Raw genomic sequence first — 57,671 nt, 5'->3', positions numbered from 1 at the left:
AGGAAGTCGGCCGCGCTGAAGCTGGACGCATGCATGCCGGACACCAGCATGTCCATGTCGCCCACCGAGATCACCACGCCGGCCGCCGTGTCGGTCATGTGGATCGCGGAGGCGTAATCCCACGAGTGGATGCCCAGGCTCGATACGTCGAAGTGGTCGCGTTCCGCGCCGGAGTAGTTGTGCGTGGCGAAGCCCATGACGGTGTCGTGGCCGCCGCCGGCTTCGAACCTGTAGACGTCGTTGCCGCCGCCGCCGGCCAGCTGGTCGTTGCCGGTCCCGCCGAGCAGGAAGTCATCGCCGGAACCGCCCAGCAGGCTGTCATTGCCGGAGCCGCCCGACAGGGTGTCCCTGCCCGAGCCGCCCGACAGGGTGTCATCGCCCGCCAGACCCGAGAGGTTGTCGGCGCCCCCGTTGCCCGAGAGGGTGTCGTTGCCGGCGCCGCCGGACTTCACGTCACCGCGGCCACCGCCCGACCAGTTGATGCCCGTCGGGGTCGGGGTCGGGGTCGGGGTCGGGGTTGGGGTCGGAGTCGGGGTCGGGGTCGGGGTCGGCGTCGGGGTGCTGGTCGCCCAGGGGTGCGAGGTGTCGAGCGTCGGCTCAGCGGACAAGTACGTGGTGTTGGTGACCTTCACCGCCGAGCTGGACGCCAGCTGGCTGTCAGTGAGCCCCCACACTTTCGTCCCGTCCAGCGTGGCCGAAGTGCCGCTGGCGTCGAACACTAGCGTTCCCCTGCCCATATCGTTGAGCACGGTGTTGCCGGTCATGGTCAGCGAGTTGACCGTATGCGTCACACCTTCGGCGCCGTAGGCGACGATGTTCGGATTGTCGCCATTCGGACCCTGTTGGATGATGTTGTTGGTCAGGGTCACCGCGCCGCCGTTCGGCAGGTCGACGCTGTAGCTCGAGGTGGAGTTGTTATCGATGATCCGCGTGTTGGTGATGATAGTCTCGGCGGCCCGGCTCTTGATCTCGTGGCCGACCACCGCGTCATGGAAGTAGCTGTCGGTGATGGTCAGCCTGGCGATGTCGCCGACATAGAGGTTGTGGGTGTAGCCGTCGCCGGCCCCGTTGTTGGCGAACTCGCTGTTGATGATGGTGATGGTGCCGCCTACGACGCCGCCGCCCATCAGGCCATTCTGATTGTCGTGGAAATAGTCGTTGGTCAGGGTCAGCGCGCCGCCCTGATAGCGGATGCCGGCGTCGTTGCCGCTCGCCCCCTGGGCTCCCGAGAACTCGAAGTGGTCGATCGTGGCGTCGGTGTTGACGATCAGGATGCCCTTGTCGTTGGGGATGTCGCCCGTCGCCACCATGTGGACCATCCCGCCTACGCCTTGCAGGGTGATCTTGGTGTTGATGGTCGCGAAATCGTTCGTGTACGTCCCAGCCTGAACCTGGATGACGTCCCCATCATGGGACGCATTCACCGCGGCGCTGATCGTCGAGTATTGCTGGCCTTGGCCAACCGTGAGTGTGGTCATTCGGCTTCCATTCTTGCTTGACGGCGCCCCCGCCCTCAGAGGCCCAATGCTGGGCCAATTGGGGCGACGGTGCGGCGCGAATGGGAGCCGGCCCGCCCCAATCCATTGATTTTAAACAACCTCCGACTGTCGGCCGGTGTATCCCGATTGCAACATTCTGAAGTCGCGCTGGTACCGGAACCAGAGCGCCGCGGCCTCCTCAGGACAGACAGATCGCTTGCGCAGTTTTGGAAAAGCCGCCTCGATGGCGGCGAAATCTTCCTGCTGCACAGCTTTGCAACCCGAGCTTTTAGGGGTGGCGGCGGATGAACGTGGCGCCGCGTCAGAATGCCGCAGTCTATCCTGCGTCTATTCTTCGCATATTTCAGAGAACACTGTTCGTAGTCTTCAGTGAACATTGTTCGTAATCTTCAGAGAACAGTGTTCGCGAATCGTCGGTGTGCTGGATCTCCAGACCCGGGGCGGCGCCACCAGAGGGTGCGACCACCCATTTTGTCATGCCCCAAGGCGCACCGGTGGCTATTTGAGCGGCTCGGGGGCCATGCCGAACCTCGCGCGGTCGCCGCCTTCGCGCGGTCCTCGGGATCGTTCAGCGCCTCAGCCCAACCGTTCGACCTGTCGGCGGTAGAGCTTGGCGAGGTGGGGGCGAACGTCGGGCGCGCCGAGCGGCGCCGGGTTCTGGCCTTGCTCGTTAGGCCGCACGGTCGCGGATCACCCAAGCGTGATTTCCTCGCCTGGCGATTTGCCCGCGCTCCGCCCGGCCCCGGGCGGCGGTGGCTAAGCCGCGAGGGTAGCGACCTCAGTGGGCGGGGAGGTCGGCCCCGGGCGTTCCGCGGCCATGGAAGGTCCGCCATTCCCGCTGAGTCGCCGCCCTGTAACCATCGAATGATGTATTGACAAATTATTCATCGAGTTCACTGTTAAGATTGGTAAATCATTGCATAATACAACTTCTATAAAGAAGATTATATCTAGGCAATGATCGCCGTAGTACTGATATTTGCATAGTAAAAATCAATAATAGACGATTTGGGCGAGGGTTTTTCGATGGAAGGCGAGGCGTATTCTGTTGGTCAGTCATCATTCCAGGTATCTACCCTGGGTGACTCTGGATCGGGACAGATCTCAGACGTTGAACGTGTCCGCGCATTCTGGCGCCGCGTCGAGCATTACGACGCCGGGTCGCAGGTCCGACAGGGCGAGCGCACCGGTCCTGGAAAACAGCTGATCATCGTCTCGGGCTGGGCTTGCGAGTTGCGTATCCTCCCTGACGGCCGGAGGCAGATTTTCTCGTTTCTTCTCCCCGGCGACGCCATCGAGGCCCGCGGAGCTGGAAGCGTCGGCGCCTGCGGCGTCGTCGCGCTCACGCGGCTCGAGGTCGTGAACCGCGGGCCGCAGCTGACGGACTCCGCTTGCCGGGACGCGGCGCTTCAAAGGGAGCGGCGCCTCTACGACCACCTCATGCGCATGGGGCGGCTCTCGGCGAAGGAAAGGGTGATCCATCTTCTGCTCGAGCTCCATGAGCGGCTCGAACGCGTCGGCCTGGTTCATGGCGAGACGTTCAAGATACCCTTGACCCAGGAGGTCTTCGCGGACGCCTTGGGGCTCAGCGTCGTGCACATCAACCGCACCCTGAAGGGTCTGCGCAAGGAAGGCTGGGTCTATATCAAGGCCGGATCCGTGACGCTCAGGAATCGGCCAAGGCTGGCGGCGGCGTCATGCTATCGATCGGAAGCCGACGATCTGGAGTTCGACGTGTTGACGCTACGCGCGAGTGAGGATTGCATGAGCCGCGCCATCCCGTCCCCGAAACGGAACTTGTCGGCCTAGAGCATTTTCGCGCGAAGCGGCCACCGGTTCGCGTGAAGAAAATGCGCCAGAACAAGGATCTAGGGCGCCCGGCTTGAGGCAATCAGGTCGGGAAACGCTCTAGCGCTTTCCGACCTCTGAGCGGCCTTGGGCTGGAAGCGGGAAGTGTGCGGACGCGTGGGCCGCTCAGGGATGGGGCCGATACAGTTCGTCGTCCCCCACCACGAGGCAGAGGCAGCCGGTCCGGGCGTCGGCCGTGGCGTGTGACGCGCGCGTCGCGGCCAGGTCCAGGAAGTCGCCGCCGGCATAGCGGTTCAAGCCGACCCGGACGGCGCCCGTCGCCACCAGAAGGAGTTCCGCCGCGTTCGGCAGGGCGAACGGCGCTCCTGGCGCGACCCTAAGCAGATGGACGGACTCGCCAAGGCCGCTGACGCCCCGGAGCGGCGCGCTCATGACGCCCCGGCCGGCCGCACGCCAACGCCCGATCGCCATGCGCCTCAGGGCGCGGGGGAGCGGTCCAGCCGCCGAAGGCGCCTCATGGCGGCCACGAGCGGCCGCCAGCCTGCCGTCGGGAATGTTCCGCGAGATCACCGCCGTCGAACGCCGACCGGCCATCCGTCCCAGGGTCAGCCTGCATTGTCGGCAGAGGTCAAGATGCGCGACCACCGCCAGCGCCGCGCCCGGCGCCAGGCCCCCGCGGTCGTAGTCCGAGAGCAGCGCGGCCGAGGGGTGTTCAAAAACCATCGACGATCCTTCCTCCCCGGCAGGGTCCTGCCAGACGTAGGCGTGCTTCACGTGCATACGGAGAGCTTCGGCGTCGATATCGGCGCCTTGGCGATCCGGGCGGTCTCGCCCCCCGCGCCACCCCGTGGCCGGGCCTCTCGTCGGAGCCAGCCGCCGGGATTTCGCGAACGCTTCGTACCAGATCCCGCCAAGGACGCCGTGGACCATGCTTCAGGCGGCGCTCAAACGACGCTCCCAGGCCAGCGCGTCCCCGACGATTTTTTCCAGCGCCTCATGCAGCGGAATCCACCCTAGTTGGGTCTTGAGTCGCGTCGGATCGGCCACGACGATCGGCGGATCTCCCGCCCGCCGGGGAAACTCCCGCACGGGCAGCCGGCGGCCGGCGGCGTTCTCGACGGCCCCGATCACCTCCCGGACGGAGAAGCCGTGCCCGTAGCCGCAATTGAAGGCGCCAGACACGCCGCCCGAACGCAAGTGGCCAAGCGCCAGAGCGTGCGCGGCGACAAGGTCGCTGACGTGGATGTAGTCCCGTACGCCGGTGCCGTCCGGCGTTTCGTAGTCCACGCCGAAAATTCCGATGTAGGGTAGGAGCCCAAGCGCGGCCTGGCAGGCGCGTTTGACGAGGTGCGACGCCCTGGGCGTCGATTGCCCGGACCTACCCAACGGGTCGGCGCCGGCGACGTTGAAATAGCGCAGAGCGATATAGCGCAGGCCCGTCGCATGCGCGGTGTCCTGCAGCATCCATTCGGTCATGAGCTTGGAACGACCGTAGGGGTTGGCCGGCGACTTGGCGGCGTCCTCCCCGATCACCGCCTCCTGGGAAGCGCCGTAGATGGCGGCCGTCGACGAGAAGATGAAGTGCTTCACGCCGCTCCGGACGCAGGCCTCCAGCAGGTGACGCGTCTTGGACGTGTTATTCTCATAGTACAGTAGCGGATTTTCGACAGACTCGGGGACAACGGTCGAGCCCGCGAAGTGCAGGACCGTGTCTATGTCATGGTCGGTGAGAATCCACTGGACTAGCGCTTGGTTGGCGATGTCGCCCTGGTAGAAATGCGCGGCGTCGGGAACCAGAGATCTAATTCCAGTTGAGATATTGTCGAGCACGCAAACGTCTTCGCCCCGCTCAAGTAGCGTCAAGGCCATGTGGCTGCCAATATATCCAGCACCTCCCGTGATGAGAACCGTCATAATTTCACCTTTCTAAATCAGAAATGAGCGCGATGTGGCGCTCAGATCCTTAGATTTATAAGGGAAATTCTAGATGTATTTGCTGAACCCCTTCACTCAAAGGATATTTCCATGGCTTTATTTCTATTCTGCGCGAGGCGTTAGCGCCAACGTGGATCGCTTCCACGGGGCGGCGATGGTCGTAGCGGCCTGAGGCGCGGACCCGCGCACGACCCGGTGCAGCGAGGCCGTGATGGCCAGGAGCACGAGGAAGCCGTCGTAGTAGGCCATCGAGAGAGCCGCGCCCCCGACCAGCATGGCCACGATGCTCACCTGAAGCATCCGCGCCAGCAGGTTGGCCCAGCCAAGGTCCGGACGGTCGCGCGTCGCCGCGAGCACGAGGATCGTGTTGAGTGCGGCGGCCGCGATCATCAGCAGGTAGAGGGCCAGGCCCACGAACCCCGTGTCGCCCAACACCTGAAAGTAGATGCTGTGTGCCGCCCGGCCCGCCCTCAGGCTGCCCGGCGACTGGAATTGCCGCGCCACCGGATCAAGCTCGACGGCGGAAAACCCGCCGCCGGTGAGCGGACGCGCGGTCGCGATGTTGACGCTGGTGGCCCAGGCCGCGACCCGGCCCTCGAACGAGGCGTCTTCGTTGTAGGACTGGATCGTGGCCATCCGCTCGAACCAGCTCGACGGCACGACGCTTGGCAGCGTGGCCGCCATCACCACCCCCACCACCACGAACTTGGCCGCGGCCCGGGTTCTCAAGGCATAGGCCGCGGCCGCCGCGCCCAGCGCCAACAAGGCGCCGCGGGAATAGGTGCCGACGATCGTCAGGAGGGAGAAGCCCAAGACGGTCAGGCACGTCAGGCGGGCCAGTGGAGCGCGACTTGTCGCCTGCAGGTAGTTCATCAGCGGCAGCACGATGACCAGGGCCAGGGCGAGCGAATTGTTGTCCCCGATCATCGTGTCACCGGGGCCGTTGACGCGTTGCCCCCCACCGGTCAGCAGGACATGGCCGCCCCCCTTGACGGCGTAGTAGCCAAGCGAAGCGACGCAGATCCAGATCACCGCCTGGATGCGCGCCTTGGTGTTGGCCAGCGTCGCGACCGCCAGGACCAGGACGATCGTCTTGATCGCGCGGCTCCAGATCGTCAGCGAGTATGTTCGATCCAGGGCGAGGTAGGTGGCCAGGCAGGCCCACAGCGCGAAGAGGATGATGAACACCGTGAACGGGTTCAGCGGAGCCAGCTTGCGCTCCTTGGAGATCATCCACGCCAGGCCTGTCAGCACGGCGATCGGGAAGTTGATCGGGAAGCCCATGAGGAAGCCATAGACTTCGCGCTGGGGGTTCATCATCGCGATCCAGAGCCAGGCCACGAGGCCCACGATGGGGGCGCGCAGGATCATCGGTATGATGCCGATCAGAGCGGCCAGGAGGATCAGATCGCGCATGGAGGGCCTCGCATGCGCCACAGGGTGCGCTGGGGCGCCCGGCTGCTCTGCGGCAAATGATGGTCCTTAGGCCGCTTTCCTGCGCCGACACGCCCGGACGTGGACGCCGCCGCCCCGATTGCTGGACGCGAGTGTCATTTGCGCGTGCGGGCATGGGCGCATTGTCGGGCAATAGGCCCAGGAGGCCCGACATGACCGGCATTCTGTTCGCTTTGGAGATCATCGCCTTTCTGGCGGTGGCGTGGTGGGTCTACCGGCGGGCGGACGCGGGCGAGGACGCCGCCGAAACGGGGCTGCTCGGCATGAAGTCGAGCAGGAGCGCTCCAGCGGGCGCCGCTCCGAAGTGGAAGGCCTCCCCCCATCGCGACGCGCCCCTCGTTCCGCCGGCGTCGGAGGCGCTCGATATCAGCCGTGCGGAACCGAGATGGAAGGCCGTCCAACGTCGGCCGGGACGGCCGTTCTAGAGCCTTTCCTGACCTGATTGCATCAGGCCGGCGCTCTAGGTTTTTGTTTTAACGCATTTTCTTCACGCGAACCGGTGTCCACTTCGCTTGAAAATGCTCTAGACGTCTGAACGGCGCGAGCCAGCGCCGCGATGCGGCCGGCGTTGTGCGCCCAGGTGTAGGGCGTCTGCTCGACCGTGCGCCGCGCTTCGGCGCCGAGTTCGCGGCGAAGCTCGATGTCTCCGCACAACCGCAGCAGGGCCGCGGTGAAGGACGCCTGGCTCCCCACCGTGAACAGCAGGGCGTTGCGGCCGTCGGCCAACACCTCGCGGATGTTCGGCTGGTCGGGCGCGATGATGGCGCGACCTAGGGCCATGTATTCGAAGAGCTTCAACGGTGATGCGTAAGGGGTCGAAGCGGTCTGCAACGCAATGTCGAAGGTCTGCGTGTAGGCGGCCACCCGCGGGTGCGGCACGCGGCCCACGCAGTGCAGGCGCGCGCCCACGCCGAGCGCCTCGGCCCGAGCCTGCAGGTGCTGCAAGCTCGGGCCGTCCCCGACGATCAACAGGTGAGCCTCCGGCGGAAGCTGCGGCAACGCCTCCACGGCCCAGCCCACGCCATGCCAATCGCGGACGAAGCCGACAAAGCCCAGCACCACGGCGGCGGTCGGCAAGCCGAGGTCCCGACGCAGGCGCGCGCCGGAGCCGGCCGCCGGAAGCCGCCACGGATCCGCGCCGTTGGCGATCACGTGCACCCCCTCCGGTCCGAGGCGGGCTCGCCGCACCTCGGCGGCCAGCACTTCTGTCACGGGCAAAACCGCGTCCGCCCCTCGCCAGAGCGCCGTCTCGCAGGCGCGCGCCACGGACGTCAATTGCAGCTTGCCAAAGGAACCGCGCTCCGCCGCCAGGGGGGAGTTCACCTCCAGCAACATCGGTAGGCGATGACGTCTCCGCAGCAGAAGGCCGGCCAGCAGGAAGAGGTTGTAGCGTTCGTAGAGCACGTCCGGCCGGAACGCGCGTACGTGGCTTCGCAGCCTGAGATAGGCCGGGATGTTGTAGGCCAGCTCGAGAAGCTCGAACACCGCGGGCGGAAGCCGCCGTCGCAACAGGTCCGCAGCGCGTTCGAGCCGGCTGCTGCCGCCCGCCGTCTGGGCCTCGTCGGCCGAGGTGGGCCCGACGACTCGCACCAGGTGCCCCTGGTTTCTGAGCGCGGCGACCACCTCGGCGATGTGGACCCGCATGCCGTCCGACGCTGCGATCCGGTGATGATAGAGGATCCGTAGCGGGCGCTGATACATGCTCCTACTCCTTGATCGGGGTGGCGAGAGTGATCGCGAAGGCGGGATCCTTGGGATAGCTGGCGTCCATCCGCGGGGTCTGGGCCTTGACGAAGTCGTAGGCTTGCCGGGCCTGGGCGGATCCGGTCGCGTTGATGATCGAGGCGAGCGAGGCCCGCGCGAGCGCGGCGTAGCCTCCCGCCCAATCGGGGTAGTCGAGCGTGGTCACGGGCTGGCGCACCGGATCGAAAGTGGCCTTGAAGGCCTCGGGCCAGGTGGTGAACGGGTGCTTCCACGCCGGGTCGGCCACGATCAGAAAATACGGGGTGCCGTAGATCGGGTCGTACCCATGCTGGGCGTTGGTGAAGCGGCCGGCCACGAAATTGGTCATCCAGGCCATGATCGTGCGCGCCTGCGGATAGCCCATGCTGTCGATCCAGCCGAGCACCATGACCAAGTAGTCGCTCTGCCACGGCGGCGTGGCGCCTTCCTGGGCGTAGGGGCCCGGCAGGTAGCCGTGCAGGTCGCCGGCCCCGGCTTCGTCGCCCTTCACGTATCGGCGCACGATCTCGTCCAGATTGCCTTTGAGCTTGGCTTCGAAATAGCGCGGCAAGGGGCTGTCGCTGGGCAGGATGTAGGCCGCGTTGGCCAGTGTGCGCAGGGACCAGGCGACGGCGCGGACCTGCGACCCCAGCAGGATGCCCGCCGCCTGGCCGCGATACTCCGGATTCATCGACAGAAGGTCGAAGCCCGCCTGCATCGCGAGTTCATCGCGATAGTACTGCGAGCCTGTGAGCAGATAGGGCAGGTAGGTGAGCGACGGTTGATGGGCGTCGTCGGGCTGCCAGCGCGTGTCGCGGATCTCGTACCTCCGGCCCAGCACGCCCGGCGCCGCGACACCGCGCTTGTCCAGCCAGACCAGGGGGTGCTGGTCGATGTCGATCGGGCCGCCGGTGCGCACGTCGCGGACGTGCCAGGGGATGGATCCCGCCGCGTCGGCGTTGGCCAGAAGCGTCTCCTGGTTCTCCCGCGACGGATCGAGGAGATAGAACACCGCCCAGGCGGGCAGCGGCCCGATGTCCGCACGCCCTCCGGTGGCGGGCATGTAGGGCGTGATATTCGCCATTCCGAGCGGCCGATCGTTGCGGGTCGCCAATCGGTGGGCCGCATCGGTCGCGCCCCGGTCCGGCTGGAAACGGGCATAGCGCGGCACGGCGCCGGTGGCGATCAACAGTTCGAGGTCCGGCGTGACCCGCGGCGGCGGCGTTCTGTCGGCGCAGATCACTTTGTGCCAGGTCGCATAGGGGTAATGCGCGACGCCTTGGACCCGGTAGGCCGGCGTCCCGTCAATACTCAGGCTCGCGTCATAGACTTGGGTCGAAATGTCCGGGTTCTGCGCGATGTCGTTGTGGAAGATCACATCCACGCGGGGCGCGCCCACCGCCGGCGTCCACACGTCGAACACGACCTGGACGCCGTGCATGCGCTCGGAGGCATAGCGTCGTTCCCGCACCAACGGACCGTTGAGCCAAGGCCTCTCGCCGGCCTGTGCGAGGTTCCGCAGGTCGATGTTGAAGGTCTCGACCCGATCGGGGCGAATATGGAAGGTCAACGCCAGCTGGACGTTCGGTACGGGCCGCGGAGGGGCGGCCACCGCTGGCGACGGACCGGCGGCCGCTGTTGCGATGACACCGTCGAGCACCCCTTCTCGCGTCATGCCAGGCGCCTGGATGGTGATGATCGCGTGGCGCACGGAGCCGTCGGGGTACAGGGCCTTGGCGTCCATCTGCGACCGCGCGATCGCGCCTCCCAGCTTGACCGCCAGGCGCGAATTCGGCCTCACCTGGCCGCGCCGGAAGACTTGGCCGAAAGAGACGATCCGCCTGGTGATGGCGCTGTCGGCATCGTTCGTGATGCGAAATCTCGCGGCGTCGCCCTTGAACGGCTCGGCCGCGGTGGCCGCGCGGGGCGCGAACCCCAACAGAAGGACGACGAGCAAAACCCAACGCATGTCTGGTCCGACGCTCCCGGCAACGCCAGCGCGACAACAGGTCTGGCAGCGCTACGCCCAGGCGAGGGGCGCTCAGGCCAGCGTGGCGCCCAGCGGCCGCGGCGGCCGGGTCATTTGACAGGTTGGAGGTTTCTCGCGCCGCACGGGGGCTCTTGGCTCGAAACCCCGCTAGAGCATTTTCAAGCGAAGTGGATTGCAGTTCGCGTGAAGAAAACGCCCAAAACAGATATCCAGAGCCCCGGTCCGGTGCGATCAGTTCTGGCAGGCCTGGGCTCTAGTGAGCTCGGCCCGTCGCAAGCAGGCGGGCGGACCTGTCGATGATGCGACCGACGGTGGTGCTTCGCAAAACCCGCTCCCACGTATAGTCGGATCCGAGAAGGTCCAGGGCGTGATTGGCCAGGTATTCCGGTAGGCGCGACCAGCTCTTGCCGATCGGCGGGGCCGTGCGCCACGCGGTGAGTCGAAGATAGTGGCGGTAAAGCTGCTTCCCCGGCGTCGCCGCCACGAACAGCCAGGGCTTCCGGGCCGACGTGTAGTGAATGATCGCCGGCGACCGCGCGGCCCGCGCGATCGCGGCATGATCGGCGAGCGAGGTCAGCCGGTGGGGGCGAAGCATCCTGGCCTGGAGGTTCCAGCGGTAAGGCAGGACCTTGGTCGCGGCATGAAGGATCGCGTTGATCGCGTCCTGATCATGGAAGACGAGATTATCGCCTTCTCGCGCGATGAAATCGGCGAGCCGCCTTGTCAGATCGTCAGAGCGCCACCTGGCCAGGTTCAGCAGGAGGACGCCGGCGTTCACGTAGGAACCCTCGCGGGGCATGCCCAGCGCCTCGCGACGCCACAGGCCAAAGGGATCCGGAACGGCGGCCAGGACGTGATCCCGAACATCCGTCCGCCATAGGTTCATCAGGTCGTCCACGACGATCAGGTCCGAGTCCAGATAAAGGATCTTGTCGATGGAATCGTCTAGTATGGTTGCTGCGAACAGCCTTGTATAGGTTTCCATCGTTATGTGATGCGACGTGTATAGGTTTTGATTGCTTCTCCAATAGTAGATACGAAGTCGAAAATTGCGATATCCGCGTAAGGATTCGGCCAGTTTCAACTCCGGGGCGGAGTCTCGGCGGCTCGATATCAGGTGTACGTCCAGGAAATTGCTCGCGTTGTTCAGCAGCAATGAAACCAGGGCGACGGCCAAGTGCTGGTAGTAACCGGGATCGCAACAGAACAGGACCGTGATCGTCCTGTCCGCCGCCCTTGCCTGTTCGCCGGGCGCGCGCCCTGCAAGCGGCGGGGACGTTTCGTTCGGAGCGGTTTTCACGGCGTTGGCCCAGTATCCGCGGGCTTTGGCGAACCCTTCCACGTCCCGCGCGCCAGGAGGGGCGCGACGATCCCTTTGAGGGCCAGCCTCCAATAGGATCTCGTCCAACGAACCCCAGGCCAGATCTTCCGCGCCAGCGCGATCATCCACGCGTAACGCCGCCCATTGTCGAGGGCGTTCGAAGCGTCGCGCACCAGTTGACGGGCAAGCGCCCTCAGGGCTTGACGTTTCAGTTGTGGGGCGTTGGCGATCACCGCCGAGTTGTGATCGAAGAAATCAACGAAGGCCTCGTATCGTTGTTGGTAGTCCGCCGGGCCCTTGTACCTGTCGCGCATATTGTTGGCGTGCAGGCGGACATAGCCCTGGACCGCGCCGATCACGCCGACATTTCCGTAGGCGGCGCAGCGCAACCACATCTCCAGATCGCCCGTATGCAGCAATTGGGGGCGGTAGCCGCCGATCCGCTTCTGGATGCTGCTGCGCACGACCGCGGTGGCGGTCTCGACCGGATTGACCGGGCGGGCGCACAGGTCGCCGATGAAGTCGACGCCCCTGAGGATCGTCGCGCCGTCGGCGTCGACGCTTTCGGGGAGGGGATCGAGTTCATCCTCGTGCGAGAATCGGATGGCGCGGCCGTGCACGAAGGCGACGTCCGGATGGCTTTCCATCAGCCCGACCGCCCGCGCCAGGGCCCCGGGCGCCACCAGGTCGTCGGCCGAGAGGAGCAGCATATAGTCCGCCCGCACCCAACCGATGCCTTCGTTGAAGGTGGCTATGTGGCCCTGGTTGACGCGATGGACGATGAACTCGACCCGGTCATCCTCCGCGGCGATCTCGCGGGCCTCCGCCGCCGAACCGTCGTTCGAGGCGTCGTCGATGATCAGAACGCGGATCGGAATCCGCGTTTCCCGCAGAACGCTCGCCACGCACCCCCGCAGGTAACGGCCGTAGTTGTAGCAGGGAACGATGACGTCGACGCCTGCCGGTTTCACGACCCCGCCCCCATAGCGATGGTCCGGAGGGTCGCCGGCCGCCGGCCGTCTTCCAGTTCCCACGCTCCAGGCTCGTGGAACACGCCAAAGTGCGTGTCCAGCATCGGGTGCCTCACGTGGAAGGAGCCGCCGCCCTGGGCGCAGATAAGCTTCTGAAAGCCCTTCTCGCGCACGAGGATCTCGATCCTGTAGTGCTCGGAGATCAGGGCGAGCGGCGGCGTGAGCAACTCGATCGCGCCGCGACCCGACGAGGAGGCGACGACAATCCCGTCCAGCTCAGTGCTGTAGCAGCAGCAGGCGACCCCGTCCGACCGCACGATCGAAATCACGAAATTGGGAGCGTCCACGGGCCGGGTCGTGGCGTAGTCGACCCGCACCCGCATTCTTTCGCCGTGGTCGAATATGGCCCTTGGCGCGTGGGCCTCGTCCATCACCATGACATCGGTGATGGCGATCGGCCAGTCGGCGGCCTCGTGGCTCGCCCAGGGCACCGCGCTGAGCCGGCAATCGGCCTCGTAGAGTTCGACGCCTTTTTCCGTCGGGCCATCGAATTGAACGCGCCCGCCCCGAAGGTAGATGACCCGGTCGCACATGCTCTTGATGCTGAACATGTTGTGGGAGACCAGAACGATCGTCGCGCGCCGTTTCTGCAGGTTCCGCGCGAAATCCATGCACTTTCGCTGGAAGGGCAGGTCTCCGACCGACAGGACCTCGTCCAGAAGCAGGATGTCCGGTTCCAGGTGGGCCGCGACGGCGAACGCCAGGCGAACGTACATGCCGCTCGAATATCGTTTCACCGGCATGTCGATGAACTCTTCGAGCTCGGCGAAGGCGACGATCTCGTCGAACTTCCGTTCCGTCTCGGACTTCTTCATGCCCAGGATCGCCCCGTAGAGAAATATGTTCTCGCGCCCGGTCAGCTCGCCGTGAAAGCCGGTGCCGACCTCAAGCAGCGACCCCAGGCGGCCATGGATCCGGGCCTGCCCCGTCGTCGGGCTGGTCACCCTCGAAAGCACCTTCAGCAAGGTGCTCTTGCCCGCACCGTTGAGGCCGAGAACGCCGACATTCTCGCCGTGCCGGATCTGGAACGAGACGTCCTTCAGAGCCCAGAAGCTTTCGGCGGGGCGGCGCGGCTCGCGAACGCCCCTGAGCGCGGCGCCGACGGCCGAGGCCAGGATGTCACGAACCGTGTCGTGCCGCCGGCCGCGACCCTGGAGCCGATATTTCTTGCCAAGCCCGCGCGCCTCGATGGCGATGGAACCCGCCGGATCAGATGACGTCCGCAAAGGAGCGCTCCATCTTCTTGAAGTAGACCAAGCCGCCCGCCAGGCAGGCCGAGATGATCACGCAGCTGATCGCGATCGCTCTGAAATCCGGGTGGCCGTCGCGCAGGAGCACCCAGCGGAAGCCTTCGATCACCCCCACCATGGGGTTGAGGCTGTACAGAAGCCGCCAGCGCTCAGGAACGATGGCCATCGGATAGGCAATGGGCGAAGCATACATCCAGACCTGGATGACGAATGGCAGCACATGCATGACATCGCGAAATCGAACACTCAAAGGTCCAAGCCAAAGCGCCACGGATAGCGAGAGGCTGAGGGCCACCAGAAGAAATAATGGCAAGAGAAGGATGTATATGGTGATATCAACTTGGTAGAAGAAAAGTATCGCCAGGAGCACGACAAATCCCGCGGCGAAATCGACGAGCGGCGCGGCCACCATGGCAAGCGGAACAAGCAACCGGGGGAAGTAGATCTTGCGGATCAAGTCGGAATCGCTGACGAGCCCGGTCGAACCGCGACGGACGGCCTCGGCGAAGTACATCCAGGGCAGGACGGCGGTGAAGGCGAAGATCGGATAGGGCACGCCGCCCGACGGCATCTTCGCGAAGTGGCCGAACACCACGCTGAAGATCGCCACGGCCATGATGGGCTGGATCAAGGCCCATGCGGCGCCGATCGCCGCCTGTCGATACCGGATCTTGAGTTCCCTCAGGATGAGGAAATAGAGCAGCTCGCGGTACTGCCAGAGCTCTTCCAGCTCCAGGTTCCCCAAGGACCTGCCCGGCCGGATGTCGATCGGCCGGCGATCGGGTTTGGACAAGGCCGCGGCGGTCATCGGGGTGTCCGATCGATGGGAAGCGCGCGGGTCATCTCAGGCCACTTCGCGCGGCGGGTCGGACGCCCAGCGTTCCGCGACCAGGGCGAGGCGCAGCGCGTCGACGACCTCGCGCTGGTCGTCGTGGCTCATCTGCGGATAGAGGGGCAGCAGGATGCAGCGGCGATGCGCCTGTTCGGAATGGGGTAGCGATCCGGCGCCCATCCCGGCATAGGGCGCCTCCAGGTGCGAGCACATGACGCCGCGCCGGGTGGCCACCCCGCCGTCCAGCATCGATTGCATGATCCGCTGCTGGTCGACGCCGTCGGGAAGGCGGACACAGTAGCTCTGCCAGTTGCCGCGCGCCCAGGCCGGCTCGCACGGAGTCCTCACGCCCGGAACTTCGGCGAGCATGCGGTCGTAGGCGGCGGCAAGCACCCTGCGGCGCGTCACGATTTCCGACAGACGCTCGAGTTGTCGGCGGCCGATCGCGGCTTGGACGTCGGTCATCCGGTAGTTGAACCCGCTGACCGGGTATTCCTCGAACACGACATCGCTAGCGTGATGGCGCGCCGTATCGGGCACGCTCATCCCGTGCTGGCGCAACAACCGGAACTGGCGATCCCAGTCGGGGTGCCCGGTCGTCAGCATGCCGCCTTCGCCGGTCGTGATCACCTTGCGCGGATGGAAGGAAAAACAGGCGACGTCGCCGTGCGGCGCGCCGATCGGCGCCCAGGCTCCGTCGAGGCGGATTTCCGAGCCGATGGCGCAGGCCGCATCCTCGATGACCGCCAGTTTATGCGCGCCCGCGATCGACAAGATGCGCCGGAGGTCGCAGGGCAGACCGAGCTGATGCACGCAGAGGATGGCCTTGCTCCGCGCACTGATGGCGGCGGCGAGCAGTTCAGGGTCCAGATTGTACGTGACGGGATCGATGTCGATGAACACGGGCGTGGCGCCGCATTGCCGCACCACGTTGGCGGTGGCGATGAAGCTGTGACTGACGGTGATGACCTCATCCCCGGGGCCGACGCCGGCGACCAGCAACGCGAGATGAAGCGCCGTCGTGCAGTTCGAGACCGCGCAGGCGTAGGGCGCCCTTACCCGCTGCGCGAACTCGGCCTCGAAGGCGGCGACCTGCGCGCCCTGGCTGAGCCAGCCGGACAGGACGGCCTCGGCCGCGGCCTGGGCCTCGGATTCGTCCAGCAAGGGTTTCGTGATCGGGATCATGCCACCTCTCCTTTCGCTGTCGCGGTCCTGGATTTTTCCGCGCGCCACCAGGCGACCAGGCCGCGCAGACCATCCTCGAGGGAGACCCTCGGCGCGTAACCGATCCGCTCCATGGCCAGGGAAATGTCCGCGAGGCGCTTGGGCACCGGGTTCACGGCGCGCTCCTGCTCATGCACCAGCATCAAGCCCTTGCCGCCCATGGCCTGGGCGATCAGCTCCGCCAGACGGGCCAGGCTGGTTTCCTCCCCGCTGCCGATATTGAGCACGAGGTCGCTCACCGGCGCGCGCGCCGCGAGCAGGTTGGCGCGGGCGATGTCGTCCACATGCACCATGTCCATGGTCTGATCGCCGGCGCCGTACACGATCGGCGGCAGCCCTGCATCGATGCGCTCCATCCAGCGGATCAGCACCTCGGTGTAGCGGCCATGGACGTCCATGCGCGGGCCATAGGCGTTGAAATAGCGCATCGCGACATAGTCTAGCCCGTACATGTCGTTGAAGGTTCGGAGCAGGCCTTCGGCGAAGGTCTTCGCCGCGCCGTAGAGGGTGCGGTTGGCGTAAGGGTTGTGATCCTCGCGGGTGGGGAACGACGAGGCCATGCCGTAGATCGACGCCGATGAGGCCATGACGACCTTCCGCACCTTCGCCGCGACGCACGCTTCCAGGAGGTCGTAGGTGGCGTTGACCATCACCTCGATGGCGCGGCGCGGCTCCGCCGCGCATTGGGTGATGCGCAGCGCGGCCAGATGGAAAACGGTGTCCGACCCGCTCACCAGATCGTTCATCAGCGCGCGATCGCAGATGTCGCCCTGCACCAGGCGAACCCGGCCGCTCGCGAGCGAGAGGGCGAGATTGTCGCGCCGGCCGCGCACCATGTCGTCGACCACGACGATCTCGCCGGCGCCGGCCATGAGGAGATGGTCGACCGTACGGCTGCCGATGAAGCCGGCGCCGCCCGTGACGAGCACCTTGCGGCCCGACAGGTCGTAGAGGGGACGGGTCATTGCGAGGCCTCCGCCAAGACCTCGCGGCCGTCTCGGTAGCCGATCACCTGGGCCGGACAGCCGGCCGCCTTCGAGAAGGCGGGCACGTCCTTGGTGACGACGGCGCCGGCCCCGACAATCGCCCCGCGGCCGATCGTGACGCCGGGCAGCAGGACGGCGTTCACGCCGATATCCGCGTCATCCTCGACCGTGGTCCGCGGGATGAGCAGGTCCGTCGCTATGATCGGCACGTCGATCGGCAGGCCAGAGTGTTGCGAACCAAGCACCTTGGCGCCCGGCGCCCAGCCGACATTGTTGCCGATCACCAGGTCACGGGCGTCGAGAAAGGCCTGCGCGCCAATCCAGACCTTGTTCCCGATCACGCATGTACCGTCGAACCGGCCATGGATCATGACCTGTTCGCCGATCACCACGCCGTCGCCGATCTCGAACGTCTCGACGTGACGCAGACCGACGCCAGGCCCGATCCGAAGGCCTGACCCGCACCGTCTCGCCAAGGCGCGAACACAGGTTCGCCGCATCAGGAAATCGATGTGGTCCTCGCCCTGGTTGAAGCGGCGGAACAGAGCCATGATTTCCGACGGCGCGCAGCGGTGCGCCAGATCCTGGGCGAACGCGATCTCGAAGGCCGGATCGGGCTGGACCGTTTTCAGGCCGTGTACGGCCCTGGCGGTGCGTGGGAGGCTCATCAGGCGGCCTTTCCGGGAATCGAGGAAGACACCCCGCACGCTTCACGCAGGGCGTCACAGACCGCGTCCACCTGCTCGTCCGTGATGCCGGGAAACATCGGCAGCGACAGGGTTTCGTCCGCCAGCCGCTCGCTGGCCGGGAAGTCGCCGCGCCCGTAGCCGAGGTCCGCATAGGCCGGCTGCAGATGCACCGGGATCGGATAGTGGATGTTGGTTCCGACGTCGGGGGCGAGCCTGGCGCGTACGGTGTCGCGATCGGGAACCCGGACCGCGTACACATGGTAGACGTGGTTGCGGCCCCGTGGCGGCGCGGGCTGCTGGACGCCCGCGCCGGCCAGGTTCCGGTCGTAGCGCGCCGCGGCGTGGCGGCGCATCTGCGTCCAGCTTTCCAGATGCGGCAACTTGACGTTCAGCAGGGCGGCCTGGAGTTCATCCAGCCGATAGTTGAAGCCCTTTTCGACGTGCAGGTACTTCCGTTCCTGCCCCCAGTCCCGCAACAGCCGGACGCGGGCGGCCAGGTCGGCGCGGTGCGTGGTGACGGCTCCGCCTTCGCCGCAGGCCCCGAGGTTCTTGCCCGGATAGAAGCTGAAGCAGCCGATGTCGCCAATGGCGCCGGCGCGCCGTCCGTCCAGTTCGGCGCCGTGCGCCTGGGCCGCATCCTCTATCACGGTCAGGTCATGGGCGCGGGCGATCGCCATGATCGGAGCCATGTCCGCCAGGCGCCCATGCAGGTGCACCGGAACGATCGCCTTCGTCCGCGGCGTGATGGCGGCTTCGAGCAGGGCCGGGTCCATCGTCCAGGTTTCGGGATCGATGTCGACAAGCCGGGCGGTCGCCCCGGCGTACTGGATCGCGGCCACGGTGGCGACGAAGGTCGAGGGCGTGGTGATCACCTCGTCGCCCGGCCGGACGCCGGCCGCGAGCAGGGCCAGGTGCAGCGCCGAGGTTCCGGTGTTGACCGTGACGGCATGGGGACAGCCGCAGAACGCCGCGAAGGCCGCCTCGAACGCCGCGTTGTGTTCGCCAAGGACGAACTGGCCGCTGGCGATCACGCGGCGCGCGGCCTCCGCGAGCTCGGGCTCAAGCGCGCGGTGCTGAAGCTGGAGGTCGAGAAACGGGATCATGACGCTCTCCGCTGGGGGCTCAGCTCGATGGGATGGCCGCGCATGCTCATCGAACGGGTCGCCGCCTCGAGCATCTCCACGACCTGGAGGCCCATGCGGCCATCCGTGATCGGGGTCAGGCCGTCCTTGATGCAGGCGATGAAGTGCGTCGTTTCGGTGAGGACGGGTTCGGCGGTGGACAGCCGCGGCGCCCACATGTCGCCGATCCGGTAGCTGACCAGCATCTGGTAGATTTCTTCGGGGTCGGCGGTCAGGTTGACGCCGCGATCGTAGACCTTGATCTTCTCGCTGGGCTCTAGATCGTCCCAGACGATCATCTTTCGGGTCCCGGCGACCAGCACCCGCCGGACCTTCACCGGCGCCAGCCAATTGACGTTCAGGTGCGCGACCGCGCCGCTTTCCAGATAGAGCGTGATCTGCGCCATGTTCTCGGGCGCCCCGCGCACATGGCTGATCCCGTTGGCGGAAATGGCGGTGGGCGGGCTGTCGAGAACATGTTGCAGGATCGCCAGATCATGCACCGCCAGGTCCCAGATGACGTTCACGTCGCGCTGAAACAGGCCCAGGTTGATCCGCGTCGAGTCGTAGTAATAGATCTGCCCCAGATCGTCGGCCGCGATGAGCTCCTTCATCTTCTGCACGGCGCTGGAATAGACGAAGGTGTGGTCGACCAGGAGGGTCAGGCCGCGCTGCTCCGCCATCTCGATCAGCTGGCGGGCCTGGTCGGAGTTCTCGGTCATCGGCTTTTCGACCAGCACGTGTCGGCCGGCCTGCAACGCCGCGCGGGCGATCTCGTAGTGGGTCCGCACGGGGGTCGCGATCGCGATCGCGTCGATCTCCGGATCGGCCAAGGCTTCGCGCCAATCGGCCAGCAGGCGCGCATGGGGATAGCGCTTCCCGGCGCGGGCCAGGCTGGCGGGCGACGAGTCCGCGATGGCGACCAGGCGGCAGTCGTCCGTCTCGGCGAAGCACCGCGCCAGATTGGGGCCCCAATAGCCGTAACCGATCACCGCGACGCCGATCATGTGCGGATTTCCTGTGCTGGTCGGAGATGCGCGGGGCGACGCGCGTCCCGCAGGGGTCGGGCGGGATTGCCGGCGACGATGGCGTGGGCGGCCACGTCCCGGGTGACCACCGCCCCGGCGCCCACCAGCGCGCCCTCGCCGATGACGACGCCGGCGAGGATCGTGGCGTTGGAACCGATCGAGGCCCCCTGACGAACGATGGTCGCAACGACCCGCCAGTCCGCTTCCGTCTGCAAGCCGCCGCCCGCGATCGTCGCCCGCGGGTACAGGTCGTTGGTGAACATCACCCCGTGGCCGACGAAGACATCGTCCTCGATGACAACGCCTTCGCAAATAAAGCTATGAGATGAAATCTTGCATCGCGCGCCAATTTTCGCCCGCTTCTGGACTTCCACGAATGCGCCTATGCGAGTGAAATCGCCAATGACACACCCATATAAATTTACGAGTTCTTTTTGCGGGATTTCTACATTTAATCCAAGAGATGTATCGCTAGTAATGGGCATGTCCAACAAGATCCCCCGCGGGAATTCAGCGAATGCTCTACTGTTTTAATCGATCGCCTGCGCCTCACCCTATCGTTTGATGGGCGACGGAGCGGTCAGGGCTCCGCGGTCGGTGCGACCCGTCGTCTCGGGAGGAACGCCACCGCCCGGGGAGCGGCTCGGGCCCGGCAGCCAGGGCCTGATCCGCAGCAGAAAGGCGGCCAGACGGGGCGCTCGTCGCATGACGCTCATGGCGATGCGCCAGCGCCGGGAGCGCCGCTCGGCGCCCGCCAGCAGCGGCAAGCCCGCGGCGACGTCGCCGCCAAGGATCAGGGCCTCGCCGTCCATCCACCGCAACATCTGGGCGCAGGCGGCGAGCATGCGATCGGCCGTGGCCTGCTCGGCCCGCCCCTCCAGGGCCGCAGACGCCTTGCGATAGGCCAAGCACGAGCCGACCAGAAGGCGTCGGGCGCTCGACGACAGCGAACCGGGACGGCGGCGGTAGCGGACGAGCGGCTCGGCCAGAACAGCGCCGCCCCATCCCGCCGCCAGCAGGCGTATCCACAGGTCCAGGTCCTCGGAGGCGACCAACCCTCCGTCGAAGCCGCCGATCGCGTCCAGGGCTTCCCGGCGGATGATCGCGGCCACGAAGATGTTCATCTCGCGATTCAGGACCCGTTCCAGCGAAACGGGCCCGGCCATGGAGTAGATCGCGGAATAGCGCCGCGGAGCGCGCTCGCCCGCGCCGAAGCAGATCGCGTCGCAACCCACGAACGCCAGGGCCGCGTCGGCTTCTATCGCCGCGAGCATCCGATCGAGATAGGTCGGGTCGTAGAGGTCGTCGCCGTCCAGCAAAGCGACAAAGGGCGCTGTCGACGCCGCGATAGCGCGGTTTCGAGCCGTGGAAACCCCCTGGTTGTCGGTCCGCAACAGGCGAAAGCGCGGATCGTCCGCGAAGCGTGCGAACGCCGCGGCCACATCATCGGGCGCTCCGTCGTCGACCACGATCGCTTCCCAATCTTGCCGGTGTTGCCCCTGGAGCGAGGCCAGGGCGTCCCCAAGCAGGTGGGCGACCCCATAGGCCGGCACGATGATGGAAACGCGCGGCGCCCGCCTCACCTGGACCGCCTTGCACGGGACCGGGCGCTGAGCCTGTCGAACAGCGCGCCGTAGGCTTCGACCATCGTGGACAGGGCGTAGAGGTCGCGCTGGCGGGCGCGGTTGGCCTGGCCGATGCTCTCCCGCAGCGCCGGGTCGGCGATCAGGGCCCGCAACGCGTCACTGAGGTCTACCTCGGATGGCGGCACCACGAAGGGCCGGTTTTCCGCCGCCACCATGTCCCGAACGTCTCCGACGTCCGTCGAGGCGACCGGCAGCCCCGCGGCCATCGCTTCCAGGATGGCGAACGGCATCTGTTCGGTGTCGCTCGACAGGGCCAGGATCTGGGACTGCATGATGAGGTCGCGCGTATCGGTCCGGCGCCCCAGAAGAAACAGACGCCCTCCGAGCCTGAGCCGCGCGCCTTCCCGCACGACGGCGTCCCGTTCGGGCCCGTCGCCGATCACGAGAAGCGCGGCGCGCGTCTTGAGCGGCGCGAAGGCGCGAAGCAGGCGAAGCGGATTTTTCTCGGGCCTGAGCGCGCCGACCCAGGCGATCACTGGAAGCCCGCGCGGCAGTTTCGGCCGCAGGCTGTTCAGGGGCGTGACGTAGTCCGCCTGCGGGGCGATGCCATTGGGGATGTGCTGGACGTTGCGCCTGCCCAGACGCCAGGTGTCGATTGCGATGGTCTGCAGCGTCCGCGACGGCACGACCACGTGGCTGCGAGCGAGGGCGACCCGACGCGCCCAAATCCGCCGCGTGAACTGCCGGACGGCCTCTTCCGGACCGAAGCCGTCTTCCATGTGGACGTGTGGACCGCCGCCGAACGCATTGACGAAGGCGACCTCCATGGCTCCCCAGTTGTAGGTCACCAACACGTCCGGCTTGAGCGTGGCGAGTTCGGCGCGATAGAGGCTCAGCCGCGCGGACAATGACGCTGGCGTCGGCGGCGCCGGATCGGCGTAGCGCACCGGCGCGCAAGGCGGGACGAGCACGGCGGCGCTGTAGTCGCCGTTGAGCGACACCACCGTATGACGAAAGCGCGCGTGCAGGGCCGCGGCCAGCGCCGCGAAGCGCACCTGGGTGCCCCCGATATTGAAGCTGGGGAAGACGTGGACCAGGTGCGGGCGATCATCGCGCCCGTCGAAGCGCGGCGTTGGCTCGATCGCCGGCGAGGCAAGGAATGCGGTTGGCTCCAGGTCGTGGGTCACCGGGCGCCGTCCGGGAAAAGGACCACGCGGATCGTCTGCACCAAGATCACGAAGTCGAGCAGGATGTCGTTCTTCTTGAGATAGTAGAGATCGTAGGAGAGCTTCTGTTTTGCGTCCTCGACGGACGCGCCGTAGCGATAGTTCACCTGCGCCCAGCCGGTGATGCCCGGCCTCATGCGATGTCTAAGGTCATAGTTGGGGAGCAACTCGCGAAGCTGTTCGACGAAGAACGGGCGTTCCGGCCGCGGGCCGATGAAGCTCATCTCTCCCACCAGGACGTTGATGACCTGGGGAATTTCATCGATCCGCACCTTGCGGATGAAACGACCGACACGGGTCACCCGATCATCGGCGGAGGCCGCCCAGCGGGCCACGCCATCCTGCTCGGCGTCGGTCCTCATGCTGCGGAACTTCCAAACCTTGAAGATCCGTCCGTTCAAGCCGACGCGCTCCTGCCGATAGAAGATCGGCCCGCGGCTCTCCAGCCGGATGGCCAGGGCCGTCAGCAGGCACACCGGCAGGGCGACGACCAGAAAGGCCAGGCTGACGATGAGATCGAGCGCGCGCTTGAGCACGCGGTGACGATGATTGAAGACAAAGCCGCTGGAGAAGGTGAGCCAGCCCGGTTCGACCTTGGAGGAATCGATCACGCCGGCCTCGCGCTCCCAGAAAATCAGCGCGTCGACCACTTCCATGCCGTGCAGCTTGCACTCCATGAGTTCGGCGACCGGCAGTCCTCCGTGGTCGTCCACCGCCACGATGATCTCGTCCGTGCGCAGCATCTCCGCGAGCATCGAAAGCGGCGCCCGCTCAGAGGCCGGGGCGGCGACCAGAAGGTTGCCGATCCGGGGAACGGCGTATTCCGGCGCCCGCCAATTGCGGATGGTCTGCAAGTGATGGAAGTGGCCGCGACCAGGCCCAATGAGGAACTTTGTCACCGCCTCGGCGCCCGGACCGTCGCCGAGCACCAGAACCCGTCGTTTCATGAACGACAGCCCCAGCCACCATCCCAGCACCATGTGCAGCACCAACATGATGAGCATGAACAGGGTGATGGCGAGCGTCAGGACGCCGACATGTTCACTGAAGGGAAGTCCAGCGGCGATATTGGTCAGGGCGATGACCGCGACGGACGGCACCAATATGATCAGCCACGCCACCAGGAACCGTTTCAGGATGATCCTGAAATTCTGGGCCGCGTCGTTGTTGTAAAGTCCAGCCGCTGTCGTGATGAACAGCAATCCGGCGGTCAGCAGAAAGGCCTCCGGCGGATCGAATTGCACCTGGGGGGCAGCGAAACACCCCGAGCATCGTCGAGAGATGTCCAGAAACTGCAGGGCTAACAGGAGCATTCCGACATCCAGGCAAGCGAGGATGCAGAATCGGCGAGGAGCGTGATGTCCAAAAATGTTCACGGCCAAATCCCACAACTCTGGAACGTCTTCACGGCGGCGCCTCGTCGGGCCCGCTACAGCGCCCCCAATTAACTTCGGCGGACTGGACCACCGCCCTGTCGAATGATCACCTTTCGGGTCAGTCGACGACGAAAGCGGCCACTCAGCCGGAGCGCGCGGTCGGGGCTTCGATCAGGCGATGCATCATTCTGAAATGCGGGCGCCCGGAAATTCTCCCCACATCCCGGACAAGTGCGCCGCTCTGAGAGGCTCCCGCGTGACCCGTGTCCTGGTGTTCTCGACCCTCTATCCAAACGCGGCTCAGCCGAACCATGGGGTGTTCGTCGAGAATCGGCTTCGAGCGACGATGGCGCAGGGCGGCATCGAGGCCACCGTCATTGCACCGGTGCCGTATTTCCCGCTGTCCCACGAATTTTTCGGCCGCTACTCGACCTTCGCCCGGGCCCCGCGGCGCGAGGTGCGATACGGCGTCGAGGTCTGGCACCCACGCTACGTGGTCATTCCGAAGGTCGGCTCCAGCTATGCGCCCGAAGCCCTCTTTCGCCGCGGGCTCGCGCTCGCGCGCCAGCTGCAGGCGGCCGGTCAGCAGTTCGACGTCATCGACGCCCACTACTTCTACCCGGACGGCGTCGCCGCCGCGCGTCTAGGGCAGGCCCTTCGGCTGCCGGTGATCATCACGGGCCGAGGAACGGACCTCACCCTGATCCCCGACGAAACGGGCGCCCGCCGGCGGATCCGCTGGGCGGCCCATCAGGCGAGCGCCATGGTCACGGTCTGCGACGACCTGAGGCGTCGGCTGATCGCCCTTGGCGCGCCCGAGGAACGGACCGTGGTCCTGCGCAATGGTGTGGATCTTTGGCTTTTTCGCCCACAAGACAGGGCCGCCGCGCGCGCGGCCCTCGGGCTCGACGGTTTCACGCTGCTCTGCGTGGGCGGCCTCATCCCGCGAAAAGGAGTCGATCTGGTCCTTGAGGCGCTCGCGAAACGCCCCGACTGCAATCTCCTCATCGCAGGGGGCGGCCCCCTGCGCGCGGCGCTGGAAGCGCATGCCAAGCGCCTGGGCGTCGCCGGCCGCGTCCGCTTCCTCGGCGAGGTCGCGCACGCCGACCTGCCGAGCGTCTATGCCGCGGCCGACGTCCTGGTGTTGGCTTCCTCGCGGGAGGGCTGGGCGAACGTGCTGCTCGAGGCGATGGCCTGCGGCACGCCGGTGGTCGCCACAAACGTCAACGGCGCCGAGGAGGTCGTTCGGTCGAGCGCCGCGGGCGTGCTCGTGAACCGACGCACGCCGGAAGGTCTGGTGGAAGCGCTGGACCTCCTGCGTCGAAACATGCCGAGCCGGACGGAGACCCGGCGCTACGCGGAGGCCTTCAGCTGGGCCAGGATCGGCGAAGCCAACAAGGCGTTGCTCGATGGGGCGGCCGCGGCTGGGTTCGACGGCAGACACGCCCGGGGCGTCCTGGACCTCGCTCGCCAGCTCCTCGGCGAACCGGTGTCCACTTCGCTTGAAAATGCTCTAGACCAAAGTCGATGACGCCGCGGGCCGCGTGGCGGTCCCCCAGTCGCTCGGCGACGGGTCCTCATCGCGCCAGTCATTGGCGGCCTGAGCGCCGGATGCGGCGTTGTGCGCCAGGAAGGCGTCGAACACCCAGGTCAGCCAGAGCGCCTTGGAGTGATCCTGGAACCCCTCGACATGCTCGATGGCCATCTTCCTCACACGCCCGATGTCGATCATGCCGCAGTCGCGTAGGTGCGGACTGTCCGCCAGGCGAAGGATCGCCTGGCGGAGGGGGCCTCGGAACCAGCGCGCGAGGGGCACCGAGAAACCTTGCTTGGGCCGGTAGAGCAGATCGCGCGGCAGATAGCGCTCCATGGCGCGCTTGAGGATGGCCTTGCCGCCGCTCGCGCGCGACAGCTTGAGGGCCGGAGGCAGCCAGAAGGACATGGCGACGAACCGCGGGTCGAGCATCGGCGACCTGACCTCCAGGGAATTGGCCATGCTCGCCCGGTCCACCTTGGTCAGGATGTCGCCGGGCAGATAGGTCATGATGTCGGCGTATTGGGCGCGTTGCAGCGGATCCAGCGACGCGTCCACATTGAACGCCGTGCGAATGACGTCGCCGGCGTCGTAGCCTCCCAGCGCCCTCCGGAAATCGGTCGTCAGCAGGGTCGCCCGCGCCTCTTCGGGGAGTGCGGAGGACATGCGGGCGTAGGCGCTCGCGGAATCCAGCGACAGTTCGCGCAGGGTGGCCTTCGCGCGGAGGGGCCGTGGGAGCCAGGCGCCGCGCGGATAGATGTCCGCTAGCGGGCCGAGCAGGCGAGCGCGCACGGACGGCGCGACGTGGGCGCGCACACGCTCCTCGATGCAGTGGAAGGCGTGGCGTCGATAGCCGGCGAGCGCCTCGTCGCCGCCGTCGCCCGACAGGGCCACCGTCACCGATCGCCGGGCCTGGGCGCACACGGCGAAGGTGGGGATCGCCGAGACGTCGCCAAACGGCTCATCATGGATTTCCGGCAGTCGCCGCATCATCTCGAAATCGTCGGCGCTCACCCGGCGGACGTCGTGATGCGTCGCATAGCGTTCCGCCACGGCGCGAGCGTAGGAGGTTTCGTCGAAATCCCGGTCGCCGAACGCGATCGAGAAGGTGTCGATCTGGCGCTCGGCCTGCAACGCCATCAGGGCGACGACGGCGCTGGAATCGACGCCGCCCGACAACAGCGCCCCCAAGGGCACGTCGGAGACGAGGCGACGCTTGACCGCCGCGGCCAGTGTTTCCACCAGAAGCTCGGGAGTCGCGGTTCCTGACGCCGGCGCGGTCTCCAGCAGGGACCAGTATCGACGAATCTCGAGAGGGCGCCCGCGCCGGGCCAACAGGTAGTGCCCAGCCGGCAGCTTCCGGATGGAACGGTAGATGGTCTTCGGGTCAGGCACATAGCCGTAGGTGAAGAAGTCCTCGACCGCCTGCGCGTCCAAGGCGCGATCGGCTTCAGGCAGGGTCAGCAGGGCCTTGATCTCGGAGGCGAACGCCAGGGTCCCGTCGGGACTCACCTGATAGTGCAGCGGCTTCTTCCCAAAGTGGTCGCGCCCGAGGACGAGCGTCTGCTCATCCCGATCCCAGAGCGCGAACGCGAACTGTCCCTGCAGCTTCGGGAATAGAGCCTCCCCCCATGCGCGCCACCCATGCAGCAATACTTCCGTGTCGCTACGGGTCTCGAAGCATGCGCCCTTGCCCTCGAGTTCAGCACGCAGCTCATGGAAGTTGTAGATCTCGCCATTGAAAACGACGTCGAGGGCCCCGTCGCGGGTCTCCATCGGCTGCGCGCCGCTCACGAGGTCGATAACGGCCAGCCGTCGATGGCCGAGCGCCACGCCAGGCCGAAGATGGACGCCCGCGCCATCGGGACCACGATGGGCGATCGCGGCGATCATGCGCCGGATCAGCGCCGAATCGTATGTCCGTAACCCTTTGATATCGAACAGGCCCGCGATCCCGCACATGCTGCCTCCAAGTCCGCCGCTACCGAGGACTTGAGTTTGGCTCCGCCGCGTCGTGCGGGGCCTGTCAAAAGGCGAGGACGACCCACGATGGCGAAAATTCTGTTCCTAGCTCATCGCGTGCCGTTCCCGCCCAACAAGGGCGACAAGATCCGGGCGTTCCATGTCCTGGAGCATCTCGCCGCGCGGCACGATGTCTGGCTCGGCGCGGGGGCGGACGACCTGGCTGACCTGCGGAGCCTGCCGATGGCGAAGGCCCGCTACCGCGACGCCTGCTTCGCCCCCCTCGACCGCTTCCGTCGCGCCCGCAACATGGCCTGGGCGGCGATCGCCGGGGCGCCCCTGAGCGTGGCGCGTTTCCGGCATCCGATGCTTGAACGCTGGATCGAGAACGTGCTGCGGGAGGTCCGCCCGGACGTGGTCTTCGTCTATTCATCCGCCATGGCCCAGTACGTCGTCGGCCGGATGCGCCCCGGCGCGCGCCTGGTGGTGGATTTCGTCGACGCGGACGCCGAGAAGTGGCGCGCCTACGCCGAACGCGCCCCGGCCCCCGCGCGCTGGATCTACGCCGCCGAGGCGCGGCGGCTGATCCGCTTCGAGCAGCGCGCGCTCGACGCGGCGGTCGCCGGGATCCTGGTCTCCGAGACCGAGCGGCGGCTGCTGGCGAACCTTCAGCCCCAAGGCGCAGACAAGCTGCACGTCATCACCAACGGGGTGGCCGCCGATTGCTTCGAGGTGATTCCGAACCCGAACGTCCAACCGGCGATCGTCTTCTGCGGGCGTATGGACTACGAGCCGAACATCGACGGCGCCGAATGGTTCGTGCGAGAGGTCCTGCCGAAAGTCCGTGAGCGCAGACCCGACGCGGTTTTTCGCATCGTCGGCGCGGCGCCCGCCGCGCGCGTGTTGGCCCTACGCGCGACGCCGGGGGTCGAGGTGACCGGCACGGTGCCCGACGTCCGGCCCTACCTCGCGGGAGCGGCGGTCGTGGTTGCGCCGCTGCGCATCGCTCGCGGGATCCAGAACAAGGTGCTCGAAGGCCTGGCCGCCGGGCGTCCCGTCGTGGCCACGCCCGACGCTCTCGACGGCATCGCCGCGCGACCAGGGCGCGATGTTCTGGTGGGGGCGGACGCCCAGGGCTTCGCGATGGCGGTCACGGACGTGTTGCTGGGCGTCGCCCCTGCGGACCTGGGTTCCCGCGGCCGGCGGTTCGTGCAGCGCCACCATCGTTGGGATGCCCAACTCGAGGCGATGGACCGGCTCATCGCCGACGTGGTCAAGCCGCTTTCAGGCCAGGCTGCGGCTTAGGATCGGGGAGATCGCGTTGGCGACCGGCAAGGGCAGCCGCCGCCAGACCCCGATCAGCGCGGCGTAGCGCGGGTTCGTGGGGTTGACGTTCGGCAGCACCTTGGCCTTCAGCAATCGATATTGATGCGTGATCGGCCGCGGCTCGAAGCCCCAGTGGCGCTTGAACTCGTAGGGACCCGTTCCGACCTTGCTGCGCCCGAAATCGAAGGTGGTGCAGCCGCGTTCCACGGCGTGCCGCATGAGGGCCCAGAGCATCAGGTCGTTGGCCCCGAGGGTGCGCGCTTCCGGCAGGCTGCCGGTATAGTAGGGCAGGACCCGGCCACGGAAGTAGTAGCTCAGGACCGAGCTGACGGGCCGGCCTCCGGAACTCACCGTCAGGATGTCGCAATCCGACCCGAACACCGAATACAGCCGCTCGAAGAACCGTGGCGGCAAGGCGGGCGTGCCGTGGTTCCTCATGGTGCGAGAATAGAGGTCGTAGAACACCTGGGGAGAGGTCTCGATGCGGCTGGTCATGCCGCGCGCAAAGACCCTGCGGAGGAGAGCCCGCTGCCTTTTGGGCAGCTGCCCGAAGTTATCCTCCTCGGCCGCGGCGATCGGAGCCGCGAAGCCGGCATAGAGGTCCCCGCGCGCGCACCAGTTCCCCGGGGCCACGGGCAGGTCGCGCAACTCGACGTAGTCGACCCCCAGCTTCCGTCCCAATGTTTCGGCCTGGTCCAGGATGGCGGCGAAGGAATCCGCGTCCGTCGCGAGCGGGCCGCCGCCAACGCAGAAGGCGTTCGAGATCAGGGCATGGCCGAAAAGGCGGCTGCGGATCTCCACCATCGGCAGGATCGCCGCGAGGCTTCCATCGTCACGACGCTCGGTCAGATAGTGGGCCCGGTGGCCGAAGACCTGGCTCGCCACCTCGCGCCATGCCGATCGGTGGAAGAAGGTGGCGTCGGGATGGTTGAGGACGAACTCATCCCACTGTTGCTCGGAAGTCGGCGTCATCGAGAGCCTCCGGCCAGGTCGAAGGCGCGATCTATCCGGTCCCAGCGAAAGTCGCGGGCCAGGCGCCTCAGGCGGTCGTGCGTCTTGGACAGGTTCACGTAGTGGCGAAGGCGGGACTTGAGCGGCGCGCCCCTCGCGCGCGGCTGCTCGGGGTCCAGTTCCCAGGGATGGATGTAGAAGACGGCGGGCATGCCGTCGACGCGGTTCACCCGGTCGATGGCGGCGCGGGAAAGCCAGTAGGGCAGCAGCCGGAAATAGCCGCCGCCGCCGCAGGGCCAGTTGCGGTCGCCGAAGCGGACGGTGGAGATCGGAACCTCGGCGAGCGTCGTGGCCCCGTCGGGTCGGTAGGCGGTGCGCGGCGCGTCCGGAACGCCGTAGAAATCCCGGGCGACCGGATAGACGCTCGAGCTGTACGCATAGCCCTCCTCCTCCAGCGTCCGCCAAGCCCAGGGCGTGTGCGGTCCAACGCTGAAGGTCGCGGCGCGATAGCCCCGCACCGGCACGCCGGCGATGTCTTCCAGAACCAGGCGCGACTTGCGAACGTCGTCGCGGAAGTCCTCGGGCGTCTGGCTGTCCACCCGGATGTGACTGAAGCCGTGGCTGGCGACCTCGTGGCCGGCGTCGGCGATGCGGCGGACGAGGCCAGGGTGGCGGACGGCGATCCAGCCCAGGGTGAAGAAGGTGGCCCTGACGTCCGCCTCGGCGAACACGTCGAGGATAAGCTGCGTGTTGCGCTCCACCCGGGATTCGCACGCCCCCCAGTCCGCGCGAGGGTAGATGGAGGCAAGGGCCTGGACCTGGAAGTAGTCTTCCACATCGACGGAGAGACCATTGATGATCTGGGCGGGCGGCGCGACCGATCTTCGACCCCGACGGTTCAAAAGGTCCTCCTGAGGCCGATGGAGACGGCGCTTTCGGCGATCCGTTCGCCGCCTGGGAAGAGCTGCCGGCTTTTGGTCCGGTCGAACCTGGTCTCGAACTCGGTTCTCGGATTGATCTTGTAGGCCAGGCGGCCGGAGAAACCGCGCGTCTTGCTCGCCCCATAGAGCAGGCTCTCATAGGTGTGGGAGTAGTTCGTTTCGAGCGAGAGCGTGAGGTCCGGTCGAAGGCGCCGGGTGTAGGCCACTTGACCGATGAAAGTCCGGTCGCGGCCGCCCGATCGCAGGAAGGTCCTGTTCGTCCAGCTGCCCAAGGCCATCAGGGAATCGGTGGCGCCGGTATAGAGCGCGCGCAGATCGCCGGACCTGTACACCGATGTCTCGCCGTAGAGGTTGCCGTCGAACGTGAAGCCCGTCGGCGCGTTCGCCTGTTGCAGTTGGGCGTTGCGCTGGACGAACTCGCGGAACGATCTGGCCACGGCGACCTGACCCGGCTGGATCGTCTTCGAATAGGCGCCGGTCAACAGCAAGGTTCGCGAGACCTGGAAATTGGCGTCGGCCGCCCAGGCGGTGCGGTGGTATCGGCTGCCGCCTTCGACGCTGATCTTCGAGCGCGCGTTCGGCGTGAACTCCAACCCGGCGCTGGCGATCGGCGCGGTGATGCGCGCAATGCCCGGCGGCGTGACGCGCTCATAGCCGACGCGCGAGATCAGGCGGACTTTCGGCCGGAGCCCCACGAACACCGACTGGACCGCGTTCGCGGCCTTGTAGCCATGGTCGTCCTTGACGAACTCGCCGGTGGTCAGCCATTCGTATCGCCGCAGCCGCGCGCCGCTGCCGACGCTGCCGACCAACTGGACGATGCTGTCGTCCTCCGGCAGCGCCCGGTCGGAATCGCGGTCGTTCGTCGCGTAGAAGACCTGCGAGAAGCGCGCCGCCGCCGCGACGTCGACGTGATCGCCCCGGGTCATCGTCAGGCGCGGGCCCACGGCGTAGGTGGACAGCCGGACGTGCCCGCCAACCCCGTGACGCTGGGTGGCGGGGGCGCCGAATGTCGAGATGGAGCCATTGGTGACCGCGCCTTCGGCCTCGATGGCGAGGGTGTTCCTGATCAGTTGCAGGTTCGCCGCGCCGTTGCCGGACACAGACCCCCCGTTGAGGTCCGACAGGCGCGAATAGGCGTCGTAGGACGCCTCGCCGACAGCCTGGGCCGTCAGGCGGCTGGTGGCGAGCTTCGCTTCCACGCCGAGCAGGCCACGCAGGATGAAGTCCGACGTCCTGTTGGAGGCGGTGACGCGCGCATTGTCCGTGTAGACTCCCTGAACGCCCAGGCTCGGGGTGATCGAGAACGGGCGTTGATCAATGGGTTCGGCGGCTGGCGCGACGCCTCCGGTCAGGGTCATGCAGGTTGTACAGAAGAGCGCGGCCCACATACCGCCGGGATGAGGTTTCCGCCGCGAGGGGTGTTTGCAGGACATGTTTTGCCGTTTCCCCCGAGCCGGCCGGCTCAATGCCGCCTGGAATAGCGAACGTGCGACTGCGACCGGTCGGTCTTGTTGAACACCAGCGCGACACGCGCCGCGTCAAGCGGACCGGCGTGACGATGCAGGATGCCCAGTCCCTCGTCGACTTCCGCCCGCTTCGACTCGCCCATGGCCGCGATGAAGAGGATCTGGCCGGCGTGCTTGGCCAGCGAGACGGTCACGCTGCAAGAGAGCACCGAGCCGGAATCCATGATCACGATCCGCTCCTCTGTTCCGTGGTGCAGCGTCTCGATCAGACACGCCATGCGTTGGCCGGCCATCAGCTCCGGCGCCGTTACGCGGGGCCGGCCGAACGGGACGGCGTAAACGCCTCGGACGCTGGTGGGGTACAGGATATCGCTGACTTCCAGATCCTCGTCGTCCAGGTAATCGAGAAGTCCCAGCTGGTCGCCGAGCTTCATGCGCCTGGAGAGCTCCGAACCGCCGATGTCGGTGTCGATGAGGACGACGCGACGGTCGTGCTCAAACATGAAGCTCAAGGCGAGCCCGAGGGTCATCGTGGTCTTGCCTTCCCCAGGCGAAGCGCTGGTGATCAGGATCGTCCGCGGGTCGTAGGGTCCGACATCCGCTTCCATCCGCGCCAGCAGGTGTCGCTTCAGGACCCGGAACTCCTCGCGCGTGCGGGATTCGTCGAAGCGGGGGGGGGCGACCACGCCGACCCGCTTCAACTCTCCGGCGCGTGTCCAGAGGTTCTGGATCAGGGGCCTCTCGCGGTTGCTGGTCGTCAGGGCCTTGGAGTCGGTTGCGACGAGGCTTGGGAGGAGTTGAGGCATGTGGCTCACGGCCGGTAATCCCAGGTTGTGCGATAGGATTTCAGGATGATGGGCGGGTTCGGCGGCGGGCCGCCGATGCGTCTGGGCGCGCGCGTCAGTCGAGTCGGCCGGGCGCTCCATGTGGGCTCCCAGGACAGCGTGCCGATCACGGGAAGCTGTACAGCCTGTTCCAGCTCTTGCGTCGACACGAATATGCTCCTCGTCGCGGCGCGCAGCCATCCCGCCGCCAGCCCGCCGCCGACCGCGAGCAGTCCGGCCAGAGCCAGGTAGAGGAGGCGGTGCGGCCCGGTCGGGACCGTCGGAACCGTGGGCTCCCGGGTGACCTGGTACTTGCCGACGCCGTCGGCGCCGTAGACGGCCTGCGACATCCGGGTGGCGACACGCTTGTTGAGCAGTTGCTGGTAGGCGTTGCGAAGCACCTCGTCGTTCTTCTGCAAATTGGTCCATTCCGAAGCGACCTCGGGCGGGATCGGGGCGGGCATGATCCGCCGCGGCGAATATCCCCCGGCCAGGGCCGGCGATCGGGGGGCGGTGGTTAGGGCCGCCTGCTCCTCCAGATCGCGCGCGCGGATCGCTTCGGCGAGCTGCCGGCGGGTCGCGATAACGTCCGGATACTGTTCGGTGTAGGAGGCGCGGAGGACGGTGAGTTGCGATTCCAGCTCCGACACGCGCCTGCTGGCGGCGAATGACCTTGGCGCCGGAGCCGCCTGGGCGACGGGCGCGGGGGCCTGCCTCTGGTCCTGGAGGCCAGTGTCGACCGTCGTGGCCGACACCGCGGGGTGGCTTCGCCGAAATTCGGCGATCTTGACTTGCGAGGCGGCGACCATCGCAGCGTAGGAAGCCACCTGCTCGTCGAGGAACTGGCCCGCTCGTCCGAGATCGGCTTGAGCGCGATCCACGTTACGGTCGACGAACTGGTTCAACAACAGCCGCACCAAGTTGCGCGCGCGAACCGGGTCCCTATCCGTGACATGAAGCTCGACGAAATTCTCCCCCGGGTCTCGCGCCAGGTGGATTCTCTTCCTTAGCCGGGTCATCGCCACCTCAAGGGCGGCCCGGTCCATCGACGCCGCCGTCGGATCCGTCTGCCGCACGACCTTCTCGAGGTTGTCGTCGTTGAGCAGCGTCTTCTGGACGACGTAGGGGCTGCCATAGCCCCCTCCAACGAGAGACATGCCCTCGGCGGTGGCGGCAAGCGGCGTCTGGCCGTTCACGTAGATCTGCCCCCAGGCGTCGTACACGTTCGGGAGACGAAGAATGTAGGTCGCCGCGCCGCCCCACAGGGCCACGGTGGTCGCGGCCACCAGCCAGCGGTAGCACCAGATCCGGCGGCTTTCGTTCCTGATGAGCGTGAAGAGGGGATCGAGCATGGAAGCATTACTCTCTCGAAGCCGGCCTCGCCCCCCGGGGCGGTCGGTGTTGAAGGCCGATGGACGACCTCAGAACATCCGTTCAGGGATGCGGATGATGTCGCCCGGCATCAGGTTCACGTTGGCTTTCAGGTCGCCCGATCGGACCAGGTCCTTGAGCCGCAGCGGGTAGGACTGGTAGGCGCCGTTCTCACGCCTCAGCAGCTTGGCCCCGTTGCCATTGGCGAACATGGTGAGGCCGCCGACATCGATCAGCACGTCCAGCGCGGTGAGCCCGGCCCGATACGGGACCGTCTTGGGCGTCACGGCCGCCCCGATGACACGGACCGCGGCCGAGTTGCCCGGCGCGGCGAAGCCTTTCACCACGACAGTGACCACCGGCTCCTGGATGTAGTTGGAAAGCGACCGTTGGAGGTTCGCGGCCAGTTCCGTCGGCCGGCGGCCCTGCGCCTGGATGTCCTGCACCAGCGGAGTGGTGATCCGACCGTCGGGGCGGACCGGCGCTTCCACCGAAAGGTCAGGGTTCTTCCAGACGAAAATCTGGAGGATGTCGCCCGGCCCGATGAGGTAGTCGGCCGCGTCCGACACCGCCGCTGGACGGCCAAGGTCCGTGGCGGGGTCCGTGGCGGGCTGGGCGTTGGCGGCGAGCGGGATCACCGCGCAGAGCAAGCTCGCAACGCCGAGCTTTCGCCAATGACGCGCAACGCTGATCTTGAGGGTCCGTCGTCCGGGCGATCCGTCATCGGCCGCGGAGATGCTCGACAATCGACGTTCCAATGTCTGGCCCCTTTTACTCCTACGACCCGGGCCACGTGGCGTCGCCCCAGATCTCCGCTCGCCGCTGAATGATCGAGCGGTTGCACCTCATGAATAGGAACACTGGGACGATCATGACTATGTCGAATGATGGATCGGCGGCCGGTAAGAAGGCGCTATTCGGCGCCCCGGGCGAGATGCCGCACCACGCCACGAGGGCACCATGATCCCCTATGCTCGGCTCAAGCCAGGACCCGGGTTCCAGGCGCGACGCGCGCTGCTCTACTACGGACAGCGGATGGCGACCGCGCCCGTCATCCGCCGCGCCCTGTCGTTTCTCATCGCCGCGGCCGTGCGCATGCAACAGGGCGGACCGGTGACCTGGCCACGCGACGGGACGTGCGAAACCGCGCTGGCCGACCTCAGGAAAGAGGGGCTGGCCATGCTGCCGCCTCTCGTTCCCCGGGTCGAGATCAAGCGGATCGCCGACTATTTCCGCGGCAACATGGTCGCCGCGCCGAACGGCGCGCGCCTCCCTGTCGAACAGATACCGGCGGGCGTCGCCGCGGCGGATTACAGCCTGGAGACCGTCCTTGCGTGTCCAGGTCTGCTGACGCTCGTCAACGCGCCGCGGGTTCTGCGGATCGCGGCGGACTATCTGGGCTGCAAACCAACGATTTCAAGCATCGGCGTGCGCTGGACATTCCCGTTCAGCCGTGAGGCCACGCGGTTTCAGAGCTTTCATCGCGATGTCGACGACTGGCGCTTCCTGAAGCTGTTCATCTATCTGTCGGACGTCGACGCCGGCTCGGGCCCGCACAGTTTCGTTCGGAGATCCCACGACACCGCCTTCGGATTGACCATGAGGGCCTACACCCAGTTCGAAATTGAAACGCGCTTCGGGGGCCACAGAATAGCGATCGTGACGGGGCCGATGGGCACCACCTTCATGGCCGACACCTTGGGGGTGCACTGTGGCGGCCGTCCGACCACAGGCCCGCGTCTGATGCTCCAGGTGCAGTATTCGCTGCTGCCCATATTCGCATTCCGCTACGAACCCGTCGAGCGCGAGGCGATGGTGGACGCCTATTGCAACCGCCTTCTGCTGCGTCAGCGGCACACTGCGCGCGCGCGAAGGGTGCGACCGTTTTAGCTCCGTTGATCGCGCTCACGGCGGCCGCCGAGTTCGCTTGAGGCCAACCCCTGTTCCCCCCGAATGGCCTTCGAACCAACATAAGAGGTGGATCACTTCCAGGCGCGGGGGCCAACTCCATCATCGGATGGAGGCGATCATGACGCTCGATGGTGAAAAGCCCAAAGCCAAGCGCGGCTTCGCCGCCATCAGCCCGGAACGCCGCCGGGAAATCGCCGCTTGCGGCGGCGCCAGCGTGCCGCCCGGGAAACGCAGCTTCTCCCGGAACCGGGAACTGGCCGCCCGCGCGGGCCGCATCGGCGGATCTTCCTCGTCGAGCCGCAAGGACCCCGACTGAGGCGCCGCTCCCGGCCGCGGCTCGCCTGGAGCTTCGCCGCGAGGACGCGCGCCGGTTCGTCGCGCAACGACGTCAGGCCATCGACGGGAACCGCCGAGACGGCCCCGCCATCCCACGCGAAACCCATGAAATGATACGACGGCCCCCACCAAAGTAGGCGAGCGTTCCGGGTCGAGCCGCCTTCGCGCAGTGATGTCGACTCGACACGACCCCGGCCCGGCGCGCACAGGAGGCGAACGGTGGCGGACAACCCGATCGTTCTTGAAAACCAGAAGCAGGGGACGCCCAGAAGTGTCTGGGACGCGCCCAGCAGCAACCAGATCGAAGGCTTCGCCACCCAGTTCAGCGTCGACAACGGCAGCACGGTCTCGTTCAAGATCAACCTCAATGTCGGCCAGGGCGCGACGGCGCCCTACCGCATCGAGATCTATCGGCTCGGCTACTACGGTGGCGACGGCGCGACCCTGGTCACCACCCTGAACGGCCTCACCGGCATTCGGCAACCGGACCCGATCACCGACTCCCGCGGCCTGGTCGACGCCGGCAACTGGTCGGTCAGCGCCAGCTGGTCGACGCCGGCCGACGCCGTCTCGGGCGTCTATCTGGCCAAGCTGGTGCGCACCGACAATGGCGCCACCAACCAGATCCCCTTCATCGTGCGCGACGACGGCGGCACGAGCGACGTCCTGCTGCAGACCTCCGACACCACCTGGCAGGCCTATAACGGCTGGGCCGGGCGCAACGGGCAGGTCGGCGGCAGCTTCTACGGCGGCTTCGACCAGCCGGCCAACATCGCGCCGGACCAAAGTCCGCTCGACCAGGACCGTGCGTTCGCGGTCAGCTACAACCGCCCCTTCATCACCCGCGACGGCGGCGGCACCTATGCCGGTGGGCAGGACTATCTGTTCGGCGCGGACTACGCGGCGATCTATTGGCTCGAGAAGAACGGCTACAGCGTCTCCTACGTCTCGGGCATGGACACCGACCGCCTGGGCGCGAGCTACCTCACCAACCACAAGGCCTTCATCTCCGTCGGTCATGACGAATACTGGTCCGGCGCTCAGCGCGCCAACGTGGAGGCCGCGCGTGACGCCGGCGTGAACCTGCTCTTCTGGAGCGGTAACGAGGTCTACTGGAAGACGCGCTGGGAAAGCAGCATCGTCAATGGCGTCGAGTACCGAACCCTGGTCTGCTACAAGGAGACCAAGTTCAACTATTCGCTGGGCGCCACGGCGCAGGACTACCCCAACGTCGACCCGTCCAACGAATGGACCGGCACCTGGCGCGACCTTCGTTTCGTCAACGCCGTCGGCCCGGACGGCGTGACCCACACCGCGGTCGGCGCGAAGCCCGAGAACGCGCTCACCGGCCAGTTGTTCGGCCCCGACGGCACCGGCGAGTTCGGTGGCGCGCTCGACATTCCCGCCGCCTATGCGGGGCTGCGGGTTTGGCGTGACACCGGCGTCGGACCGAACGGCGCGCTCGACATCGCCCCCGGCATCCTCGGCTACGAATGGGACGCGTCGCCGGTGGACGCGTTCCGCCCCGCCGGTCTGGTCAAGCTCTCGGAAACGACGATTCCCTGGAGCCAGATCCTGACCGACCAGGGCAATCGCACCGCGCCGGGCACGGCGACGCACAGCCTGTCGCTCTACCGCGCCCCGAGCGGCGCGCTGGTGTTTGGCGCCGGCACGGTGTTCTGGAGCTGGGGCCTCAGCAACCAGCACGACTCCAGCCCCTATGGCGCGAACATCCAATCGACGACGCTGCAGCAGTTCACCGTCAACATGTTCGCCGACATGGGCATTCAGCCCGGTGTCTCGAACGCGATCCTGCAATCGGAGGGGCTGGTGCGGGCGCTGGCCTCCAATGATCGGATCGCCGCGACCGCCACGCTGAACGACCTGCCCGACAGCGTCAGCGCCTTGTCGCAGATCACGATCAGCGGCTCCGCCGCCGATATAGACAACGACCCGTCGAACGACGACGGCCGCGTCGCCCTCGTCGAGGTGTCGGTCGACGGCGGGCTGAACTGGAAGCTGGCGCAGGGCACGGCGAACTGGACCTACAGCTGGACGCCGACCGCCCAGGGCTCCTACACCATCAAGGCGCGGGCCATCGACGACAGCCTGAACCTCCGCCCCGTCAACCAGCTGGCCACCGACGTCGTCACGGTCACCGCGCCGCAGACGCCGGACACCTTCAGCCTGTTCGGGGCCTCGGTCACGCCCACGGGACAGCTCTACAATGACGGACAGGCGGTCGAGCTCGGCGTCAAGTTCAAGGCGACGCAGGGCGGCGCGATCACCTCGCTCCGCTATTTCCGCGCGACCGGCGACTCCAGCGACACCGACCAGCGCGTGGGGCATCTCTGGGCGTCCGACGGAACCTTGCTCGCGACGGTGACCTTCAACTCGGCGCCGGGCCAATCGGGCTGGCAGGTCGCGACGCTGACGACGCCGGTCACGATCCAGGCCGGCGCCGTCTACGTCGCCTCCTACAAGACCGAGAACAACTACCTGGCGATCGATAGCTATTTCACCACGACCTATAGCGACCCCTATGGCGTGCTGAGCGCCCCGGCCAGCGGTCAGGTCGGCGGCAATGGCGTCTATGCCTACGGCGCCGGCGTGCAGTTCCCCAACCAGAGCTTCAACGCGGGGAACTACTGGGTCGACGTCGTGTTCGACCCGCCGGGCGGCGCCAATGGCCCGCCGGTGTTCACGTCGGGCGCCGCTTTCTCGACGCCCGAAAACAACACGCTCGTCGGCGCGATAAGGGCGACGGACCCGGACGGGAACACGCTGACCTACGCCATCGCCGGCGGCGACGATCGGGCGTTGTTCACGATCAACGCGAGCAGCGGCGAACTGCGCTTCCTGGCCATGCCGGACTTCGAGACGCCGAGGGATACGGGGGCCGACAATCACTACGCGCTGACGGTCAGCGCCTCCGATGGGATCGCGCCGCCGGTGCAGCAGGCGATCACCGTGGCCGTCACCGACCTGGCGGAAAGCCCGGCGGGCGCGGCGACCTTCGCGGGCCGCGCCATCACGGCGGAATATATCTTCGGCTCCACGCCCGACACGCTGTTCCCCACCGCCAGCGCGAGGCAGACCACGACCGTCAACACCGCGCAGGGCGCCGTCGAGTTCGCCAACCTGCCGAACGCCGACCCGTCCGCCATCGGCAACGGACAGTACGGGCTCGCGGCGGTCGATCTCGGCGGGTTGACCGTCCAGATCCAGTTTCCCCTCGACCCGGCGGTGTTCAGCCAGGCCTACGTCCCGTTCGCCAGCGTGCAGGACAAGCCCTTCAACGGCGTGCGGCTGAGCGACGCCGACGGGCAGTTGCCGATGATCCGCGGCCTGTCGATCGTCAGCCAACGCGGCTTCACCGACCAGGCGGGAGCCAGTACGCCGCTGACGGCGACCGACTTCACCGTGACCAATGACGGAATTTTCCTCAACGCCGCCGGCAAGGGACGGCTGGTCGACGCCGATCCCGCCACGGCCGGCGCGCAGGCGAGCCAGGTCGTGCTCCTGGTGGACCTCAACGACGCGCCGGTCCCCGACACCGAGACCGCGACCACCGTGCGGGACACGCCCGTCCAGATCGCGGCGGCGACGCTGCTGGCCGGAGACACCGACGGCGACGGCGACACGCTCACCGTCAGCGCCGTCAGGAACGCGGTCAACGGAACGGCGGGGTTCGACGCCGCGACGGGGACCGTCACCTTCACGCCGAGCACGGGCTTCGTCGGAACCGCGAGCTTCGAATACGTCGTGATCGACGGCTTCGGCGGCAGCGCGGCCGCCACGGTGACGGTCAATGTGACGCCCCCCGCTTCGAACGCGCCGCCGACCGTCAGCCCGATCAATGCGGGGACGAGCAACGAGGACGCGCCGTCCGTCAACATCGACCTGCTGGCCACCGCGACGGACCCCGAGGGCCAGCCGCTCTCGGTCCAGAACCTGACGGTGACTTCGTCCAACGCCTCGCGCGCCGTGGTCTTCAGCCTCCTGCCTTCCGGGGTGCTGTCGCTGTCCCCGTCGCAGTTCAACGACCTGGCGCAGGGGGCCTTCGAAACCCTCACGGCCAGCTACCGCGTGTCGGACGGCGTCAGCACGACGCCCAACACCGCGACCTTGCGGATGGACGGCCGCAACGATGCGCCGGTGGCGGGCGACGACGCCTTCACGACCGGCGAGGCCGTCGTGCTGACCGGCAACGTCATCACCAACCTCGCCGGCCTGGATCGTGATCCGGACGGCAACGCCCTGAGCGTGGTCGCGCTGAACGGCGGCGCCGGCGGGGTGGGAACCGCGACGCTGCTCGCTTCCGGCGCCCGGCTGACCCTGAACGCCTCCGGGGCCTTCACCTATGACCCGAACGGCGCCTTCGACACCCTGGCCAGCGGCCAGACGGCGACCGACAGCTTTGCCTACACCGTCTCGGACGGCCTCGTCAGCGACATCGCGGTGGTCACGATCACCATCAACGGCGAAACCACCGCGGGCGTCGTCCTCACCGGCACGAGCGGGAACAACATCCTGAACGGCGGCCGTGGCGACGACACCCTCCGAGGCCTTGGCGGCGCCGATCAGCTGTTCGGCGACGCCGGCCAAGATACGCTCGACGGCGGCAGCGGGACCGACAGGGTGGACGGCGGCCGGGGGAACGACATCCTGGTGATCCGCGGCTCCGAGGCGCAGTTCGACACGCTGATCGGCGGCGATGGAACCGACACGCTGCGGGTCATTTCGGGCGGCGGCGCGGTGACCCTGGACAGGACCGCGAACATCAGCACGATCGAGGTGTTCGACGGCGCCGGCCAGATGGTGCTGGGCAATTCCGCCGCCAACACCCTGGATTTCTCCATCTTCGCGTCGGTGGTCGGCGTCGCCTCCATCTCCGGACTGGGCGGCAACGACATCCTGACCGGCTCGAGCGGTCGCGACGTCATCTACGGCGGGGCGGGCGTCGACCAACTCTTCGGCGGGGCCGGCGACGACCTCCTGAACGGCGGCGCGGGCGCGGATCGGCTGACCGGCGGGGCCGGAAACGACACGTTCGTCTATCTCTCCTTCGGCGAGTCGAGCGCTTTGGCGCGCGACGTGATCGTGGGTTTCGACGGGGCCGGCGTGGCGGGCGGCGACCTCATCGACGTTTCGGCCCTGGTCCCGGGCCAGTTCGTCTTCAACGGCACGGGCGGTTTCAGCGGTGGCGGCGTCGCCTCGATCCGCTACTCCACCTCAGGGGGCGGGACCGATCTGTTCTTCGACAACGGCAATGGCGGCGCGGCCGAGATGATCTTGCGGCTTGAGGGCCTGTTCGCATTGTCGGCCGGGGATTTCATCCTGTGAACCTCGATAGCCACAAAGACCTTGTGCCGGTGCGGGTAGGCGCAAGGCCTTGCGCCCGGGACCCATCCCAGTGCGGAGGTGTGGCGCGCTAAAGCGCTTCACCGTCAGCTGAACGAGGGGGGCCGGGCGCGAGGCCCGGGATGACAGGGCGAGGGGAGCGCGAGAGGGTTCACGAAAAGCGGATCTTCTCTCCCTAGCCCTTCGACACGGCAGGGCTACCGCTGCGGCCCATGACCCCAGCCGAACGCCCCCTGGCCAACCAGCACATCGTCGTCCTGCTCGGCGGCCCGTCGGCCGAGCGCGAGGTCAGCCTGGCCACCGGGGCGGCCTACGCCGCCGCGCTGGAGCGGCTGGGCGCCCGCGTCACGTGCGTCGACCCCGGTCCAAACCCGCCTTCTGGCGTCGCCCAAGTGCTCACCGCCCTGAAACCCGACCTGGTGGTCAACGGCCTGCACGGCCGCTGGGGCGAGGACGGCTGCGTGCAGGGCGTGCTGGAGACCCTGGGCCTGGCCTACACCCATTCCGGGGTTCTGGCCTCGGCCCTGGCCATGGACAAGGCCCGCAGCAAGGCCGTGCTGGCGGCCGCCGGGATCCCCGTGCCCGGCGGCGGCCTGTTCAACCGCCACGATGTCGCGCGCGACCATGTGATGCAGCCGCCCTATGTGGTCAAACCCAACGCCGAGGGCTCGTCGGTCGGGGTGTTCGTCGTGCGCGAGGGCGCCAACGGGCCGCCGCGCGAGCTGGCCGCGCCGGACTGGGCTTTCGGGGAAGAGGTGATGGTCGAGCCCTACATCCCCGGGTTGGAGCTTTCGGTCGCAATCCTAGGCCAGGCAACGGGTCCAAGGGCCCTGGCGGTCACCGAAATCCGCCCGTCCACAGGTTTCTACGACTACGCCGCCAAGTATTCCGAAGGCGGGTCGATCCATGTTCTTCCGGCTCCAATTCCGGACGTCGTAAGGGATCGGGCCCTGCACTTGGCCAAGCTTGGCCATGAAAGTCTTGGTTGCCGAGGTGTGACCAGGGCGGACTTCCGTTATGACGACATTAACGACCTTCTGGTCCTTCTAGAGGTCAATACGCAGCCTGGCATGACACCCACTTCGCTCGTCCCCGAGCAGGCGGACCACGTCGGCGTTTCGTTTGATCGTTTAGTGTTCTGGATCGTGGAGGACGCTTATGCCCGCGAGTGTGCGGGGGGGACCGCGTAAGCCAACGCGCCCCCGGGCCGAAGCGCCCGCAAGTCCGAAGGCTCGATCGGCCGCGCGCAACGCCGCGCCGCCGGCCGGGAAGCTGCAAGCCGCGCGGAGCGGCGTGGGCGTGTCGCCGCGCCTGGCCCTGACCGTGGCCGGCGGCGCGCTGGTCGTCGCCCTGGTCGCCACCCTGGCCACCGGCCATCGGGCCGAGCGCCTGGGCCAGGCCATGGTCCGCGGCGTCGACGGCGAGTTCGCCGACCTCGGCTTCAAGCTGAAGACCGTGCACATCGAGGGCGCCTCGCCGATGGCCAAGGCCGACATCCTGAACGCCACGGCGCTCTACCAGGACCAGCCGACCCTGGGCCTGGACCTGGCCGACCTGCGGACCCGCGTCGAGGGCGTGGGCTGGGTCAAGTCCGCCAAGGTCGTGCGCCTGCTGCCCGACACCGTGTTCATCTCCGTCGAGGAGCGCCCGGCCCTGGCCGTCTGGCAGCATTCCGGCGCCATGCGGGTGATCGACGGCGAGGGGCGCATCATCCGCGAGGCCGACGCCGCGCGTTTCCCGCAGCTGCCGCTGGTGGTGGGGCAGGGCGCCGACCAGGCCGCCGGCGCCATCCTGCCGGCCGTCAACGCCCGGCCGCGCCTGCGCGACCGCCTGGAGGCCCTGGTGCGCGTCGACGACCGCCGTTGGGACCTGCGTTTGAAAGATGGTTCGCTGATCCAGCTGCCGGCCATTGACGAAGAGTCCGCGCTGATTCAATTGGATCAACTCGATCAACGACAACGAATCCTCGATCTCGGTTTCGCGCGCATCGACCTGCGCGACCCGGAGATGGTGGCCGTAAGGCCTCGCGACGCGGTGCTGCCCGGGCAGCCCGTGGCCGGAGGGGCCTGATCATGAACTTGTGTGTGAGGTGACTGTAGCGATGTCGCGACTGGATGACCGGAAACAAGCCCGCGAAGGCTTGAAGGCGACGCTGGTGCGTCAGCCGGCGGTCGCGGCCGTCGATCTTGGCGCGTCCAAGGTCACCTGCTTCATCATGAAGGCCGACGGGGTCCATCGCGACAACCGCACCCTGACCACGGCCGGCGTCGGCTATGTGCAGTCGCGCGGCGTGCGCGGCGGGGCGATCGTCAATCTGGACGAGGCGGCGCAGGCCATCGCCCAGGCCGTCGAGCGGGCCGAGACCGTGGCCGGCGTCAACGTTCAGGGCGTCAGCGTCTGCACGGCCGGCGGCCAGCTGGCCAGCCACCGCGTCCACACCCAGGTGTCGCTGGGCGCCCGGCCGATCGGCGACGGCGACCTGTCGCGCGCCATCGCCTCGGCCCTGGCCCAGGTCCGCATTCCCGGCCGCAAGCCGATCCACCTGCTGCCGATCGCCTGGTCGGTGGACGGTCAGCGCGGTATCCGCGACCCTCGCGCCATGTTCGGCCGGGCGCTGGGCCTGGAGCTGCTGGTCGTCTCGATCAACGAGAACGTCTTCCACACCCTGGCCCACTGCGTCGAACGCGCCCACCTCAGCTTCGAGGGCGTGGTCGCCGCGCCCTTCGCCTCGGCCCTGGCGGCCCTGGAGGAGGACGAGATGGACCTGGGCGCGGTCTGCATCGACATGGGCGGCGGCTCGACCTCGGTGGCGGTGTTCAACAACGGCGCCCTGTGCCACGTCGACAGCCTGGCCGTCGGCGGCGGGCACGTCACCCAGGACATCGCCCGTGGCCTGCAGACCTCGGTCGCCGGCGCCGAGCGCATCAAGACTCTGCACGGCAGCGCCATCGCCTCGGCCAACGAGGACCGCGAGATGATCGAGGCCCCGCCGCGCGGCGACGATCCGGGCGCGGGCCCGGTGATCGCGCCCCGCAGCCTGCTGAAGGGCATCATCCAGCCGCGCGTCGAGGAGACGCTGGAGCTGCTGCGCGAGCGCCTGAAGGCCTCGGGCGCCCCGGTCGAGCCGGGCGCGGGCATCGTCCTGACCGGCGGCGCCAGCCAGCTGGCCGGCGTGCGCGAGGTGGCCGTGCGAGTGTTCGACCGTCCGGTCCGCCTGGGCCGTCCGCGCCGGGTGCCGCACCTGGCCGACGCCGCATCGGGTCCGGCCTTCTGCGCCGCCGCCGGCGTCCTGCACCGCACGGCCTTCGGCCCGCGCGAAGTGGTCTCGCCCAAGGCCCTGGCCGGGGCGGCGATCCGCAAGCGCCCGCTCGACCCCAACGCCAGCCCGGTCGCCCGGGCCGCGGCCTGGCTGCGCGACAATCTCTAGCCGATCAGGCCTCAAAAACGGTTGTCATCCCGGACAAGCCTGGCGATAGCCGGGCGCGGATCCGGGATCGCCGGAAGCGCCGAGTTCACGCGTCGGTCCCGGATCCGCGCGCTTCGCGCTTGTCCGGGATGACAGTGCGGTGGAGCTTTGGCCTTGGCGCCTTTTCCATCAAGCGTGGCCGAGTCGCGTCCCTCGGGGCGCGACTGTAAATTTTTGTGATCCGATGATTTTTTCGTCTTGGCCAAGCTCGCCCAGAGCAGCGGCCAAGTCTTAACCGACCTTAAGCATGAACGTTTACGATCTAAGTGTCGGAAACACCTGAAAGCCTAGTTTTCGAGGCGTCGAAAACGGGACTTTCCAAGGGTTTTTCGGTCAGCGGCGTTCCGCCGCACGGGGCTTTCGGCTAGGTTCGGGAACCCAAGGAATCCCAGGCGATTCCTTTGGATAACTGGATTTTTTCGGCCTATCCGGGATCGACCGCGGGCCGACTCAGCTTATGCAGTTAACCACCGATTAAGGTTGGTGGTTGTTCTGTTAACCCGATCGTCGAGATGACTCCCGGCGGTTGATCCGCTCGGTAGTTGACGAATTCGGCGTTTAGGACGCGAGGGTCCCATGGCAATTTCTCTTTCCGCGCCGCGTACCACTGAACTGAAGCCGCGTATCGTGGTGTTCGGCGTCGGTGGGGCCGGTGGCAATGCTGTCAACAACATGATCGAGGCTGGCCTCGAGGGTGTTGAGTTCGTGGTGGCCAACACCGACGCGCAGCAGCTCCAGTTCGCCAAGACGGACCGTCGCATCCAGCTGGGCGTGCAGGTCACGCAGGGCCTCGGCGCGGGCGCTCACCCCGAGGTCGGCATGAGCGCCGCCGAGGAGAGCTTCCCCGAGATCGGCGAGCACCTGGACGGCGCGCACATGGTGTTCATCACCGCCGGCATGGGCGGCGGCACCGGCACCGGCGCGGCCCCGATCATCGCCAAGTGCGCCCGCGAGCGCGGCATCCTGACGGTCGGCGTGGTCACCAAACCCTTCCACTTCGAAGGCCGCCATCGCATGCGCCTGGCCGACGCCGGCATCGGCGAGCTGCAGCGCTATGTCGACACCCTGATCGTCATTCCGAACCAGAACCTGTTCCGCGTCGCCAACGAGCGCACGACCTTCGCCGAGGCCTTCGGCATGGCCGACCAGGTGCTGCACTCGGGCGTCCGCTCGATCACCGACCTGATGGTGCTGCCGGGCCTGATCAACCTCGACTTCGCCGACGTCCGCACGGTCATGACCGAGATGGGCAAGGCGATGATGGGCACCGGCGAGGGCACCGGCGAAGACCGCGCCCTGATGGCCGCCCAGAACGCCATCGCCAACCCGCTGCTGGACGAAGTCTCGCTGAAGGGCGCCAAGGCCGTGCTGGTCAACGTGACCGGCGGCATGGACATGACGCTTCTCGAAGTCGATGAAGCGGCGAACGCGATCTCGGACCAGGTCGACCCGGAAGCCAACATCATCTTCGGCGCCGCCTTCGACCCGTCGCTGGACGGCGTGATCCGCGTGTCGGTGGTCGCCACCGGCATGGACGGCGCCTCGATCGCCCAGATCGAGCCCAAGCCCGTCTCGCGCAACACCACGGCCCAGCCGCTGATCGCCGAGACCCGCCCGGCCGCGCCGCCGGTGGCCCCGGTCCCGACCACCGCCGAGACCTCGCGTCCGGGCATGCGCTACGAGCCGCGCCCGATCGAGCGTCCCGCCGCCGCCCCGGTCGCCTCCTACGCGCCGGAACCGGCCTATGAGGAGCCCGCCCCGGTGGTCGAGGCCCAGGAAGACCTGCGCTTCGAAGAGCCGGTGATGGAAGAACCCCGCATCGCCGCCCCGGCCCCGCGCGTCACCCGCATCGTCGACCCGATGGTCGCCGAGCCCGAAGACGAGCCGCTGTACAGCGAAACCTACGAGGACCGCCGCGCCCAGAAGTCGGGCGGCTGGATGAGCCTGTTCGGCGGCGGTCGCCAGCAGCGCTACGAGCAGCAGCCGGCCCAGCCGCAGCGCCAGACCGGCTCGGCCCGTCCGCAGCTGCAGCCGCTGGACCAGCCGACCACGGACGAAGGCGAGGATCTGGAGATCCCGTCCTTCCTGCGCCGCCTGGCCAATTGAAAAGCTCCCAAGGTTTAGTGGCGTACCAGTAGCGTAAACGAGACCCCCGGGGCGAAAGCTCCGGGGGTTTTGCTTTGAGGCTGTCGCGGAGGCCGGCGGATCGTCCGGCCCGGTCTTAGTGGGTCTTGGCGGCGGCATCGGCGGCGGCGTCGGCCTTGCGCTGGGCGACGCCGGCGGCGTCGGAGGCCTCCTTGGCGGCCTTGTCGGCGGCGGCCGCCGTGTTGTCGACCGCCTTGTCCGTTGCGGCGGCGGTGTTGGCGGCGGCGGCGTTGGCGTTGGCGGCGGTGTCCTGGGCGGCCGAGGCGGTGGCGGCGCCGGCCTGATCGGCGGCGGCGGCGGTGTGGTCCTCGGTCTTCTGCGAGCAGGCCGTCAAGGACAGGCCGGCGATCGCGGCGGAAATCAGCAGGGCGGTGCGCATGGGGTGTTTCTCCGTGGCGGCGGGCGTTGACCGCCCGTGGTGTCCAAGGGCGCGGATCGGCGCTTGGCGAGGTGGAGGCCGAAGCCTCCCGATGCCAACGTTTCGCCCGGCCTAAGGCTCCGGACCGGGATGCACGCCGCCGACGATCGCGCTAGGATCGGCATATTCTGCCAAACCAGCTGGAAAACCGGTCATCATGAAGCTTACCCGCGCCGACCGGAAGATCCTGGAGATCCTCCAGCAGGACAGCTCGGTCACGAACGTCGAACTGGCCGAGCGGGTCGGGCTGTCGCCCAGCCCGTGCCTGCGTCGGGTCAAGCAACTGGAGGCCAGCGGTCTGATCGCCGGCTATGTGGCGCTGCTGGACCGCCGCAAGGCGCGGCTGGACCTGCTGGCCTATGTCGAGGTCCAGGTCGACCGCCACAGCGAGACCGCCGCCGAGGCCTTCGCCGACGCGGTGCGCCGCGAGCCGATGGTGGTGGGCTGCCACGCCATGACCGGCGGCTACGACTACCTGCTGCGGGTGGTGGCCCCCAACCTCGACGCCTATGCCGACTTCACCATGAAGCGCCTGCTGAAGATGCCGGCGGTCAAGGACATCCGGTCGTCCTTCGTGCTGGAGACGATCAAGGACGCCACGGCGCTGCCGCTGGATTATCTGGAGTAGGGAGCGGCGGGTGGATTGGAAGCGGCAGGGCGGTCACTCCTAAACCGCTCATCCCGGCGAACGCCGGGATCCAGATGGAAAGATGGTGTGGCTGACGCCAACAACGCTGAGCCCCTCCAATCATCCACACCGCTACGGGATCTGGGTCCCGGCGTTCGCCGGGATGAGCGGTTGTTGGTGATCACAGCCGTCCGCGTCGGCCGCCCTTCAGCTTGTCGAGCGCCCGGCGGGCGATCTCGGCCTGGGCCGTGGGGGCGGTTTCGGGAACCGCCGTCAGCCGCGAGTCCGCCAGCATCGCGCTGACATTGGCCACGCCCTGGGCGGCGTGCAGGCCGGCGGCGGCCGTTTCGGCCAGCTGCGGCTTGCCGCGCGGCGTCGGCAGGATCAGCGCGACCTTGCGGGCCATGGCGGCCAGCTCGCCGACGGCCTTGGCCTTGTCGCGGGCCTGGCGGATCGCGGCGGGATCGGTGGTGGCCTCGATGCTGGCCCAGGCCGCTTCGAGGGCGGCCATCAGCTTGAGCTGGAAGGTCAGGCACCGGGTGGGGATGTCTTGGGCTTGGGTCATGGCCTTATGATGCGGCCGTCCTGGAGGGTGGGGACAGGAAACGTGCGTTTTTGTGCAGGACGTTGATAAGGCTGAGGTCTGGTCGGCGAAGTGCGGGGATAGAGGCCGCTTCTCAACCCTTCTCCCCTTGCGGGAGAAGGTGTCGGCGAAGCCGACGGATGAGGGGGCTCCCAAACGAAAACCGCCGCGACCGGCCTTTCGGCTGATCGCGGCGGACCGGGTCTTGCACCCCTCGTCCGACCCGCTGCGCGGGCCACCTTCTCCCGCAAGGGGAGAAGGAAGCGCGAGGCCTGTGGATAACTTTCGCGCCGCTCCCTTCGTCGGCTCATTCCGATTCACGCGCGGTGGGCCGCTAGGTTGGCATAAAGTGACCCAACACAGGCTATAAACGGTCACAATCGCCACCTTCTGCCGCCGCCTCCGCGCTAAACCTGCCGCCATCGGTCCCGAGGAGCGCGGCGCATGCTGGTTGTCGATCAAAAGTCCCTGTCGCCCGCCCTGGTCTCGCCGGTGCGCCCGGCCCTGGAGGGCGTCGTCGCCTACAAGGCCGGCATGACCCTGGCGCAAGCCGCCCGCCTGGCCGGCCGCGCCGACCTGTCCAAGCTGGCCAGCAACGAGAACCTGCTGGGCGCCAGCCCGACGGTGGCGCAGGCGGTGCAGGACGCCCTGGCCAGCCCCGAGATCTATCCCGACCCCTATTGCGAGACCCTGCGCGCCGCGATCGGCGAGCGGCTGGCGGTGGATCCGGCCCGGATCGTCATCACCCCGGGCTCCGAGGCCCTGATCGACTACCTGTTCCGCGCCGTGCTGCACCCCGGCGACAGCCTGCTGCTGTCCTCGCCGACCTTCCCGGCCTACGAGATCTTCGGCCGCTGCGCCGAGGCGACCCTGATCGACGTGCCGCGCCTGGCCAATCTCGACCTCGACGTCGAGGCCTTCAAGCATGAGGCGGCCAAGGGCCCCAAGCTGCTGGTGCTGTGCACGCCCAACAACCCGACCGGCGCGGCCCTGTCCGGCGTCGACCTGGGCGAGATCCTGGCCGTCACCCCGCGCTCGACCGTGGTCTTTCTCGACGAGGCCTATCGCGAGTACCATCAGGCCTTCGACACCCTGGCCCTGCTGAAGGCCTGGGGCGGAACCTGGGTCTCGGCGCGGACCTTCTCCAAGGCCTATGGCCTGGCCGGCCTGCGGGTGGGCTACGGGATCTGCTCGTCGCCCGAGCTGGTCGGCTATCTGGACCGCATCCGCCCGCCGTTCAACGTCACCGCCGTCAGCCAGGCCGCCGCCCTGGCCGCCTGGAACGACGTCGATCACCTGGAGCGCACCGTGGCCCTGACGATCGCCGAGCGCGGCCGCGTCGAGGCGGCGCTGGACGCCTTGAGCGTGGAGCGCACCCACAGCGCGGCCAATTTCGTGTTCCTGCGCAGCCCGGCCGGCGCCGAAGCGACCGCCGCGCGTTTGTTGCGCGAAGGGCTTATCATCCGGCCCACGCCCGTGCCCGGCGGCTGGGTGCGGATCACCATCGGCCGTCCCGCCGACAACGACCGCCTGATCGCCGCCCTGCCGGCCGCCCTTGCTCTCTGACCTTCGGAGCTCGCCATGACCATCACCCCGCAAAACCCCCTCGGCCTCGACGGTTTCGCCTTCGTCGAGTTCACCAGCCCCGAGCCGGCCGCCATGAAGGCGCTGTTCGAGCAGCTGGGCTTCGTGGCCGCCTCGACCCATCCGACCAAGGCCGTCACCCGCTACAAGCAGGGCCGCATCAACCTGCTGGTCAATGACGAGCCGGCCGGCCAGGCCGCCGAGTTCCGCGCCGCCCACGGCCCCTCGGCCAACGGCATGGCCTTCACCGTCGCCGACGTCGAGCAGGCCTATGCCGAGGCCCTGAAGCGCGGCGCCGTGGCCGCCGACGCCGGCCCGACCGTGCTGGGCGAGGGCGCCCGGGTGCTGGAGGGCATCGGGGGTTCGATGCTGTACCTGGTGGCCGGTCCCGACGCGGTGTTCGCCAGTTGGACCCCGGTTCCCGGCGCCGTCGAGGCCGAAGCCGCCAACACCGTCGGCCTGGACCTGCTCGACCACCTGACCCACAACGTCAAGCGTGGCCAGATGCGCACCTGGTCGCGCTTCTATCATGACGTCTTCGGCTTCGAGGAGCAGAAGTACTTCGATATCAAGGGCCAGGCCACGGGCCTGTTCAGCCAGGCGATGATCGCCCCCGACAAGGCCATCCGCATCCCGCTCAACGAGAGCCAGGACGACCAGAGCCAGATCGAGGAGTTCATCCGCCAATACAATGGCGAGGGCATCCAGCACCTGGCCCTGACCACGGATGACATCTACGACACCGTCGAGAAGCTGCGGGCCCGGGGCGTCAAGCTGCAGGACACCATCGAGACCTATTACGAGCTGGTCGACAAGCGCGTGCCCGGCCACGGCGAGGACCTGGAACGGCTGAAGAAGAACCGCATCCTGCTGGACGGCAATGTCGGCGAGGAAGGCCTGCTGCTGCAGATCTTCACCGAGAACCTGTTCGGGCCGATCTTCTTCGAGATCATCCAGCGCAAGGGCAACCAGGGCTTCGGCAACGGCAATTTCCAGGCCCTGTTCGAGAGCATCGAGCTGGACCAGATCCGCCGCGGCGTGATCACGGTCGAGGCTTGAGGGCTTTCTTTCGAATTCCCCTTCCGTGTCATCCCGGCCGAAGCGTAGCGTAGAGCCGGGACCCAGGGGACTGGGCTGATACGGTGCGGCCGCCCTGGATCCCGGACAGCCTCTGCGAGGCTTCCGGGGTGACAACGATAATGATGGCCAGAGGGTCACGGAAACGCTCATGGACCTCCACTACCAATCCGGCTTCGGCAACCACTTCTCCAGCGAGGCCGCGCCCGGCGCGCTGCCGGTAGGCCAGAACTCGCCGCAGAGACCGCCGTTCGGCCTCTATGCCGAGCAGTTGTCGGGCACGGCCTTCACCGCCCTGCGCCACGAGAATCGCCGCAGCTGGCTCTATCGCCTGAGGCCCAGCGCCGGCCACGGGCCCTATGCGCCCTACGCCCAGGACCGGCTGAAGAGCGGCCCGTTCGACGCCGTCGCCCCGACGCCCAACCGCCTGCGCTGGGACCCGATGGACGTCCCGGCCGAACCGGCGGATTTCGTCGACGGCCTGGTCACGATCGGCGGCAACGGCGACGTGGCGACCCAGGCCGGCATGGCCGCGCACCTCTACCTGGCCAACCGCTCGATGATCGACCGGGTGTTCCAGAACGCCGACGGCGAGCTGCTGATCGTGCCGCAGCAGGGCGCCCTGCGCTTCGTCACCGAGTTCGGCCGGATCGACGCCGCGCCCGGCGAGATCGTGGTGATCCCGCGCGGCGTGCGCTTCCGCGTCGAGCTGGACGGCCCGGCGCGGGGCTATGTCTGCGAAAGCTACGGCGCGGCGTTCCGCCTGCCGGAGCTGGGACCGATCGGCTCGAACGGCCTGGCGAGCAGCCGCGACTTCCTGGCCCCGGTCGCCGCCTTCGAGGACCTGGAGCGCCCCACCGAGGTGATCCAGAAGTTCCAGGGCGGCCTGTGGCTGGCGACCTGGGACCACAGCCCGCTGGACGTGGTCGCCTGGCATGGGAACCTCGCGCCCTACAAGTACGACCTGGCGTGGTTCAACACGATCAACACCGTCAGCTTCGACCATCCCGATCCGTCGATCTTCACCGTGCTGACCGCGCCCAGCGAGGTCCCGGGCACGGCCAATGTCGACTTCGTGATCTTCCCGCCGCGCTGGATGGTGGCCGAGCACACCTTCCGCCCGCCGTGGTTCCACCGCAACGTGATGAGCGAATTCATGGGGCTGGTCCACGGCGCCTACGACGCCAAGGCCGGCGGCTTCTCGCCCGGCGGGGCGTCCCTGCACAACGCCATGAGCGACCACGGCCCCGACCTCGCCAGCCACCAGGCCGCGACCGAGGCCGAGCTGGCGCCGCACAAGATTGACGGGACCATGGCCTTCATGTTCGAGAGCCGCTGGGTGATCCGGCCGACGAAGTTCGCGCTGGAGACTTCCGCGCTTCAGGCCGACTATGACGCCTGCTGGACGGGCTTCCCCAAGGCCAAGCTGCCCTAGGGACGTCGGTCGGCCCCAACAACGAAGCAAAGAGGAAGCGCCCATGAAGCTTGCGTCCCTGAAGGGCGGCCGCGACGGCCGGCTGGTGGTGGTCTCCAACGACCTGGCCTGGTTCACCGACGCCGGAACGATCGCCCCGACCCTGCAAGCCGCCCTCGACGACTGGGAGCGCTGCGAGCCGATGCTGAAGGCCCTGGCCGAGAGCCTCGAGCACGGCGGGGTGCCGCAGGAGCGCTTCCACGAGCACGAGGCCGCCAGTCCGCTGCCCCGCGCCTATCAATGGGTCGACGGCAGCGCCTATGTGAACCACGTGCAGCTGGTGCGGCAGGCGCGCGGCGCCGAGATGCCCGAAAGCTTCTGGACCGATCCGCTGATGTACCAGGGCGCCTCGGACGGCTTCCTGGGGCCGCGCGACACCATCCCGCTGGCCAACTCCGCCTGGGGCTGCGACCTGGAGGGCGAGGTCGCCGTGATCGTCAGCGACGTGCCGCTGGGCGCGACCCGCGAGGAGGCTCTGGCCGCCATCTGCCTGGTCATGCTGTGCAACGACGTTTCCCTGCGCGCCCTGATCCCGGCCGAACTGGCCAAGGGCTTCGGCTTCGTCCAGTCCAAGCCGGCCAGCGCCTTCTCGCCCGTGGCCGTGACGCCGGCCCAGCTGGGCGACGCCTGGAAGGACGGCAAGCTGCACGGCGCGCTGCTGGTCACCCTGAACGGCGAGGACTTCGGCAAGGCCGACGCCGGCGTCGACATGACCTTCGATTTCGGAACCCTGGTGGCCCACGCCGCCAAGACCCGCGCCCTGGCGGCCGGCACAATCGTCGGCTCGGGCACGGTCAGCAATCGCGGCGCCGACGGCGGCCCGGGCAAGCCGGTGGCCGAAGGCGGCCTGGGCTATTCCTGCCTGGCCGAGGTCCGCACGGTCGAGACCCTGCAGACCGGCCATCCCAAGACCCCGTTCCTGATGGGCGACGACACGGTCCGCATCGAGATGCGCGACGCCAAGGGCCACAGCATCTTCGGCGCCATCGAGCAGACGGTCGAGCGCATTTGAGCGAAGAGGCCGCGCCGGAAGCCGCTGCTGTCGGGCGGGTCTGGACGACGCCGGCCGGCGTCAGGCTGGGCCCGCTGGACCAGATCGCCGATCCCGGGGCGCGGAACTACGTGCTGCGGATCGGCGACAAGCGCTTCCATGGCTTCGTGGTGCGCCGGGGCGAGGCGGCGTTCGGCTATGTCGACCGCTGCCCGCACGCCGGCCTGCCGCTGGCCCAGGTGCTGGACCGCTACCTGACCGAGGACGGATCGCTGATCGCCTGCTCCTGGCACGGGGCGCTGTTCCAGCCCGAGACCGGGGCCTGCGTCGGCGGACCCTGCGTCGGGGCGCGGCTGTCGCCCTGGCCGGTGCGGGTCGAGGACGGGCGGATCGTCACGGCCTGAGTCGTCTGCACGGAACCTCCTCGTCCCTTTGGCCGGCAGTGGAAACCACCGCCACGATGCGGCGACCGCGCTTTCCTAACCTGCCGCGACAGAGCAGGAGCCGACCCATGCCTTTCGACCAGATCCAGGTGCGCGACTACGCCGTGGTGATCCACGCCGGCAACGACGCGTGGACCTGGCAGGTGATGGATTTCGACGCCCGCGTCGCCGCCAGCGGCGAGGCGCCGGATCGCGAGAGCGCCTGGCGCAGCGGCCTGTTCGCGGCGGAGGCGGTGGGCGTTTTCGCGCGGATCGGCCGGCGGGTCTGAACCTTGCGAGCGACCAAAAGAAAGGCCGCCGTCCACAGGAGGGGAAGGCGGCCGGAAGTCGCATAGGAGGAAACGCCCAGAAGGGCTGAGACCTCTATAGCCCAACGCCTCACGCGTGACAACGTTGTCACCGAAATTTTTTCAGGCAGAGCTGAAAATCCCGCTTTTTCCCCGCGGACGCGCTTGGCGAAGTCGGGGCGGGCCGCCAGATTCGAGCGACCCAGACGGAGCCGCCCGTGACCCTGACCCTTCGCCTCGCCGTTCCCGAGGACCTGCCCGCCCTGCGCGCGCTGATGAACGCCTCGATCGGCGAACTGCTCAGGCCGTTCCTGGCGCCGGACGAGGTGGCGGCCTCGTTCGACGTCATGGGGCTGGACAGCCAGCTGATCGCCGACGGGACCTATTTCGTGGTCGAGGAGGCCGGGGAACTGGCCGGTTGCGGTGGCTGGAGCCGGCGGGCCACGCTGTTCGGCGGCGATCATTCGGCCGGGCGCGACGCCGCCCTGCTGGACCCGACCCGCGACGCGGCCAGGGTGCGGGCGATGTACACCCACCCTGATCACGTCCGGAAGGGCGTCGGGCGGCTGATTCTGGAGGCCTGCGAGGCGGCGGCGGCGGGGGAGGGGTTCACACGCTGCGAACTGGCCGGCACCCTGGCCGGCGAGCCGCTGTACCGCGCCTGCGGCTATCACCAGATCGAGCGGTTCTCCGCGCCGACCTCCCGCGGGGTCGAGGTGCCGCTGGTGCGGATGGGCAAGGCGCTGCCGGGGCCCGTTCCGCGTTAGAGGAAGGTCCAATGGAAAAAGGGCGGGTCCGAGGACCCGCCCTTTCCTACGCGAACTGAGTGCGCTGGTCCTATCGGAACAGGCTGAGGATCGACGAAGACGACTGGTTGGCGATGGACAGCGCCTGGATGCCCAGCTGCTGCTTGGTTTGCAGCGACTGCAGCTTGGCGCTTTCCTTGGCCAGGTCGGCGTCGACCAGGTTGCCCACGCCGGCGTCGAGGCTGTCTTGCAGCTTGCCGACGAAGGTCAGGTGGGTGTCCAGGCCCGTCGAGCTGGTGCCCAGCGAGGCCAGCTTGTTGGTCGCCGTGCCCAGGGCGTTGCTGATCGTGGTGATCATCGTCTTGGCCGCCGCGGCGTTGGTGAACGACGAGGACGCCGACAGGCCGAGGCCGGCCAGCGAGATGGTCTTGGCGCTGACGGTGAACTGCGAGCCGTCCGAGTTGGCCAGGAAGGCCAGCTTGGTGGTCGAGCCGTCGGCGATGCTGACGCCGTTGAACTTGGCGTTGGTCACGGCCTTGGTGATCTGGTCGCGCAGGCTGTCGAAATCCGACTTCAGGGCGTTGAACGAAGCGGTGTTCAGCGAGGTGTCGGAAGCGGCCAGGGCCTTTTCCTTCATCTTGCCCAAGAGGTCGGTGACGGTGTCGCCGGCGGCCAGGGCCACGTCGATGGTCGACTGGCCGCGTTGCAGCGAGTCCTTCACGGCGTTCAGCGAGCTGGCGGTCGACGACTGCGTCTTGGCGATAGCCCAGATCGCGCCGTTGTCCTTGGCGTTGCCGACCTTCTTGCCGGTGTTGATGCGTTGTTGCGTGACCTGAAGTTCGCTGTTGGTGGCGTTCAGGTTCTGCAGGGCGATCATCGCGCCCGAGTTCGTGTTGATGCTGTTCAGAGCCATTTCGGCGATTTCCCATTCAAGGTTGCCGACGTCATTTTGACGGTCGGGAGCATTTTGCTCGCCGCCAGCATCCACGGTCGTGCTTTCGATATTGTAAAAGTGTCGCAGCTAATTTCGCGGCGTGGATAATCTCTCGTTAGTCATTCCGATTTGGCGAAAGCCATGGTGTTGAATCGCGTTCTTTTGACCGAGAGTCCTGTGGCCGCAGCTTGACCCGCCGTTGACTCTGTCGGCCAGCCGACTGTTCCTGAAAACACCATATCTGGTAGGCGTCCGCCTGCGGCGCGGCGAGTCTTGTCGTGGCGGCCCAAAGAAAAAAGGGCGGGTCCCGAGGACCCGCCCTTCAAGATGCTGAACTCGAAGTCCGAACCGCCTAGCGGAAGAGGCTGAGGACCGACTGGGTCGACTGGTTGGCGATGGACAGCGCCTGCACGCCCAGCTGCTGCTTGGTTTGCAGCGACTGCAGCTTGGCGCTTTCCTTGGCCAGGTCGGCGTCGACCAGGTTGCCCACGCCGGCGTCCAGGCTGTCTTGCAGCTTGCCGACGAAGGTCAGGTGGGTGTCCAGGCCGGTCGAGCTCGTGCCCAGCGAGGCCAGCTTGTTGGTCGCCGTGCCCAGGGCGTTGCTGATCGTGGTGATCATCGTCTTGGCGGCCGCGGCGTTGGCGAAGGTCGAGGTCGCCGTCAGGCCCAGGCCGACCAGCGAGATGGTCTTGGCGCTGACGGTGAACTGGGTGCCGTCCGAGTTGGCCAGGAAGGCCAGCTTGGTGGTCGAGCCGTCGGCGATGCTGACGCCGTTGAACTTGGCGTTGGTGACAGCCTTGGTGATCTGGTCGCGCAGCGAGGTGAA

49 protein-coding genes (1 of these 49 running past the window's edge) are annotated in these 57,671 nt (G+C 67.4%); 19 read left to right on the top strand and 30 right to left on the bottom strand.

The window, feature by feature from the left end:
* Positions 1-1,478 carry the 5' portion of a calcium-binding protein gene (locus tag BM066_RS27285; RefSeq protein ID WP_143093738.1) on the bottom strand. The gene continues 10 nt to the left of window position 1, outside the view, so the window shows 1,478 of its 1,488 coding nt (coding positions 1-1,478); its start codon is at positions 1,476-1,478; its stop codon lies off the left edge, out of view.
* A 1,047-nt stretch (positions 1,479-2,525) separates the two neighbouring features.
* Between BM066_RS27285 and BM066_RS14305 the strand changes: the two genes are divergently transcribed.
* A complete protein-coding gene (locus BM066_RS14305; RefSeq protein WP_089928956.1) occupies positions 2,526-3,308 on the top strand; it encodes a Crp/Fnr family transcriptional regulator in 783 nt (260 codons plus the stop codon).
* Positions 3,309-3,473: 165 nt separating this feature from the next.
* On the opposite strand, the gene BM066_RS14300 is transcribed toward BM066_RS14305, so the two are convergent.
* The 3 genes from BM066_RS14300 to BM066_RS14290 form a co-directional block, all read right to left on the bottom strand.
* Positions 3,474-4,088, bottom strand: coding sequence for a zf-HC2 domain-containing protein (locus BM066_RS14300; RefSeq protein WP_143093737.1), 615 nt, complete (start codon positions 4,086-4,088; stop codon positions 3,474-3,476).
* A gap of 153 nt (positions 4,089-4,241) precedes the next feature.
* On the bottom strand, positions 4,242-5,222 hold the full coding sequence (gene galE / locus BM066_RS14295) for a UDP-glucose 4-epimerase GalE (RefSeq protein WP_089928952.1): 981 nt from the start codon (positions 5,220-5,222) through the stop codon (positions 4,242-4,244).
* Between the two features lie 123 nt (positions 5,223-5,345).
* The gene (locus BM066_RS14290) at positions 5,346-6,659 is read right to left on the bottom strand and encodes a putative O-glycosylation ligase, exosortase A system-associated (RefSeq protein WP_089928950.1); all 1,314 of its coding nucleotides are present in this window, start codon (positions 6,657-6,659) and stop codon (positions 5,346-5,348) included.
* Between the two features lie 191 nt (positions 6,660-6,850).
* Here BM066_RS14290 and BM066_RS14285 point away from each other — a divergent pair, with 191 nt between their 5' ends.
* Positions 6,851-7,123, top strand: coding sequence for a hypothetical protein (locus BM066_RS14285; RefSeq protein WP_089928947.1), 273 nt, complete (start codon positions 6,851-6,853; stop codon positions 7,121-7,123).
* Between the two features lie 22 nt (positions 7,124-7,145).
* Here the strand turns inward: BM066_RS14285 and BM066_RS14280 are convergent, their stop codons facing one another.
* The 15 genes from BM066_RS14280 to BM066_RS14210 all read right to left on the bottom strand — a co-directional run bounded on the left by BM066_RS14280 (position 7,146) and on the right by BM066_RS14210 (position 24,017).
* The gene (locus BM066_RS14280; RefSeq protein ID WP_177218461.1) at positions 7,146-8,399 is read right to left on the bottom strand and encodes a glycosyltransferase family 4 protein; all 1,254 of its coding nucleotides are present in this window, start codon (positions 8,397-8,399) and stop codon (positions 7,146-7,148) included.
* Between the two features lie 4 nt (positions 8,400-8,403).
* Positions 8,404-10,389: a hypothetical protein gene (locus BM066_RS14275; protein ID WP_143093736.1), complete on the bottom strand. Its 1,986-nt coding sequence runs from the start codon at positions 10,387-10,389 to the stop codon at positions 8,404-8,406.
* A 274-nt stretch (positions 10,390-10,663) separates the two neighbouring features.
* Complete coding sequence (locus BM066_RS14270) at positions 10,664-11,752, bottom strand: glycosyltransferase family 8 protein (protein ID WP_177218460.1); 1,089 nt, start codon at positions 11,750-11,752, stop codon at positions 10,664-10,666.
* Entirely contained in the window at positions 11,707-12,702 is a 996-nt protein-coding gene (locus BM066_RS14265; protein ID WP_089928941.1) for a glycosyltransferase family 2 protein, read from the bottom strand. The genes BM066_RS14270 and BM066_RS14265 overlap by 46 nt, the downstream gene beginning before the upstream one ends.
* Positions 12,699-13,988 carry an ABC transporter ATP-binding protein gene (locus tag BM066_RS14260; protein WP_089928939.1) on the bottom strand — a complete coding sequence of 430 codons (1,290 nt, stop codon included), beginning with the start codon at positions 13,986-13,988 and terminating at the stop codon, positions 12,699-12,701. Before BM066_RS14260 ends, BM066_RS14265 begins: the two co-directional genes overlap by 4 nt.
* Positions 13,972-14,820, bottom strand: a complete 849-nt coding sequence (locus BM066_RS14255; protein WP_089928937.1) for an ABC transporter permease — start codon at positions 14,818-14,820, stop codon at positions 13,972-13,974. Before BM066_RS14255 ends, BM066_RS14260 begins: the two co-directional genes overlap by 17 nt.
* 36 nt (positions 14,821-14,856) lie before the next feature.
* Positions 14,857-16,029 (bottom strand): DegT/DnrJ/EryC1/StrS family aminotransferase, encoded by a 1,173-nt coding sequence (locus BM066_RS14250; RefSeq protein WP_089928935.1) that lies wholly within the window; start codon positions 16,027-16,029, stop codon positions 14,857-14,859.
* Entirely contained in the window at positions 16,026-17,033 is a 1,008-nt protein-coding gene (locus BM066_RS14245; RefSeq protein ID WP_018061197.1) for an NAD-dependent epimerase/dehydratase family protein, read from the bottom strand. Before BM066_RS14245 ends, BM066_RS14250 begins: the two co-directional genes overlap by 4 nt.
* The gene (locus BM066_RS27280; RefSeq protein ID WP_018061196.1) at positions 17,030-17,722 is read right to left on the bottom strand and encodes an acyltransferase; all 693 of its coding nucleotides are present in this window, start codon (positions 17,720-17,722) and stop codon (positions 17,030-17,032) included. Before BM066_RS27280 ends, BM066_RS14245 begins: the two co-directional genes overlap by 4 nt.
* Positions 17,722-18,846 (bottom strand): DegT/DnrJ/EryC1/StrS family aminotransferase, encoded by a 1,125-nt coding sequence (locus BM066_RS14235; protein WP_089928933.1) that lies wholly within the window; start codon positions 18,844-18,846, stop codon positions 17,722-17,724. Before BM066_RS14235 ends, BM066_RS27280 begins: the two co-directional genes overlap by 1 nt.
* The gene (locus BM066_RS14230; RefSeq protein ID WP_018061181.1) at positions 18,843-19,871 is read right to left on the bottom strand and encodes a Gfo/Idh/MocA family protein; all 1,029 of its coding nucleotides are present in this window, start codon (positions 19,869-19,871) and stop codon (positions 18,843-18,845) included. Before BM066_RS14230 ends, BM066_RS14235 begins: the two co-directional genes overlap by 4 nt.
* Positions 19,868-20,377, bottom strand: a complete 510-nt coding sequence (locus tag BM066_RS27275) for an acyltransferase (protein ID WP_026176402.1) — start codon at positions 20,375-20,377, stop codon at positions 19,868-19,870. Before BM066_RS27275 ends, BM066_RS14230 begins: the two co-directional genes overlap by 4 nt.
* A gap of 69 nt (positions 20,378-20,446) precedes the next feature.
* The gene (locus tag BM066_RS14220) at positions 20,447-21,475 is read right to left on the bottom strand and encodes a glycosyltransferase family 2 protein (RefSeq protein WP_089928931.1); all 1,029 of its coding nucleotides are present in this window, start codon (positions 21,473-21,475) and stop codon (positions 20,447-20,449) included.
* Positions 21,472-22,665, bottom strand: a complete 1,194-nt coding sequence (locus BM066_RS14215) for a glycosyltransferase family 4 protein (protein WP_018061246.1) — start codon at positions 22,663-22,665, stop codon at positions 21,472-21,474. Before BM066_RS14215 ends, BM066_RS14220 begins: the two co-directional genes overlap by 4 nt.
* Positions 22,662-24,017, bottom strand: coding sequence for a TIGR03013 family XrtA/PEP-CTERM system glycosyltransferase (locus BM066_RS14210; protein WP_089928929.1), 1,356 nt, complete (start codon positions 24,015-24,017; stop codon positions 22,662-22,664). Before BM066_RS14210 ends, BM066_RS14215 begins: the two co-directional genes overlap by 4 nt.
* Positions 24,018-24,336: 319 nt before the next feature.
* On the opposite strand from BM066_RS14210, the gene BM066_RS14205 reads away from it, so the two are divergent.
* A complete protein-coding gene (locus BM066_RS14205) occupies positions 24,337-25,611 on the top strand; it encodes a glycosyltransferase family 4 protein (protein ID WP_089928926.1) in 1,275 nt (424 codons plus the stop codon).
* On the opposite strand, the gene asnB is transcribed toward BM066_RS14205, so the two are convergent.
* A complete protein-coding gene (asnB, locus tag BM066_RS14200; RefSeq protein ID WP_018061569.1) occupies positions 25,594-27,576 on the bottom strand; it encodes an asparagine synthase (glutamine-hydrolyzing) in 1,983 nt (660 codons plus the stop codon). The genes BM066_RS14205 and asnB overlap by 18 nt on opposite strands.
* Before the next feature lie 87 nt (positions 27,577-27,663).
* Here asnB and BM066_RS14195 point away from each other — a divergent pair, with 87 nt between their 5' ends.
* A complete protein-coding gene (locus tag BM066_RS14195) occupies positions 27,664-28,881 on the top strand; it encodes a TIGR03087 family PEP-CTERM/XrtA system glycosyltransferase (RefSeq protein ID WP_026176485.1) in 1,218 nt (405 codons plus the stop codon).
* Here BM066_RS14195 and BM066_RS14190 read toward each other — a convergent pair.
* The 6 genes from BM066_RS14190 to BM066_RS14165 all read right to left on the bottom strand — a co-directional run bounded on the left by BM066_RS14190 (position 28,861) and on the right by BM066_RS14165 (position 35,204).
* Complete coding sequence (locus tag BM066_RS14190; RefSeq protein WP_018061571.1) at positions 28,861-29,874, bottom strand: FemAB family XrtA/PEP-CTERM system-associated protein; 1,014 nt, start codon at positions 29,872-29,874, stop codon at positions 28,861-28,863. The two genes, BM066_RS14195 and BM066_RS14190, sit on opposite strands and share 21 nt — an antisense overlap.
* Positions 29,871-30,755 carry an XrtA system polysaccharide deacetylase gene (locus tag BM066_RS14185; RefSeq protein WP_018061572.1) on the bottom strand — a complete coding sequence of 295 codons (885 nt, stop codon included), beginning with the start codon at positions 30,753-30,755 and terminating at the stop codon, positions 29,871-29,873. The genes BM066_RS14190 and BM066_RS14185 overlap by 4 nt, the downstream gene beginning before the upstream one ends.
* On the bottom strand, positions 30,752-32,155 hold the full coding sequence (locus BM066_RS14180) for a TIGR03016 family PEP-CTERM system-associated outer membrane protein (RefSeq protein ID WP_089929001.1): 1,404 nt from the start codon (positions 32,153-32,155) through the stop codon (positions 30,752-30,754). The genes BM066_RS14185 and BM066_RS14180 overlap by 4 nt, the downstream gene beginning before the upstream one ends.
* A 104-nt stretch (positions 32,156-32,259) precedes the next feature.
* The gene (locus tag BM066_RS14175) at positions 32,260-33,069 is read right to left on the bottom strand and encodes a nucleotide-binding protein (protein ID WP_018061574.1); all 810 of its coding nucleotides are present in this window, start codon (positions 33,067-33,069) and stop codon (positions 32,260-32,262) included.
* Positions 33,070-33,074: 5 nt separating this feature from the next.
* Entirely contained in the window at positions 33,075-34,439 is a 1,365-nt protein-coding gene (locus BM066_RS14170; RefSeq protein WP_018061575.1) for a hypothetical protein, read from the bottom strand.
* Between the two features lie 69 nt (positions 34,440-34,508).
* Positions 34,509-35,204 carry an XrtA/PEP-CTERM system exopolysaccharide export protein gene (locus tag BM066_RS14165; RefSeq protein ID WP_255367591.1) on the bottom strand — a complete coding sequence of 232 codons (696 nt, stop codon included), beginning with the start codon at positions 35,202-35,204 and terminating at the stop codon, positions 34,509-34,511.
* A gap of 214 nt (positions 35,205-35,418) precedes the next feature.
* Here BM066_RS14165 and BM066_RS14160 point away from each other — a divergent pair, with 214 nt between their 5' ends.
* From BM066_RS14160 to ftsZ, 7 genes are all read left to right on the top strand, one after another.
* Entirely contained in the window at positions 35,419-36,348 is a 930-nt protein-coding gene (locus tag BM066_RS14160; protein WP_026176486.1) for a phytanoyl-CoA dioxygenase family protein, read from the top strand.
* Positions 36,349-36,487: 139 nt separating this feature from the next.
* On the top strand, positions 36,488-36,685 hold the full coding sequence (locus BM066_RS14155) for a stress-induced protein (RefSeq protein WP_026176487.1): 198 nt from the start codon (positions 36,488-36,490) through the stop codon (positions 36,683-36,685).
* 239 nt (positions 36,686-36,924) lie between these two features.
* Positions 36,925-42,051: a N,N-dimethylformamidase beta subunit family domain-containing protein gene (locus BM066_RS14150; RefSeq protein ID WP_089928924.1), complete on the top strand. Its 5,127-nt coding sequence runs from the start codon at positions 36,925-36,927 to the stop codon at positions 42,049-42,051.
* A gap of 230 nt (positions 42,052-42,281) precedes the next feature.
* Positions 42,282-43,259 carry a D-alanine--D-alanine ligase gene (locus tag BM066_RS14145; RefSeq protein ID WP_089928921.1) on the top strand — a complete coding sequence of 326 codons (978 nt, stop codon included), beginning with the start codon at positions 42,282-42,284 and terminating at the stop codon, positions 43,257-43,259.
* Complete coding sequence (locus tag BM066_RS14140; RefSeq protein WP_089928919.1) at positions 43,228-44,139, top strand: cell division protein FtsQ/DivIB; 912 nt, start codon at positions 43,228-43,230, stop codon at positions 44,137-44,139. The genes BM066_RS14145 and BM066_RS14140 overlap by 32 nt, the downstream gene beginning before the upstream one ends.
* 31 nt (positions 44,140-44,170) lie before the next feature.
* Entirely contained in the window at positions 44,171-45,496 is a 1,326-nt protein-coding gene (gene ftsA / locus BM066_RS14135; RefSeq protein WP_089928917.1) for a cell division protein FtsA, read from the top strand.
* Positions 45,497-46,111: 615 nt separating this feature from the next.
* The gene (gene ftsZ, locus BM066_RS14130) at positions 46,112-47,641 is read left to right on the top strand and encodes a cell division protein FtsZ (RefSeq protein ID WP_089928915.1); all 1,530 of its coding nucleotides are present in this window, start codon (positions 46,112-46,114) and stop codon (positions 47,639-47,641) included.
* Positions 47,642-47,756: 115 nt separating this feature from the next.
* Here ftsZ and BM066_RS14125 read toward each other — a convergent pair whose 3' ends face one another.
* A complete protein-coding gene (locus BM066_RS14125) occupies positions 47,757-48,059 on the bottom strand; it encodes a hypothetical protein (protein ID WP_089928913.1) in 303 nt (100 codons plus the stop codon).
* Between the two features lie 196 nt (positions 48,060-48,255).
* Here BM066_RS14125 and BM066_RS14120 point away from each other — a divergent pair, with 196 nt between their 5' ends.
* Positions 48,256-48,726: an Lrp/AsnC family transcriptional regulator gene (locus BM066_RS14120; RefSeq protein WP_056760809.1), complete on the top strand. Its 471-nt coding sequence runs from the start codon at positions 48,256-48,258 to the stop codon at positions 48,724-48,726.
* A gap of 181 nt (positions 48,727-48,907) precedes the next feature.
* Here BM066_RS14120 and BM066_RS14115 read toward each other — a convergent pair whose 3' ends face one another.
* Positions 48,908-49,291 (bottom strand): hypothetical protein, encoded by a 384-nt coding sequence (locus tag BM066_RS14115; RefSeq protein ID WP_089928910.1) that lies wholly within the window; start codon positions 49,289-49,291, stop codon positions 48,908-48,910.
* A 462-nt stretch (positions 49,292-49,753) separates the two neighbouring features.
* On the opposite strand from BM066_RS14115, the gene BM066_RS14105 reads away from it, so the two are divergent.
* From BM066_RS14105 to BM066_RS14075, 7 genes are all read left to right on the top strand, one after another.
* Positions 49,754-50,875, top strand: a complete 1,122-nt coding sequence (locus BM066_RS14105; protein WP_089928908.1) for a pyridoxal phosphate-dependent aminotransferase — start codon at positions 49,754-49,756, stop codon at positions 50,873-50,875.
* A gap of 15 nt (positions 50,876-50,890) precedes the next feature.
* Positions 50,891-51,952 (top strand): 4-hydroxyphenylpyruvate dioxygenase, encoded by a 1,062-nt coding sequence (hppD, locus tag BM066_RS14100; protein WP_089928906.1) that lies wholly within the window; start codon positions 50,891-50,893, stop codon positions 51,950-51,952.
* A gap of 169 nt (positions 51,953-52,121) precedes the next feature.
* Positions 52,122-53,405 carry a homogentisate 1,2-dioxygenase gene (gene hmgA / locus BM066_RS14095; RefSeq protein ID WP_089928904.1) on the top strand — a complete coding sequence of 428 codons (1,284 nt, stop codon included), beginning with the start codon at positions 52,122-52,124 and terminating at the stop codon, positions 53,403-53,405.
* A 43-nt stretch (positions 53,406-53,448) separates the two neighbouring features.
* On the top strand, positions 53,449-54,456 hold the full coding sequence (locus BM066_RS14090) for a fumarylacetoacetate hydrolase family protein (RefSeq protein ID WP_089928902.1): 1,008 nt from the start codon (positions 53,449-53,451) through the stop codon (positions 54,454-54,456).
* A complete protein-coding gene (locus BM066_RS14085; protein WP_089928900.1) occupies positions 54,453-54,839 on the top strand; it encodes a Rieske (2Fe-2S) protein in 387 nt (128 codons plus the stop codon). Before BM066_RS14090 ends, BM066_RS14085 begins: the two co-directional genes overlap by 4 nt.
* A gap of 107 nt (positions 54,840-54,946) precedes the next feature.
* Positions 54,947-55,147, top strand: a complete 201-nt coding sequence (locus BM066_RS14080; protein ID WP_089928898.1) for a hypothetical protein — start codon at positions 54,947-54,949, stop codon at positions 55,145-55,147.
* 236 nt (positions 55,148-55,383) lie between these two features.
* Positions 55,384-55,932, top strand: coding sequence for a GNAT family N-acetyltransferase (locus BM066_RS14075; RefSeq protein WP_089928896.1), 549 nt, complete (start codon positions 55,384-55,386; stop codon positions 55,930-55,932).
* A gap of 70 nt (positions 55,933-56,002) precedes the next feature.
* Here the strand turns inward: BM066_RS14075 and BM066_RS14070 are convergent, their stop codons facing one another.
* Positions 56,003-56,824, bottom strand: a complete 822-nt coding sequence (locus BM066_RS14070) for a flagellin (RefSeq protein ID WP_089928893.1) — start codon at positions 56,822-56,824, stop codon at positions 56,003-56,005.
* Positions 56,825-57,197: 373 nt separating this feature from the next.
* Positions 57,198-57,671: flagellin (locus BM066_RS14065; RefSeq protein ID WP_255367590.1), on the bottom strand; the 474-nt coding region annotated here is incomplete at its 5' end.

The organism is Caulobacter sp. UNC279MFTsu5.1, assembly GCF_900114015.1.
In the GTDB taxonomy this organism is placed as follows: Bacteria; Pseudomonadota; Alphaproteobacteria; order Caulobacterales; family Caulobacteraceae; genus Caulobacter.
This window is presented reverse-complemented; position numbering and strand designations above follow the sequence as displayed.

Bases quoted from the DNA above. Each gene is read 5' to 3' on its own strand.
- BM066_RS14305 (WP_089928956.1), top strand. From the start codon at position 2,526: ATGGAAGGCGAGGCGTATTCTGTTGGTCAGTCATCATTCCAGGTATCT.
- BM066_RS14300 (WP_143093737.1), bottom strand. From the start codon at position 4,088: ATGCACGTGAAGCACGCCTACGTCTGGCAGGACCCTGCCGGGGAGGAA.
- galE (WP_089928952.1), bottom strand. From the start codon at position 5,222: ATGACGGTTCTCATCACGGGAGGTGCTGGATATATTGGCAGCCACATG.
- BM066_RS14290 (WP_089928950.1), bottom strand. From the start codon at position 6,659: ATGCGCGATCTGATCCTCCTGGCCGCTCTGATCGGCATCATACCGATG.
- BM066_RS14285 (WP_089928947.1), top strand. From the start codon at position 6,851: ATGACCGGCATTCTGTTCGCTTTGGAGATCATCGCCTTTCTGGCGGTG.
- BM066_RS14280 (WP_177218461.1), bottom strand. From the start codon at position 8,399: ATGTATCAGCGCCCGCTACGGATCCTCTATCATCACCGGATCGCAGCG.
- BM066_RS14275 (WP_143093736.1), bottom strand. From the start codon at position 10,389: ATGCGTTGGGTTTTGCTCGTCGTCCTTCTGTTGGGGTTCGCGCCCCGC.
- BM066_RS14255 (WP_089928937.1), bottom strand. From the start codon at position 14,820: ATGACCGCCGCGGCCTTGTCCAAACCCGATCGCCGGCCGATCGACATC.
- BM066_RS14250 (WP_089928935.1), bottom strand. From the start codon at position 16,029: ATGATCCCGATCACGAAACCCTTGCTGGACGAATCCGAGGCCCAGGCC.
- BM066_RS14245 (WP_018061197.1), bottom strand. From the start codon at position 17,033: ATGACCCGTCCCCTCTACGACCTGTCGGGCCGCAAGGTGCTCGTCACG.
- BM066_RS27280 (WP_018061196.1), bottom strand. From the start codon at position 17,722: ATGAGCCTCCCACGCACCGCCAGGGCCGTACACGGCCTGAAAACGGTC.
- BM066_RS14235 (WP_089928933.1), bottom strand. From the start codon at position 18,846: ATGATCCCGTTTCTCGACCTCCAGCTTCAGCACCGCGCGCTTGAGCCC.
- BM066_RS14230 (WP_018061181.1), bottom strand. From the start codon at position 19,871: ATGATCGGCGTCGCGGTGATCGGTTACGGCTATTGGGGCCCCAATCTG.
- BM066_RS27275 (WP_026176402.1), bottom strand. From the start codon at position 20,377: ATGCCCATTACTAGCGATACATCTCTTGGATTAAATGTAGAAATCCCG.
- BM066_RS14210 (WP_089928929.1), bottom strand. From the start codon at position 24,017: ATGCTCCTGTTAGCCCTGCAGTTTCTGGACATCTCTCGACGATGCTCG.
- asnB (WP_018061569.1), bottom strand. From the start codon at position 27,576: ATGTGCGGGATCGCGGGCCTGTTCGATATCAAAGGGTTACGGACATAC.
- BM066_RS14195 (WP_026176485.1), top strand. From the start codon at position 27,664: ATGGCGAAAATTCTGTTCCTAGCTCATCGCGTGCCGTTCCCGCCCAAC.
- BM066_RS14190 (WP_018061571.1), bottom strand. From the start codon at position 29,874: ATGACGCCGACTTCCGAGCAACAGTGGGATGAGTTCGTCCTCAACCAT.
- BM066_RS14180 (WP_089929001.1), bottom strand. From the start codon at position 32,155: ATGACCCTGACCGGAGGCGTCGCGCCAGCCGCCGAACCCATTGATCAA.
- BM066_RS14175 (WP_018061574.1), bottom strand. From the start codon at position 33,069: ATGCCTCAACTCCTCCCAAGCCTCGTCGCAACCGACTCCAAGGCCCTG.
- BM066_RS14170 (WP_018061575.1), bottom strand. From the start codon at position 34,439: ATGCTCGATCCCCTCTTCACGCTCATCAGGAACGAAAGCCGCCGGATC.
- BM066_RS14160 (WP_026176486.1), top strand. From the start codon at position 35,419: ATGATCCCCTATGCTCGGCTCAAGCCAGGACCCGGGTTCCAGGCGCGA.
- BM066_RS14155 (WP_026176487.1), top strand. From the start codon at position 36,488: ATGACGCTCGATGGTGAAAAGCCCAAAGCCAAGCGCGGCTTCGCCGCC.
- BM066_RS14145 (WP_089928921.1), top strand. From the start codon at position 42,282: ATGACCCCAGCCGAACGCCCCCTGGCCAACCAGCACATCGTCGTCCTG.
- BM066_RS14140 (WP_089928919.1), top strand. From the start codon at position 43,228: ATGCCCGCGAGTGTGCGGGGGGGACCGCGTAAGCCAACGCGCCCCCGG.
- ftsA (WP_089928917.1), top strand. From the start codon at position 44,171: ATGTCGCGACTGGATGACCGGAAACAAGCCCGCGAAGGCTTGAAGGCG.
- ftsZ (WP_089928915.1), top strand. From the start codon at position 46,112: ATGGCAATTTCTCTTTCCGCGCCGCGTACCACTGAACTGAAGCCGCGT.
- BM066_RS14125 (WP_089928913.1), bottom strand. From the start codon at position 48,059: ATGCGCACCGCCCTGCTGATTTCCGCCGCGATCGCCGGCCTGTCCTTG.
- BM066_RS14120 (WP_056760809.1), top strand. From the start codon at position 48,256: ATGAAGCTTACCCGCGCCGACCGGAAGATCCTGGAGATCCTCCAGCAG.
- BM066_RS14115 (WP_089928910.1), bottom strand. From the start codon at position 49,291: ATGACCCAAGCCCAAGACATCCCCACCCGGTGCCTGACCTTCCAGCTC.
- BM066_RS14105 (WP_089928908.1), top strand. From the start codon at position 49,754: ATGCTGGTTGTCGATCAAAAGTCCCTGTCGCCCGCCCTGGTCTCGCCG.
- hppD (WP_089928906.1), top strand. From the start codon at position 50,891: ATGACCATCACCCCGCAAAACCCCCTCGGCCTCGACGGTTTCGCCTTC.
- hmgA (WP_089928904.1), top strand. From the start codon at position 52,122: ATGGACCTCCACTACCAATCCGGCTTCGGCAACCACTTCTCCAGCGAG.
- BM066_RS14090 (WP_089928902.1), top strand. From the start codon at position 53,449: ATGAAGCTTGCGTCCCTGAAGGGCGGCCGCGACGGCCGGCTGGTGGTG.
- BM066_RS14080 (WP_089928898.1), top strand. From the start codon at position 54,947: ATGCCTTTCGACCAGATCCAGGTGCGCGACTACGCCGTGGTGATCCAC.
- BM066_RS14070 (WP_089928893.1), bottom strand. From the start codon at position 56,824: ATGGCTCTGAACAGCATCAACACGAACTCGGGCGCGATGATCGCCCTG.